Genomic DNA, 57,671 nt, shown 5'->3' on the forward strand with positions numbered 1-57,671 from the left:
GGGCATGCCGAGCCTGGGCGAGGCACCGAGTGGTGGGGCAAAGACCTTTTGGTTACTTTTGGGGCGTTTGCCAAAAGTGACCCGCTGTAAGAGCGGAACCATAAGTGGCCGTTACCGCAGCAATGGATATGTACACAAACCCCACTCCTCACCCAGCCGCCAAAGAAGGCTCCAACTGCCGCTGAGCCAACCAAATCTCCTCCTGCAACCACTGCGCAAACACCTGCAACTGCGGCGTATCCGTCTGCTCCGGCCGGGTCACCAGCCAATACGACTGATGCCCCTCCACATGCACATTCAGCACCTGCGTCAACTGCCCACTGGCCAACTCCGAAGCGACCATATGCCAATCCGCAATGGTAATCCCCAACCCATCGATCGCTGCCCGGATCGCCAAATCCAGCAGGTCAAACTCATACCCCCCCTCGATATCAACCCCACTGATCCGCGCCGCATCCAGCCAATGCTTCCACGTCAGATACCGCTGATCCTCCCGCGCCAGCACATGCAGCAACGTCATGCGATTCAGATCAATCCCGTCACTCCACTCCCGGGCATACAACGACGGCGCACACACCGCGATATGCCGCTCCTGAATCAACAACGAGCTGTCCAACCCATCCCATTCCCCATCGCCAAACCGAATCGCACAATCCAGCGTACTGGTCTCCGCCAGGCTGTCCTGCAACCGGGTGGTAATGCTCAGCTCCAACTCCGGATGCTGCTCGCGCAAGCGCCCCAACCGCGGCATCAACCAACGATTGGTAAACGTCGGCGGCGCATTGATGTGCAGCCGATTGGCATGGGACTTCTGCTGGATACTGCGCACCGTCAACTCGATCTTGTCGAACGACTGGTGCAACGCCCGCAGCAACACCCGCCCGGCACTGGTCAATTCCAGGTGATGGTGACGACGCTCCAGCAGGGCCTCGCCCAACTGTTCTTCAAGCTGGCGCACCTGGCGGCTGACCGCACTCTGCGTCACGTTCAACAGCTCGGCGGCCCGGGTAAAACTGCCGGTACTGCCGGCGACTTCGAAAGCTTTGAGGGCGTTGAGACCGGGCATTTTGCGTTTCATGGACGACACTCGGGAGCACATGGGAAATAACCTGCACAACATACCTTTTTGTATTGGGTCAGCGGTAGCACCCCAGCCTGACAAACAATTAATCGTCGCAAACGCTGAAAGTGTCGTTTATCGCTACAGACCGTCGCTCACGAATAAATAGCCTGCGTATAACGCATGCACACTAAGACAATTAAGCATTGGTCGTTGCCAGGCTATAAACGCTAGTCTGCCGATGTACTTCCTGTAACTTCGCCCCTCTCTTTCGCGATTAACTTATCGAGTCATCGCCATGTCCAACGCACCCGTTTCATCCCGGCGAAGTATTGGCTTGCTGGCACTGGTGTTTACCGCCTGCAACGCCACCACCCACGGTTTCAGTGTGTTCCTGTATTCGGCGCTGTTGCCGCAGATCCGCCTGGCCTTTGAGCTCAGTTACAGCCAGGCCGCATTGATCGCCGCGCTGTTGCAGCTGTTCTACATGGGCGCCTCGATTGCCAGCGGCCTGGCGGCGGCGTGGATCAGCCCGCGCAATATGGTGCGCCTGACCATCGTCCTCAGCCCCGCCCTGCTGGCCCTGGCCGTCGCCACGCCGTGGGTGCTGCCGTTTGCCCTGTGCCTGGCACTGGTGTCGGCGTGCGCGGTGTCGAACTGGAACGCGATTTCGGCCCTCGCTCAAGAGGTGATCCCGACTACACATCGCAGCCGGGTGCTCGGGCTGGCGTCCTCGGGCTCAGCCTTTGCGCTGTGCTTGAACGGGCTGTTGATCGCGCTGTTGCAGGGGTTGTCGTTGCGCCAGTTCTGGCTGATCTGCGCCGGGTTGACGCTGGTTGTCACGCTGTTGACCCTGTGGGCACTGGCCCCGATCAAGCAACCGGCACCACGCGAGACCATGGCGCCGGCGCTGAAACAAGTGCTGCGCCAATGGCTGAAGTTGTGCGTGGCACAACCGGTGGCAATGCAGATCGTCTTGCTCAGCGCGTTTATCGGCGCCATCAGCGGGCCGTTTCTGAATTTCCTGTCGGCGTTCGTCAGCGAGCAGCTACAGGCCAGCGCCTCCGTCACCGGCTCGATGTGGACGCTGATCGGGATCGGCGGTGTGATCGGCGGCTTGCTGCTGGGCACGCTGGCAGATCGTTGGGGGGCGTTGCGGGTGATGGCCCTGAGTATCGGCGCGTTTGGTCTGAGCATGCTCGGCTTGCTCGGGCACCCGAGCCTGGTACTGAGCTGGCTGGCGGCAGGGCTGTTCGCGCTGTTCTATTTCCCGTGTTGGGGCTTGATGGCCGCCTACGTCGGTGCCCGGCTCAGCCCGGTGCACAGCCTGCAAGTGGTGAGCCTGAGCATGGTCAGCTACGGCCTGGCGAGTGCCACCGGCAATGCCTTGTGCGGCTGGCTGCTGCAAGTCACTGGCGAATTTGCGGTGGTGCACGGCTGGATCGCGGCCTGGGTGTTGGCCAGCCTGTTATTGCTCAAGCGCATGGCCCAGCGACACACCCGCGAAGCGCTGGCCGCCCAGATGCCCTGAGTGGCCCAGTTGCCGGCGCAGAATCTCCACCAGGGCATCCACTTCCGGCACCTGGCAACCGGCTGAACGCCAGAACATCAGGCGCGCCGGGGCAATCGGCGGGAAGCCCTGGCGCTCGTCCAGAATCTGCCAGTCGGGTGGTACCAGGCGGCGCGCCATCACGCCCACCGACAAGCCCTGCTCGATCGCAATCGCAATGCCGCGCGGGCTTTGGCTGGTGTAAACCACCTGCCACGAGCGCCCGGACTGGGCCAGCGCCTGCACGGCGTTCGCACGGAACGCGCAGCCTTCGGCGTACACCGCCAACGGCACCGACTGACGCCCCACGCAACTCCAGCTGGGCGCCGCGACCCACACCAACGGCTCGTCGCACAGGTATTCCCCGCTGTGCAAACCTGCGTGTTCCACCCCCAGCACCAAGTCCAGCTCGCCCCGTTGCAGGCGCCCCACCAGGGCTGTCGACATCTCGCAGCACACATCGGGCCGTACCTGGGAGAACTGCGCCTGGAAGTCCTTGAGCATCCCGCCCAGGCAATACTCGGCGTAGTCCTCGGGCATGCCGAGGTGGATACACACCTGTTGATTGGGCAATTGCGCGGCGCTGACGGCCTCGCTGTGCAGCTTGAGGATCTGCCGGGCGTAGATCAAAAAGGTTTCGCCACCGGGGGTCAGGCCCACCGAGCGGCTGGTACGGCGGATCAGTGGCGTGCCGACGATGTCTTCCAGGCGTTGCAGGCTCTGGCTGACGGTGGATTGGGTCTTGTGCAGGCGCTCGGCGGCCGCCGAAAACCCCTGGCACTCGATAATTGCCACAAACACTTTAAGCAGGGTGCCATCCAGTTCGCCCGACATAACTATCGCCCTCGCCGATGGATTCGATCACAACTTGTAATTTCCACTTTGCACCTCGTTCAGCAACTATCGGGTCAGCCAAAAAACACCAACTGATAGTTCCGGGAGTCTTGCATGAGCCTTCAACTTGCTGACGCTGAAGTGGGCGATATCAGCGACATTATTAATACCGAGCTGTATCCCATACATGATTCGGGCCATGTTCAATTACAGGCCCTGATCGAACACGCCCGGGCCGAACTGGCCGAAGACGGTTGCTGCCTGCTGAAGAACTTCCTGCGCCCCGCGGCGCTTGAGCAGGCGCGCCTGGAAGGTTTGGCGCTGTCGGGCAAGACGTTTTATTCGGTGCGCAAGGTCAACGCCTACTTCACCGAGGACGACACCTCCCTGCCCCACGATGACCCGCGCCGCACGTTCATGGAGCGCACCAGCGGCTTTGTGACCCGCGACATGATCGCCCCGGACGCGATCATCCACCGGCTGTACGTGTCGCCGATGATGAAACGCTTTATCGGTGCCTGCCTGAATGAGCCGGAAATCTTCGAGTACGCCGACCCGTTCGCCGGGCTGGTGATCAACGTGATGCCGGACGGCACCGAGCAGCCCTGGCACTTCGATACCAACGAATTCATCGTCAGCATGATGACCCAGAAGCCCGAGGCCGGCGGCCTGTTCGAGTACGCGCCGATGATTCGCTCGCGCACCCAGGAGAACCTCGGCGCCGTCGGCAAGGTGGTGCGTGGCGAGGACCGTTCGCGGGTGCAGGAACTGGAGCTGAATCCCGGCGACTTGCAGATATTCAAAGGGCGTTTTTCGGTGCACCGGGTGACCCGCGTGGAAGGCGCCACCGAGCGCAACACGGCGATCTTCGCCTACTCCGAAAAGCCCGGAATCATTGGCCGTGCCCAGCGCACCAAGCAGCTTTACGGACGCCTGTCCGAAGCCCATCTGCAAGCCGAACGCAACCTGGTCCGCAGCGACCAGTTGCTCGACTGATTCATACCTAAAAAACCTTGAAACCGTATTTGCCCTGCGAGGAACACCCCATGAGTCTGTCCGGCCCCAACCGCAACCCCGCTGACTGCGAACCTACCCATGACGAGATCCAGCAGATCCAGTTGGACCGTCTGCAACGGGTACGCAACGAGCTGAAAAAACGCGACTACGCCGCCTGCGTACTGTTCGACCCTACCCACATGCGCTACGCCACCGGCTCACGCAACATGCAGGTGTACTCGGCGCGCAACCCGGCCCGCTATGCGTTTATCCCGGCAGAAGGCCCGGTGGTGGTGTTCGAGTTCGGCGGCTGCCTGCACCTGGCCGAAACCCTCAACACCGTCGACGAAGTGCGCCCGGCCAAAGCCATCTCCTATTACTTCTGCGAAAGTTTCCTGGGCAATGTCACCGCCGACTGGGCCGCGGAAATCGATGAGCTGGTGCGCAAATGCGGCGGCGGCAAACGCATCGCCATTGAAAGCGCCACCTCCGCTGCGGCCTTCGAACTGCAAAAGCTCGGCTATCAGATATTTGATGCCCAGGAACCGCTGGAACGTGCGCGCTGCATCAAGGTGCCGAACGAACTCAAGATGATCCGCGCCAGCCTGCGTGCCACTGAAGCCGGGGTGCGCCTGATGGAAAGCAAACTCACCCCCGGCATCAGCGAGAACGAGCTGTGGTCGCACCTGCACCAGCACGTGATCGCCACCGACGGTGATTACGTCGAGACCCGCCTGCTGTCCTCCGGCCCACGCACCAACCCGTGGTTCCAGGAGTGCAGCACCCGGCCCATCGAAGCCGGCGACCTGGTAGCGCTGGACACTGACGTGGTCGGGCGTTTCGGCTACTACGCCGACTTCTCGCGGACCTTCCTGTGCGGTGAACAAGCCGCCACCGCCAAGCAGCAGGAGCTGTACAAACTGGCCTACGAGCAAGTGCAGACCAACATGGAAATGCTCAAGGCCGGGCGCAGTTTCAAGGAGTACGCGGAACTGGCCTGGAAGATTCCCGAGCATTACAAAAACAACCGTTACTTCGCCCTGGTGCACGGGGTTGGCATGACCGGTGAATACCCCTACGTGGTGCATCGCGAAGACATTGATGCCCTGGGCTACGACGGTGTGTTCGAAGCCGGCATGACCATCTGCGTGGAAAGCTACATCGGCCACGACGACGGCGGCGAAGGGGTCAAGCTCGAAGAGCAGATCTACATCCACGAACACGGCATCGAGTTGCTCTCCGACTACCCGTTCGACCCGCGCTTGTTGAGGTACTGATCGTTCCCACGCTCTGCGTGGGAATGCATCCCGTGACGCTCTGCGTCACCGTTTCGCAGAGGGGACGCGGAACGTCCGGGGCGGCATTCCCACGCAGAGCGTGGGAACGATCGGTCGGTGGGGAGCGACATGTAACATGCGTTTATAGAACGTTCCAACGCAAAATTTGTCGTTTGTCGATCTTTGCGCAAATGACAAAACTGCGGGCATCTCTAATAAAAACAACATGAGAGCTGCCCTATGTCCTGTCCCATTGCCACCCTCCCGACTTCGTTGCGCCTTGTTCTTCTGCCGGCTTCACAGCGGTCACGGTCACGCCTTCGCGGCGCTTGCCATTGACCCTTGCGGTTCAACAAAAAAACGCATATTCGCAAGTACCGGAGAGGCTTATGAAAGAGTTGACTACCCTGGACGGCGCCACGCCGCATCCAGCCGTAAATGATCTGTGTGCCCAAGTGCAAAGCGGCGAAATCAACCGTCGCCAATTCCTGCGCACGGCCGCGCTGCTGGGCATCACCGTCGCCAGTGCCAGCACCTTTCTCGGTTCCGCACTGCTGGGCAATGACGCCCAGGCCGCCGAGCCACGCCAGGGCGGCAGCCTGCGGTTTGCCTGCGCGATCCAGGAAATCCAGGACCCGATGCTGATCACCTGGATCGAAGCCTCGAACCTGCTGCGCAACTCGGTGGAATACCTGACCTGGGTCGACGCCGACAACATCACCCACCCTTACCTCGCCGAGAGCTGGAGCCCGTCGGAAGACCTCGCTACCTGGACCTTCAACCTGCGCCAGAACGTGAAGTGGAGCAACGGCGACACCTTCAACGTCGACGACGTGCAGCACAATATCGAACGCTGGATCGCCGCCGATTCCAAGTCGGTGAACCGCACCGCGTTCCAGGACATCAAGGCCTTCGAAAAAGTCAGCGAGTTCCAGTTCCGCCTGGTGCTCAAGCGGCCGATCCTGGCGATCCCGGAGATGCTCAACGCCTTCACCTGCGCCATCGTTCACCGCAGCTTCAAGGCCGGTGACGACTGGGCGAAAAACCCGCTGGGCACCGGGCCGTTCAAGCTGGTTTCATTCGCCGTGAACAAGCAGGCGACCTTCGCCAAGCGCGCCGATTACTGGGGCAAACCGGCCAACCTCGACGAGTTGCGCTACGTCGACATGGGCACCGACGTGTCCACCCACCTCGCCGCCCTGCAAGCCGGGCAAGTCGACGTGCTGTACCGCGTGACGGTGGCTGAACTGGACCTGGCCAAGCGCTTGCCCGGGGCCCAGTTGCTGACCTGCAAGTCGGCGCAAACCGTGGTGATGCGCATGGCCTGCGACCAGAAGCCGTTCACCGACCTGCGCATCCGCAAGGCGGTGGTGCTGTGCGCCGATAACGCGCAGATGCTGAAGATCGCCTATCGCGGCATGGGCACCCTCGGCGAAGACCATCATGTGGCGCCTTCCCACCCCGAATATTTCCCGCTGCCCAAGCGCAACCGCGACGTGGCGGCGGCCAAGAAGCTGCTGGCCGAAGCCGGCTTCCCCAACGGCATCGACATTGACCTGATCGTCGGCAACACCCAGGGCCGCTATGAACAGGACTGCGCGCAGATCCTGCAACAGAACTGCCTGGAAGCCGGGATCCGCATCAACCTCAAAGTGATCCCTGCTGCACAGTACTGGCCGATCTGGGACAAGGCCGCCTTCAGCCTGACCTACTGGGCCCATCGCCCGCTCGGTGTGATGTCCCTGGAGCTGGCCTACCGCGGCGGTGGCGCCTGGAACGAAAGCCATTACAGCGACCCGGCGTTCGATGCCGCGCTGGACAAGGCCATGGGCATCATCGACCCGAAACAGCGCGCCGTGGCGATGGAAAATGTCGAACGCATCCTGCAGGACGCCTGCGTGATCGTGCAGCCGTTCTGGGGCGACAAGTTCACCGCCGTGAGCAAAAAGGTCCAGGGCTTCCAGGTGCACCCTTCCGACTTCTACCCGATGGACAGTGTGTGGATGAGCGCTTGATTTAGCGCACGCCCTCCTCCCTGCCCGCACACGGGCAGGCATCCCTTGAACAGTCGGAGCATGCACCCATGGCTCATTTTCTGATGCGCAAGTTATTGGCGCTGGTGGCGACCCTGCTGTCGGTGTCATTGATCGTGTTCCTGGCCCTGGAACTGAATATCGAAGACGTGGCGATCAACGTCCTCGGCCCCTACTCCGCCGCCGACCAGCGCGCCGCGTGGCTGGTGGAACATGGCTATAACCAACCCTTTGTGTGGCGCTACCTGGTGTGGCTCAAGGACTTTGTCAGCGGCGACTGGGGCACCTCGGTGTACTTTCGCGAATCAGTGATCAAGCTGCTGCTGCCGAACCTTGCGCAAACCCTGACCCTGGCCGGCCTGGCCTTGCTGGTGATGGTGCCGGTGGCGTTGACCCTCGGCGTTCTGGCCGGGATTCGCCAGGGCTCGGCGCTGGACCGCCTGGTGTCGTTCCTGTCGATCGTCACCACCTCGATTCCCGACTTCGCCAGCGCGGTTTTCGTCTCCGCGATCTTTGTGTTCTGGCTTAACTGGCTGCCCGGTGTGAGCAGCATGAGCGAAGGCTTCAGCGTCGTGCAATTGGTGCTGCCACTGATGGTGCTGTGCCTGTTCGGCATCGGTTACCTAGCGCGCATCACCCGGGCCTCGATGGTGGAAGTGATGCAGGCGCCGTACATCCGCACGGCGCGACTCAAGGGCGCATCGACCTCACGCATTGTGCTGCGGCATGCCCTGCGCAATGTGCTGATCGCGCCGGTCACGGTGATCATGCTGTACATCCCGTGGCTGCTGTCGAACGTGATCGTGGTAGAGGTGTTCTTCGCCTACAAGGGCTTCGGCTCGCTGCTGTACACCGCCTCGCTGAACCATGACGTGTACCTGATCGAAGCCTGCGCGATGGTCAGTGCCGTGGTGGTGGGCATCACCAAGATTTTCTCGGACCTGGCCTACACCTGGCTCAACCCGCGCATCACCCTGCGCAGCCTCGGCGGAGGTGCCCAATGAACCTGCTGCACTCGTTCAAACATCCCTTGGCATTGCTCGGCCTGCTGCTGGTGGGCGGCTGGGTGCTGATCGCGCTGTTGGCACCGTGGATCGCGCCCCATGATCCGCTGGAAAGCTTCACGCCCTTGCTCACGCCAATGACCGTCGGCGACAACGGCCAGAGCTTCCTGCTGGGCACCGATATGATTGGCCGCGACATTCTCTCGCGGCTGATCTGGGGCACCCGTACCGTGCTGTTCTGGTCGATCCTCGCCACGCTCACCGCGTTTGCCGTGGGCATCGCCATGGGCCTGTGCGCCGGCTACTTCAACGGCTGGGTCGACAGCGTGCTGTCGTATGTGGCCGACACGGTGCTGTCGTTCCCGGTGCTGGTGTTGTACATCGTGATCATCATCGCCCTCGGTGCTTCGGCGCTGAATATCCTGATTGCGGTGACCTTCACCAGCGCACCGGCGATCTTCCGGATCATGCGCGCCCTGACCATCGATATTCGCTCGCGAGACTACGTGCTCAGCGCCATCACCCAGGGCGAGGGCTCGCTGCGGATCATGCTGGTGGAAATCCTGCCCAACTGCGGCGGGCCGCTGATTGTCGATTTCTGCCTGCGCATCGGCTACACCGCGATCATGATCGGCGCCCTCGGCTTCCTGGGCCTCGGGCTGCCGCCGCCCACACCGGACTGGGGCGGCATGATCAATGACGGCCGCGCCATGGCCATCGCCTTCCCGCACCTGGTGATCTTCCCGTGCATCGCCATCTCCACCCTGATGCTGGGCCTGAGCCTGTTGGCGGACGGCCTGGATGAACACGCCCAGAAAGGCGCAAGGAGTTGAGCATGAACCACACGCAAGTACTGCGGGTGCAGAACCTGTCCATCGAATTGCCCGCCGGCGCCGACCGCAGCCACGCGGTGCAAGGCATCAGCCTGGAGGTGCGCAAGGGCGAAATCCTCTGCGTGATCGGCGAGTCCGGCTCCGGCAAGTCCGTGCTGTCGGCGGCGATCATGGGCGACTACGCCAAGGGTTTGCGGCATACCGAAGGCGTGATCGACTTCCTCGGCGATGACATTTGCACCCTCGACGAGGAGCGTTTGCGCCAGCTGCGGGGCAACCGTATCGCGATGATTTTCCAGGAGCCCATGGCGGCGCTGAACCCGGCGATTCGCATTGGCAAGCAAGTGGAAGAGATCTTCGATATTCACGCACCGCAGATGCCGGCGGCGGAGCGTCGCGAGCGCATGTTGGCGCTGCTGGAGTCCACCCAACTACCGGACCCGCCACGCATCGCCAACAGCTTTCCCCACCAGTTGTCCGGTGGCCAATGCCAGCGAGTGGTGATTGCCATGGCGCTGGCGATGAACCCGGACCTGCTGATCGCCGACGAGCCCACCACGGCGCTGGACGTGACCACCCAGGCGCAAGTGCTGAAGCTGGTGCGCGAGCTGCGCGGCCGCGGGCAACACGGCATTCTGTTTATCACCCATGACTTCGGCGTGGTGGCGCAGATTGCCGACCGTATCGCGGTGATGAAAGGCGGCCGGCTGGTGGAAATCGGCGAGCGCGACCAGGTGCTGAATGCCCCGGCCCACGCCTACACCCGCAAGCTGATTGCGGCCGTGCCGGCGCTGCACCCGGAGCTGCACAAGCCGAGTGCCGACGGCGAGCTGGCATTGCGCATCGAGCACCTGACCAAGACCTACACCGTCGGCGGCAGCTCGGTGGCGGCCTTGCGCAATGTCTCGCTGCAACTGCCACGGGGCAAGACGCTGGCGATTGTCGGCGAGTCCGGTTCGGGCAAAAGCACGTTGGTGAAAGCCGCGATCCGCCTGGTGGACAGCGACAGCGGCCACGTATGGGTCGGTGACACCGACTTCCTGGCCCTGCGCGGCTCGGCGCTGGCGGCGAATCGTCGGCGCATCCAGATGATTTTCCAGGACCCGTATGGCTCGCTCAATCCTCGGCACCGGGTGGGCGACATCATCGCCCGCGCTGCGCAATTGCGCGGGTTGTCGGCCAAGGATGCGTGGGCTGAAGCCGGTGATTTGCTGGAACAGGTGGGCCTCAAGCGCGACGCCCTCAAGCGCAAGCCCCGGCAGTTCTCCGGCGGCCAGCGCCAGCGCATCGGCATCGCCCGCGCCCTGGCGATGCGCCCGGAAGTGTTGATCGCCGATGAGAGCGTGTCGGCCCTGGATGTCTCGGTGCAGAAACAGGTGCTGGAACTGCTGTCCGAACTGCAGCAGCGCCTGAACCTGAGCATCCTGTTCATCACCCACGACCTGCGGGTGGCGGCGCAGATCAGCGACTACATCGCGGTGATGCGCCAGGGCGAAGTCGTGGAATACGGCACTGCCGAGCAAGTGTTGCTGCACCCCCGGAGCACCTACACCCAGACATTGCTGGCCGCCGCCCCCGGCGCCTCGGAGCTACCCGCGGCAGGCCCGCCGCTGCGGCTGATTCGCCCGCAAGCGCACTGAGTCAACCCTTTACCCCGCGTCGCAGCGTTCGTTGCGGCAAGGGGCTGCTGTTGCCAAAAAATAACTAATAACGAGAGTAAAACCATGCGACCAACCTTCCGTTACATCGCTCTGGTCCCTGTGCTTGGCGCCCTTGCGGCACCGGCCATGGCCATTCAAGTCACCGACAACCTCGACCTCGGCGGCGCCGTGCGCGCCCGTTGGGACTACGACCCGGATCGCGACATCCAGAAGTTCGGCCTCGACACCGCGTACCTCAGCGCCAAGTACAACTCCGACACCTGGATCGGCGAGGCGCAGTACCGTTTCTACGGGCGCTCCTACCCGTACCAGTACACCAAGAACTACGGCGATATCCAGTTCGCCAAGTTCGCCTGGGTGGGCTACAAGTTCAACCCCGACCAACAGGTGCAAGTGGGTTTGAACACCGTGCCGTTTGGCTTGCAGCCGTACTTCGGCAGCACCTTCTACGAAACCCTGGGCAACGTGATCGGCCTGGAAGATGTGCAGCAGGTGGGCGCCAAGTACATCCAGCAAAGCGGCGACTGGAACATCCAGGCCGGTTACTACCTGCGCCCGGCGTGGCAAGGCAAAGGCACGAGCAAGGGCGTGACCTACTCCAGCGTGATCTCCGAGGCCGACAGCTACGTGGGCGACGGCAGCAACAACCAGGAACGCAACACCGTGGTGGTGCGGGTAGCCAAGGCCATGGACCTGGGCGGGTGGAAATCGGAAGTCGGGCTGTCCGGCCTGAACTCCACCCTGGAGAACAAGGACACCAACGACGATGGCCGGCGCAACGCGGTGGCGATCCACTACCTGGGCAAGAACGGCCCGTGGGGCGTGCAATTGCAGGCGGCACGCCAGCAGATGTCGCCGCGCAACCCGGGCACCGACAGCGTGGTGACCCTGGGCGGGTATGACGGCACGTTCAACGTGGCCAGCCGCGGCAATCTGTATGTGGCGGACTTGAGCTACGACGTGGGTGGCAAATACCTGTTTGACCAGGTCAGCGGCGTCAAGCTGTATGCCAACTACAGTGCGTTTGACAAGTCCGAGGATCAGTTCAAGACCTCGCAGCGGGTGATCCTGGGCACGTCGTTTTCGGTGAGTAAACTGTGGGTGGCCACGGAGTGGTTGATCGGCAAGAACGATCCGTATATTGGTGGGAGCAGCTATACCGAGAGCTTGGGAGCTGGGGGGAGTAACCAGTGGGAGAATCAGTTGTATATGAACATTGGGTACTACTTCTAAAATAGGCGGCGTCTTCACTGACGCCTTCGCGAGCAAGCCCGCTCCCACATTTTGACCGCGGCGCCGATCAAATGTGGGAGCGGGCTTGCTCGCGAAGAGGCCGCCAAAAACACCATAAAAACAACAGGTGTGGAATCCATTTCATGCGCCAACTGCCCTCCCTCAACATGCTCCGTGTCTTCGAAGAAGTCGCCCGCCACCGCAGCTTCAGCCAGGCCGCCGTGGGCCTCAACGTCACCCAGGGCGCCGTCAGCCGCCAGATCAAACAACTGGAAGACTACCTCGGCGTTGCCCTCTTCATCCGCACGCCCCAGGGCCTGTCCCTGACCGAAGCCGGCTTCGCCCTCTCCCCGCACCTGAGCGACGCCTTCGACCATATCGAGCGCGCCCTGCACGCCGTGCGCGTGCCCAACCTGCGCCAGCGCCTGCGCCTCGTCGCCCCGCCCACCTGGGCCACCCGCTGGCTGTCCGCCCACCTGCGCCGGTTTTGCGAGCGTTACCCGGACATCAACCTCAGCGTCACCCACCAGAACACCCATGCGAGCCTGGCGGAAATCGACTGCCAAGTCCGCTTCGGCCTGGAAGCGGCCACGCAGTGCAACAGTGAACTGCTGGTGATGGAACGCCACATCGCCGTCGCCAGCCCGGAACTGTTCAGCGACGGTCAGCCACCCGACCTGCGGCGCTTTCCGCTGCTGCACATCCTGCACGACGGCAAGCGCTTGCAGGTCTGGGAGAACTGGCTGGCGGCCATGGGCCGGGAAGATATCGATGCAGGCCAGGGCCTGGAATTCAGCACCCTGGACCAGGTGATCCACACCGCCCTGGCCGGCGGTGGGCTGGCGGTGATCGACCGGCAGATGATCGAGCGTGAACTGGCGAATGGCAGCCTGCTGCCGATCACCCCGGTGGAGGTGATCGGCCCGTATGGCTATTGGCTGGATGTGGCAAGTGACAAGCAGGGTTTATCCAAGGTTCGGTTGTTTACGCAGTGGTTGAACCGGGTGAGCAATCCCTGACACCGCAGGCTCGGCCTTGCACGCCTGGCTCAAGGTCAACGCCTTGGTTTCCGGCGCCCAGGCCCAGGAGATGATCGCGCCCAGCACCAGGATCGCGGCGAGGATGCCCATGGTCGGGCTCAGGCCGATCCCCGCTACGCTCACCGGCAACAGGAAGGTACTCACCGCCGAACCCAGGCGGCTGACGGCTGTGGCAAGGCCGATGCCGCTGGCCCGCACTTCGGTGGGGAAGCTCTCCGCCGGGAATACGCCCACCAGGTTGCTCACCGCCGACAGCACCAGGGTGAAGACGCCGAACGACAGCACCATCAACCACGCCATGCTGCCCGGCAATACCGCCAGCAGGAACAGCGCCGCCGCCAGGATGATGAACGAGTTGATCAGGAAGCCGCGCCGGGAGAATTTCACGGTGCACCAGATGCCGATCAAGGCGCCGATGATCAGCAGCAGGTTGAGCATCAGCTCGGTGCCAAAACCTTCGGCCAGGCCCATCTTCTGCAGGATCGACGGCAGGAAGGTGTAGATGGCGAAGTACGGCATCACGATGCACACGAAGAACAGGCAGTTGAACGCGGTGCGCTTGCGGTATTCACGGCTGAACAGCACGCCGTAGCCGGAACGGGTTTGCGTCGACGGTTCTTCATCGAGGACCACGTGTTCGCCGAGGTGTTTCTTGACGATGGCTCGGGCCTCGGCAATCCGGCCCTGGTTGATCAGCCAGCGCGGCGATTCGGGGGTGCCGATGCGCGCGATCAGGATCAGCCCGGCAGGGATCGCCGACGATGCGAGCATCCAGCGCCAGGCATCATCGCCGAGGCTGAGCATGGCGGTGCCGACGAAAGTCGCGGCCACGTAACCAACCGTCCACACCACGCTGAAGGAGCCCAGCAGTACCCCGCGATGTTTCCTGGGCGAGAACTCGGCGAGCATCGCGTGGCCGACGCTGAAGTCGCCCCCCAGGCCGATACCGATCAACACCCGGCAGAGGAACAGGCCCATGGCGGTTTCGGCATAGAACTGCATCACCGAGGCAACGGTGATCAGGACGAAGCTGACCAGGAAGATTTTCTGCCGGCCGAGGGTGTCGGAGATCCAGCCAAAGAACAGGCTGCCCATAAACAGGCCGATCAGGGCCGAGGCGCCGATCAGGCCTTGCCAGAAGGCGTCCAGTTGCATCTGTGGGCTGAGCAAGGTGAAGGCGATGCCGATCAGGCCGAGGATATAGCCGTCGGTGAAGTGCGCACCGAAGGTCAGGCCGGCGATTTTAAGGTGGAAGCGACCGATGGGCAGGTCGTCGATTTTGATGGGTTGGGTGGACATGGTGTTCTCCATATTTTTGTTCTTGACGGAGTAACAGCGGGCAAGCCCATTTCCCGTGGGAGCGGGCTTGCTCGCGAAGGCGGTGTGTCAGTCAATGCATGTGGTGGCAGGCCCACCGCTTTCGCGAGCAAGNNTTGTTTGGGTAAATGGGGTCAGAGACCGCCCATCAACAGGTATTTGATCTCCAGGTAATCCTCCAGGCCGTACCTGGAACCTTCACGGCCCAGGCCCGACTCCTTGATCCCGCCAAACGGTGCGACTTCGGTGGAGATGATCCCTTCGTTGATCCCGACCATGCCCGCTTCCAGGCCTTCGGCCATGCGCCATACGCGGCCGATGTCGCGGCTGTAGAAGTAGGCCGACAAGCCAAACGGCGTGTCATTCGCCCGTTGCAGCACTTCGGCTTCGTCCTTGAAGCGGAAGCAGGCCGCCACCGGGCCGAAGGTTTCTTCCTGGGCAATCAGCATCTCGCCGTGGGCTTCGGTGAGGATGGTCGGTTCGAAGAACGTCCCGCCCAAGGCATGGCGACGGCCGCCGCACAGCAGCTTGGCGCCTTTCTCCAGGGCGTCGCCGACGTGGGCTTCAACCTTGGCCAACGCGGCCGCATTGATCAGCGGGCCTTGTTCGGTTTCGCCCTCGAGGGCGCTGCCGACGCGCATCGCAGAGACCGCTTCGGCCAGCTTGCGGGTGAACGCATCGTACACACCGTCCTGGATAAAGAAGCGGTTGACGCAGACGCAGGTCTGCCCGGTATTGCGAAACTTGGAAGCCATGGCGCCTTTGACGGCAGCGTCCAGGTCGGCATCGTCAAACACGATAAAGGGCGCGTTGCCGCCCAGTTCCAGGGAGACCTTTTTCAGGGTGTCGGCGGCCTGGCGCATCAGCAGCTTGCCGGTGCGGGTGGAGCCGGTGAAGGACAGCTTGCGCACAATGCTGGAGGCTTGCAGTGCGCCACCGATGGCCACGGCATCGCCGGACACGATGTTGAACACGCCCGCCGGAATCCCGGCCTGTTCTGCCAACACCGCCAGGGCGAAAGCCGACAGCGGGGTTTCTTCCGACGGTTTGAGAATCATCGTGCAACCCGCCGCCAGCGCCGGGCCAACCTTGCGGGTGACCATGGCCAGGGGAAAGTTCCACGGGGTGATCGCCGCGACCACGCCAATGGCTTCCTTGGTCACGATGATGCGGGCGTCGGCCTTGTGGCTCGGGATCACGTCGCCATAGGCACGCTTGGCTTCTTCGGCAAACCATTCGAGGAAGCTCGCCGCGTAGACCACTTCGCCCATGGCTTCGGCCAGCGGCTTGCCCTGTTCCAGGCTGAGCAGGTGGGCCAGGTCCTTCTGGTTGCTCAGCATCAACTCGCTCCAGCGCTTGAGGCGCTGGCTGCGTTCCTTGGCGGTGAGCTTGCGCCAGGCCGGCAACGCGCGGTTGGCGGCGGCAATGGCCAGGTTGGTTTCTTCAGCACCGGCGCGTTGGACTTCGGCGATCTGCGCACCATTGGCCGGGTTGCGCACCGGGTAGACCGGCCCACCGCTGGACCATTGGCCATCAATGAAATTGCCTGTGCGAATCAGCGGGTTCATGCCACGGCCTCTATCAGGTTAAAACGGTCCAGGCCCGGACGGGCGCTGCGCAGGATGCGTTTGCCGGCGGTGTAGTCGTTGATCACATCGCACGGCGTGTAGTTGCGTTCCAGCTCGTGCAGTTCTTCGGCATCCAGTTGGGTGTCCAAAGCGGCGAGCGCGCTATCAAATTGTGCGGTGGTGTCGGCGCCCACCAGCATCACGTCCACACCCGGATGATTGGCGACCCAGGCCTGGGCAATCTGCGCGTTGGACACGCCACGGGCACGGGCCACACGTTGCACCGAGTGGGCGATGTCGAACGACGCCTGGTCGCTGTACATCTGCTGGGTGAAGAAGTCGGTCTGGTTGCGGGTCGACTGCACTTCGCCGGTGAGCAAGCCACGGGCCAGCGGGCTGAACACCGACACGCCCAGGCCCTGGTCGCGGCAGAACGGGATCATCTCGCGCTCTTCCTCGCGGTAGGCGCAGTTCAGTTGCAGCTGCATGTTGATCGGCTTGACCCAGCCATTGCGCTCGCAGGCCATGAGGATTTTTGCCAGTTGCCCGGTGAGCATGGTCGACACGCCGATGTAGCGCGCCTTGCCGGAACGCACGATGTCGTTGAGGGCGCCCATGGTTTCTTCCACCGGGGTGTTCACGTCGAAGTAATGCAGCATGAACACATCGACGTAATCCATGCCAAGGCGGCTCAGGGAGGCGTCGATGCTGTCCATGATGTGCTTGCGCGAATGGCCGCTGGCATTGATGCCGCTGCGGGTGCCGTAGCCGACCTTGGTGGTGACCACGATGTCTTCACGGCGCGCAACGCGCTTGAGGATGCGCCCGACCACTTCCTCGCCGACGCCTGCGGAATAGAAGTCCGCCAGGTCGATGAAGTTGACGCCGTTGGCCAGGGCATGGGCAACGATGGGTTCGCTTTGTTTCTCGTCGAAGATCCACGGTTTCCAGTCCGGGGTGCCCATGTTCATGGTGCCCAGGCACAGGCGCGAGACTTGCAGGCCGGAGTTGCCCAAACGGATGTATTGCATGGGAATGTCCTCAGGCTTTTGGCGTGTAGAAAGGGTTGCTGATGTGGTTGACCACATCCGCCAGTTGCGCGGTGTGCGGCAAGCCTGTGAGGGCGGCGCGGATCGCGGTGCGGCAGGCGTTGTAGTTGTTCAGGTAGACCGCATCCAGGTCATCGCAGGCCGGGTTGACCCAGTTGGCGGTGACAATCGCCCACTCGTCCTCGGCTTCCGGCGGCAGGGTGCCGTCGAGCAGGGCTTCGAGCACCGCCTTGGCGATCCCGGCCTGGGACGCGCCCCAGGTGGCATTGCCGTGCAGGTCGCTGCCGATGGCGGCCTTGTTGACGTAGAGGGTCATGGGTTTGACCGGGATGTTCGGCTGGGCAATCACCATGAACGGGCAATGGCCCTGGCTTGGCGACGCCAAACTGTTGGCAAACGCCTGGCCGGCCGGACCGTTGCGCGGGCCGATGAGGATGTTGATGTGGGCAGCATTGACGCCTGGGCCTTCGAAGCCTTCGCCGATGTACAGATCAAGTGCTTTCATTTCGCAAACGCTCTTTTTTGTTATGGGGAGCTGGTTGGCGAATTTTTAGCACTGGCCCGGGTAGCGGCCGTAACCATTAAAAGTCATGGGGCTGTGAGTTTTAGTCATGGCCCTGCGACCATCGGCCTGGTCTTGTGCGTTGACCATCGTTGTTACACCCCATATAGTGTGCCCACAAACACAGACAACCACTACATAGTGTGCAAGAACGCTGAACACCGACCACACTATGCGCAGTATTTCAATGCCTTGAAGCCTGCAAAACGCACATTTTTGAACACGCTGGGTGAATCGAAGCCCACGCCGTCAGACGGACCACGAAGGAGCAATTCAATGCTGAGTTGGGATGAAGCAGATCAACCAGACACCGGTGACGTAGTCATCCGGGGCGCCAACGCCGGCCACGCCACCGAAGCCAACATGGACCGCCTCGACGGCGCCGGCGCTGCTGCCGCCCTTGAAGCCCGCAACGTGACCGCCAGCGACTCCGCCGCGATCATCCGGGCCAAGGCCGCCCTCGACAAACTCGACGTCGCCGAAGGCCTCGCCGAGCTGGAAGGCTCCGCCGCCCGCGTCGCCGTTGACGAAAAGCGCATGATCAACTGCCGCGCCGACCTCAACCAACTCGTACCTTTCAAGTACGACTGGGCCTGGCAGAAGTACCTCGACGGCTGCGCCAACCACTGGATGCCGCAAGAGGTCAACATGACCGCCGACATCGCCCTGTGGAAAAACCCCGAAGGCCTGACCGACGACGAGCGTCGCATCGTGATGCGCAACCTCGGCTTCTTCTCCACTGCGGATTCGTTGGTCGCGAACAACCTGGTACTGGCCGTGTACCGCCTGATCACCAACCCGGAGTGCCGCCAGTACATCCTGCGCCAGGCCTTCGAAGAAGCGATCCACACCCACGCCTACCAGTACTGCATCGAATCGCTGGCCATGGATGAAGGCGAGATCTTCAACATGTACCACGAGATTCCATCGGTCGCCAAAAAGGCTGCCTGGGGCTTGAAGTACACCCGTTCGATCTCCGATCCGAAGTTCGAAACCGGCACCGTTGAGACTGATAAAGAGCTGCTGCGCAACCTGGTGGCGTACTACTGCGTACTGGAAGGTATCTTCTTCTACTGCGGCTTCACCCAGATCCTGTCCATGGGCCGTCGCAACAAAATGACCGGCGTGGCGGAACAGTTCCAGTACATCCTGCGGGATGAGTCGATGCACCTGAACTTCGGCATCGATGTGATCAACCAGATCAAAATCGAAAACCCGCACTTGTGGGATGCCGAGATGAAGGAAGAAGCGACCCAGATGATCCTGCAAGGGACTCAGCTGGAGATTGAATACGCGCGTGACACCATGCCACGCGGCGTACTCGGCATGAACGCCGCGATGATGGAGGACTACCTCAAGTTCATCGCGAATCGTCGTCTGTCGCAGATTGGTCTGAAGGAAGAGTATCCAGGGACGACTAACCCGTTCCCGTGGATGAGCGAGATCATGGACTTGAAGAAAGAGAAGAACTTCTTCGAGACCCGTGTGATCGAGTACCAGACTGGCGGCGCGCTGAGCTGGGATTGATTTAAAGCGGCCCCTTCGGGGGCCGTGTTGTTTCACCTGTCGATGTTTTTTTATGCCCAATCAAACCATCAAGACACCCTGCGTCGGCCTGTGCTCCACCGTCTACGGAGACCTGGTGTGCCGGGGTTGCAAGCGTTATCACCATGAAGTGATTCAGTGGAACGGCTACAACGCCGAGGAGAAACAGGCGGTGTGGCTGCGCCTGGAACAACTGCTGGTGCAGGTGATGACCAGCAAGCTGCAGGTGCTGGACCCGCAGCGCCTGCGCCAGCAACTGGAAGACCGCAAGATTCGCTTTGTGCCCCACCAGTCGCCGTATTGCTGGGCGTACCAGTTGATTGCCCGGGGCGCGCGGGTGATTTCGAAGCTGGATGCGTATGGGTTGGCGCTGTTGCCGGAGTTTCGCGAGCGCAATCTGGCAGATTTGCGGGATGCGATTGACCGGGAGTTTTTCCTGTTGTCCGAGGCGCATTACGAGCGGTATATCGCGCCGGGGTTTCTGCGGGAATCGTTTGGGGCGCCGTTGATAGCCAGTATTTAGACAACCACACAGAACCAGTGTGGGAGCGGGCTTGCTCGCGAAAGCGGTGTATCAGTTGCCGGATATATTGACTGACACACCGCATTCGCGAGCAAGCCCGCTCCCACATTTAGATCTTTGTCGCTCAGGAGGTCCAGGACGGCTCGCGATCGGTCTGCACCCCATAACGCTCTATCGCCTGCTGGCAAACCTGCCTGTCCAGACTCCCCTGCTCCACCAACGCCGTCAGCGCCGCCAGCACGATGTGATGGCGGTCCACCTCGAAGAAATCCCGCAACGCCGCCCGGGTATCGCTGCGACCAAAGCCATCCGTCCCCAGCACGGTGTAAGCCGAATCCACGTACGACCCAAGCATCTGCGGCACCGCCCTTACATAGTCAGATACCGCCACCACCGGCGCGCCCTTGGGCAAACACTCCGCCAGGTGGCTGCGCCGCGCCGGCTGTTGCGGATGCAGGCGGTTCCAGCGTTCCACGTCACGGGCGTCCCGGGCCAGTTCGCTGAAGCTGGTGACACTGAACACTTCAGCGTCAACCTGCCAATCCTCCGCCAACAATCGCGCCGCTGCCTGGGCTTCGCGCACCAGCGTGCCGGAGCCGAGCAACCGGACCATGCCGCCAGGCTGCCCGCTCAGACGGTACATGCCTTTGATGATCGCCGCTTCGACGCCTTCCGGCAGGCTCGGCTGCGGGTAGTTTTCGTTCATCAGGGTCACGTAGTAGAACTCGTCCACATCGTGCTCCAGCATCTGGCGCATGCCATGGTCGAGGATCACCGCAAACTCGCCGGCAAACGCCGGGTCGTAGGCACGGCAATTGGGCACGGTGGCGGCCATCAGGTGGCTGCTGCCGTCCTGGTGCTGCAAGCCTTCGCCACCCAGGGTGGTGCGCCCGGCAGTGGCGCCCAGCAGAAAACCTCGGGCACGCTGGTCGGCGGCGGCCCAGATGAGGTCCCCCACGCGCTGGAAACCGAACATCGAGTAGTAGATGTAAAACGGCAGCATCCGCAGGCCATGCACCGAATAACTGGTGGCCGCCGCGACCCAGGAACTGATGGCGCTGGCTTCGCTGATGCCTTCTTCAAGGATCTGCCCGTCGGTGGCTTCGCGGTAGCTGAGGATCGAGCCGATGTCTTCGGGCTCGTAGCGCTGGCCGACGCTGGAATAGATGCCGATCTGCTTGAACAGGTTGGCCATGCCGAAGGTGCGCGCCTCATCGGCGACGATGGGCACGATGCGCGGGCCGAGGGCCTTGTCCTTGAGCAGATTGGTCAGCATGCGCACAAAGGCCATGGTGGTGGACATTTCCTTGCCCTCCGCCTGGGTGGCAAACGCGCCGTAGCCCGACACCGGCGGGACACTCACGGTGGGCGCCTGCTGGCCACGGCTCGGCACATACCCGCCGAGGGTGGCGCGGCGCTGGTGCAGGTAACGCATTTCGAGGCTGTCTTCAGCCGGTTTGTAGAAGCTCAGGGATTCGGCCTGTTCATCCGACAGCGGCAACTGGAAGCGATTGCGGAAGGCGATCAAGGCCTCGCGGTCGAGCTTCTTCTGCTGGTGGGTGGTCATCTTGCCCTGCCCGGCCTCGCCCATGCCAAAGCCCTTTTTGGTCTGGGCCAGGATCACCGTGGGTTTGCCGGCGACCCGGCGCGCCGCGTGATAGGCCGCGTGGATCTTGACCATGTCATGGCCGCCACGCTTGAGCCGGTCGATCTGCTCGTCGCTCAGGCCCTCGACCAGTTTGGACAGCGCCTCGCTCTGGCCGAAGAAATGTTCGCGGTTGTAGGCGCCGTCCTTGGCGGCGAAGGTCTGGAATTGTCCATCCACCGTCTGCGACAGGGTGCGCGCCAGCTCGCCGTCGGTGTCCTTGGCCAGCAAGGCGTCCCAGTCCGAGCCCCAGACCAGCTTGATCACGTTCCAGCCGGCACCGGCGAACAACGCCTCCAGCTCGTCGATAATTCGCCCGTTGCCACGCACCGGGCCGTCGAGCCGTTGCAGGTTGCAGTTGACCACCCAGGTCAGGTTGTCCAGGCCTTCACGGGCGGCCAGGGTCAGGGCCGACATGCTTTCCGGTTCGTCCATCTCGCCGTCGCCGAATACGCCCCATACGTGGCGGTCGGTGGTGTCCTGCAAGCCGCGGTGTTGCAGGTAGCGCATGAACCGCGCCTGGAAAATCGAGCTGATGGGGCCAATGCCCATGGACCCGGTGGGAAATTGCCAGAAGTCCGGCATCAACCACGGATGGGGATAGCTGGACAAACCTCGGGCGCCCGCCTTGCCGGCACCGATTTCCTGGCGATAGTGGGCCAGGTCGGCCTCGCTCAGGCGCCCTTCAAGGAAGGCGCGAGCATAGATGCCGGGGGCGGAATGCGGCTGGTAGAACACCAGGTCGCCGCCAAAACTGTCGTTGCGGGCACGGAAAAAGTGGTTGAAGCCCACCTCGAACAAATCCGCCGCGCTGGCGTAGCTGGCGATATGCCCGCCCAGTTCGCCATAGGCCTGGTTGGCGCGCACTACCATGGCCAGGGCGTTCCAGCGCACCACTGAGGCCAAGCGTTCTTCGGTGGCCAGGTCGCCGGGAAACGGCGGTTGCTGCTCCACGGCGATGCTATTGATGTAGGGCGTGCCATGCCGGGGTTTCCAGGCGATGTGCGGCGCGCCGCCGGCATCCGCCAGCATGTCGAGGATCTCCCGTGCGCGCGCCGCGCCGGCGTTGGCCACCAGGGAGGCCAGGGCATCGCGCCATTCGGCCAGTTCTTCCTGGTCCATCGCTGTCTGACTCACTGCACTCGCGAAACCGTTCATGGGCACCTCCGGGCTTTTTTTCCAGTTTATGTCGGCGCCAAGGGATTTTTTGACTGTTGTGCGCCGCCTCTCGGGGCCTTTTGAGCATAAATCACTGCCAATCAGCAAATTCAAAGCACGTTGTGCTTCAACTCCCGAACACCCCGCAATTGTGTTTAAAATGCCGCCCGCTCAATGACCGACGTTGCCCGATGAACCCAGACGCACTCGCCACCCTGCACACCCATTTGCTGAACGCCCTGCAAACCGTCCCCGCCGAGACCCGGCGCCTGTTTCACGGGCGTGGCCGCTGCTGGCCGGGCCTGGAGCAACTGACGGTGGACTGGCTGCAAGGCGTGGTGCTGGTCTCGCTGTTCAAGGAGCCAGAAGCCACGGAGCTTGAGGCCTTGAAGCAGGTGCTGATGCAGATCGACTGGCGGTCATTCGGCGCCCATACCGTGGCGCTGCAACACCGCTACCTGCCGCAAAGCACCACCGAATGGCTGCTGGGCGAGGTGGTCGACGAACTGACCATCACCGAAGGCGGCCTGCGCTACCTGATCGACCTGGGCAAAAAGCAGAACAGTGGGCTGTTCCTCGACATGCGTTACGGCCGCAACTGGGTACGCGAACAGGCTCATGGCCTGCGGGTGCTGAACCTGTTCGCCTACACCTGTGGTTTCTCCGTGGCGGCCATCGAAGGCGGCGCCGAGCATGTGGTGAACCTGGACATGGCCCGTGGCGCCCTGAGCCGGGGTCGCGACAATCACCGCCTGAACGGCCACGACCTGAGCAAGGTGACGTTCCTCGGCCACGACCTGTTCAAGTCCTGGGCCAAGGTCACCAACAGCGGCCCGTACGACCTGGTGATCATCGACCCGCCCTCGTTCCAGAAAGGCAGTTTCCTTTTGACCAAGGACTACCAGCGGGTGCTGCGTCGCCTGCCGGATTTGCTCACGGCCCAGGGTACGGTGCTGGCGTGCATGAACGACCCGGCGTTCGGCGAAGACTTCCTGATCGACGGCGTAACCCGCGAAGCGCCTGGCCTGCGCTTTGACCAGCGGCTGGAAAACCCGCCGGAATTCCCCGATATCGACCCGCAAAGCGGATTAAAGGCACTGGTGTTTCGCCAAGGCTGATGCCGAAACGTCCTGCGCTTGCTACGCTTAACCTACGCCGGGTGGTGAACCTTATCCCCCCCTTCCCGGTCGATACCTGCACACTCTGGCCAGATTCGACGGTGCTACCCCGTCGGCTGCCCTGTTTCACCTTTTGGAGAACGCCCCTGTGATATCGACCCTGCATGTAGCCCGTCTCAAGGCCTGGGGCGCCCATGGTTTTACCGCCACCGGCGTGGTGCTGGCCTTCCTGGCCACCCTGGCACTGCTCGACAACCAGCCCAAGGCTTGCCTGCTGTGGCTGGGCCTGGCCTTGATCGTCGATGGGGTCGACGGCTCTCTCGCGCGACGGGTGAATGTGCAAACAGTGCTGCCAAGCTTCGATGGCTCGGTATTGGACCTGGTGATTGATTACCTGACGTACGTGTTTATTCCGGCGCTGTTTATCTATCGCTATATCGCCCTGCCGGACTTCACCCCGTTGTTTACGGTGTCGGTGATTCTGGTGTCGTCGCTGTTCTGCTTCTGCAACGTCAACATGAAGAGCAAGGACAACTACTTCGTCGGCTTCCCCGCCGCATGGAACGTGGTGGCGCTGTGCGTCTATATCATCCAGCCGGAAGCCTGGGTCACCTTGCTCACCGTGATCGGCCTGGCGTTGCTGACCGTGACGCCGATGAAGTTCCTGCACCCGTTCCGGGTCAAGCGCTTCATGCCGATCAATATTGCCGTGACCACCATCTGGTTGCTGTGCAGCCTGCTGCTGGTGATCGACTTCCCGTACACCAATCGCCTGACCCTGGGCCTGTGGTTGCTGATGTCGGCGTACTTCCTGGGGATCTGCATCTGGCGGACCGCACTGGAGTGGGTCGAAACACATAAATAGCCAAGCAGGCACGGTTGAAATGTGGGAGCGGGCTTGCTCGCGAAGGCGGTGGATCAGCCACTCTATCCAGTGACTGACACTGCGCATTCGCGAGCAAGCCCGCTCCCACATTTGGATCGCCTCGACCCAGGGTTATGGGTAAGATACCGGCCTTTCGCGCAGCCCTTGCTGCGCCCTGCCGACTAAGTCTTGCCCATGCCTTTCGAACTCAGCGTTGACCTCACCACCCTGGCGATCCTCGCCGTGGTTGCCTTTATCGCCGGTTTCATCGACGCCATCGCCGGCGGTGGCGGCCTGCTCACCACGCCCGCCCTGCTGACCGCCGGCATGCCGCCCCACCTGGTGCTGGGCACCAACAAGCTCAGTTCCACCTTCGGCTCGGCCACTGCCAGCTTTACCTTCTACCGGCGCAAGCTGTTTCATCCGCGCCAGTGGGTGCACGCCATCGTCGGCACCCTGGTCGGTGCACTCACCGGCGCGGTCGTGGCCCATTACCTGCCGGCAGAAACCCTGAACAAGATGCTCCCGGTGATTGTGTTCGGCTGCGGTTTGTATTTGCTGTTCGGCGGCACGCCCAAGGCGGCGCTGGACAACGACGCACCGATCAAGAAGAAATGGCAGTCCACCCAGGGCTTTGGCCTGGGTTTCTACGACGGCGTCGCCGGCCCGGGCACCGGGGCGTTCTGGACCGTGAGTACCATGCTGTTGCACCCCATCGACCTGGTAAAGGCCAGCGGCGTGGCGCGCAGCATGAACTTCGTCAGCAACGCGGCGGCGCTGACGGTGTTCATTTTCAATGGCTCGGTAGACTGGATTGTCGGCCTGTGCATGGGCGTGTCGGTGATGTGCGGCGCGTTTTTTGGCGCACGCAGCGCCATCAGCGGCGGCGCCAAGTTCATTCGCCCGGTGTTCATCACCGTGGTGCTCGGCCTGACGGTGCGCCTAGCCTGGCAGCACTGGTTCAGCGTGACCTAGGCGACGGGCCAGGTAGAGGTCGATCAGGTAGCGCGCAATCGAGCGCGACGCCGGCAACGGCGGCAGTTCATGGATGTTGAACCACTGCGCGTCTTCGATCTCGTCAGCCTGGGGCACGATGTCGCCACCGGCGTACTCGGCGTGAAAGCCCAGCATCATCGAGTGCGGGAACGGCCAGCACTGGCTGCCCATGTACTGGATGTTCTTGACCTCCACCTGCACTTCTTCACGCACCTCGCGAATCAGGCAGTCCTCGGCCGACTCACCCGGCTCGGCAAACCCCGCCAGGGTACTGTAGACCCCCGTGACAAAGCGCGGCGAGCGGGCCAGCAGGATCTCGTCGCCACGGGTCACCAGCACGATCATGCTCGGCGAGATACGCGGGTAGCTGCGCAGGTCACAGGCCTGGCAGAACATCGCCCGCTCCCGCGGCACCTGCACCATCGCCTGGCCGCAACTGCCGCAAAAACGATGCTCCCGGGCCCAGGTGCCGATTTGCGCGGCGTAGCCCAGGACTTTGTACAGCGTGTGATCGCCCTGCAGCATGAATGCCCGCAGGCCCTGCCAGCCGCAGCCCGGCACGTCGGCGGGGCTGTTGAGTTCCAGCAGGTACACCGGCTCGCCGTCCAGGTGACCGATGCCATGCTCGGCGAACACCGAGAGGTCCTGGCGCTTGAGCCACTCCCGGGGAAACAGCGGGCCGTTCTGGTCGTGTAAAAAGCCTTCACGGCTGCGGGCCACGGCCCAGCCGCCCGGGGCGTCGTTGTCCAGCAGCGTTGTGGTAATCCAGCCTGGGGTCATGTTCAGTCAATCCACGAAGTCGGGTTTCTGCTTGCTCATATGGGCCGCGATGGCCACGCGCAGGTCGTTGGATTGCAACATAGCTGAGTTCCAGGTGGCAACGTATTCCAAACCGTCATTGATCGTGTGGTCACGCATGTAGCTGATCATCGCCTTGGTGCCGGTGACCGCGATCGGCGATTTGGCGGCGATTTCCCGGGCGATTTCCAGCACGCCGGCCAGCAGGCTCTGGTGATCGCTGTACACCCGATTTACCAGGCCGATGCTGCGCGCCTCTTCGGCGCCGAACTGGCGGCCGGTGTAGGCCAGCTCGCGCAGCATGCCATCGCCGACGATGCGCGGCAGGCGTTGCAGGGTGCCGACGTCGGCGGCCATGCCGATGTCGATTTCCTTGATGGAGAATTGCGCATCTTCGGCGGCGTAACGCATGTCACAGGCGCTGATCAGGTCGATGGCGCCGCCGATGCAATAGCCATGGATCGCCGCGAGTACCGGCTTGCGGCAGTTGTCGACGGCGTTGAAGGAGGCTTGCAGTTCGAGGATCTTGCGCCGCAGCAGGCGCGCGTTGCGGCCCACGTCCTTGCCGAACTCGTTGGCGACCGAGGCCAGCAGCATCAGGTCGATGCCGGAGGAGAAATGCTTGCCGGCGCCGCTGATGACCACGGCTCGCACCGCGTCGGTGTCTTCGACCCATTGGAAGATGTCGATGATCTCGGTCCAGAACGCCGCGTTCATCGCGTTGATCTTTTCCGGGCGATTGAGCTGCACATGGGCGACGTTGCCGCTGAGTTCGACGACAAAGGCTTGGTATTCGGACATGGCAGTGATCCTTGACTGGCGGCTGGAATAGGGGCCGAACTATAACAAGGCACCGCGTGAGGTGGTAAGGCTGTGCAAACGCCAAATTCGGGACTGAAGAACGATGAAGATCAAATGTGGGAGCTGGCTTGCCTGCGATGGCGGTGTATCAGTTAGCAAAGATGCAAGCTGACCCACCGCTATCGCAGGCAAGCCAGCTCCCACAATGGTTTTGTGGTGTTCTTTAACTCGGCAGCCAGAGCCGGAAGCGTGCACCACCCAATGGCGAAGCCTGGGCCGTCAATGTTCCGCCCTGAGCCTCCAGCGCCCGCCGGCTGATGGCCAATCCCAGGCCAAAACCGCCAGTGGCGCGGTCACGGCTGCGATCCAGCCGGTAGAACGGCTCGAAAATCCGCTCCCGCTGGTCAACCGGAATGCCAATACCGTCATCATCCACGCAAATCTCGCACCCCCTGGGACACACCTTCACCCCCACCTGAATTCGCCGCTCGCAATACCGCATGGCGTTGCGCAGCAGGTTTTGCAGGGCCCGGGCGGTCAGGCGCGGGTCCAGGGTGAAGCGTTCCACGGCGCAGTCCAGCACCACGTCCATCACGATATCGGGGTTTTCCAGTTCGTCGTCGACGCTGCCCAGGATGCTGTCGATGAACTCATCCAGCACCACTTCCACCCGCTCGGGTGTTTGCGCCGGGTTTTGCAAACGGCTGTAGGAGAGCAGCTCCAGCACCAGCTCATCCAGCTCGCGAATGTGCGCCACCAACCCTTGCAGCCGCTCACGGCTGGCCGCCGGGAGGTCGTCGGACAGCGCCAGGGCCAGGCCGAAGTCCAGGCGCGTCAGCGGCGTACGCAGTTCATGGGAGACGGCATTGAGCAAGTCGCGTTGCTGGTTGAGCAGCTGTTCGATGTCGTTGGCCATGGTGTCGAACACCGCCGCCAGGCTGCCGATGTTGGAGCTGGGCGGGATTTTTGTGCGGGCCGCAAGGTCGCCCTGGCCGAGTTGCGCGGCGGTGCTTTTCAGGCGTTCCAGGTCACGCCAGTGGGGCCGCAGCCAGAACAGCAGGCACGCCAGCAGCGCCGCGCCGATCAGCACGTTCATGCTCCAGTACAGCAGGTTCATGTCCAGCGGGTCCGGCGGTACCGAGACCTTGACCACCAACTGGTCGTCCAGGGCCGAGCTGACGTCGTCCGCCCAGCCCCACTCGCCCAGGCGAATCACCATCTGGTCCTTTTCCAGCAGGCGCTGTTCTTCAGGGGTGTAGCTGGCGTCCTGGATACGCAGCAGTTGCACCTTCAGCGGCGCGAAATCCGCCGACAGTCGCACGGTGACATTGGCCCACTGCTCCATCGGCACCCGTCGATACTCCTTGACGATCAGGCTCTGCATGCCTCGGGACTGCTCGATGTTGTAGTTCATGTAACGGTGTTCAAACAGCTGGATCACCGCCCGGGGCACCAGGTAGATCGCGGCGGCGAAGGTGACGATGGTGATCAGGTACAGCCGAATCAGGACGCGAAACATGGCTCAGCATTCCCACTCGGAACGGCTGAACAGGTAGCCCTTGCCCCACACCGTCTTGATCTTGCGCGCCTCGCCCGCGTGGTCGTCGAACTTGCGCCGCAGCTTGGAAATCGCCACGTCCACCGAACGGTCGGTGCCGTTGAACTCGATGCCGCGCAGGCGTTGCAGGATCTGGTCGCGGCTGAGCACTTCGCCGGCGTGCCGGGCCAGCACCACCAGCAGGTTGTATTCACCGCTGGACAGCTCAACCGGCTGGTCGCGCCAGGTCACGGTGCGTTCCGACAGGTCGATGCACAGGTTGCCCATCAGGATCTGGTCGTTGGCCACCTGGGGTTCGGTGAGGCTGCTGCGGCGCAGCAAGGTTCGCACCCGCGCCAGCAATACCCGCGGCTCGCAGGGTTTGGTGACGTAGTCGTCGGCGCCCATTTCCAGGCCCAACACCTGGTCGTGGCTGTCGTCGCGGGCGGTGAGCATCAGGATCGGCAGCGTGGCCGAGTCGGCCCGCAGCAACCGGCAGACCTGCAAGCCGTCGAGGCCCGGCAGCATCAGGTCGAGGATCACCAGGTCCGGCGGGTTGAGCCGCGCACGCTCACGCACGTGGTCACCCCGGCTGAGCACGCTGACGTGATAGCCGTTGCGTTCCAGGTAACTGGCGATCAATTCGGAGAGCGCGGCGTCGTCTTCCACCAGAAGAATGTTGGGCATGGTATTTCCAAATAATACAATTTCTGAGTAGTACGCAAATCCAATGTGGGAGCGGGCTTGCTCGCGAAGGCGGTGTTTCAGTTAACGCACACGGCGACTGACACACCGCCTTCGCGAGCAAGCCCGCTCCCACATTTGATCTTCGGTGTCAGGAAGATCGTGTAAGGTTCGGCGGTTATGAAGGATATACGCCCGCGTGCATCTGTGGGTCGCACCTTACATTTCTTCACACACCACCTACAGAGCTTCACAGCACTGTGGCGGGGGCGCCCGTAGGATGCGCCAGTCAATATTGGGATATGAGCATGTCGAAGAATCTGTTTGCGCCGTTTTGCCTGTTGGCCCTGACACTGGCGTTGAGCGCGTGTGGCAAGTCGGCGGACGACGCCGCCGAGGCGCCGCTGGCCAAGGTGCGGATCGAAACCCTGGAAGCCAAGCCCCTGTCCATCACCAGCGAGTTGAGCGGACGGATTGCCGCGCCACGCATCGCCGAAGTGCGCGCCCGGGTGGCCGGCGTGGTGTTGCAACGGGTGTTCAAGGAAGGCCATGACGTCAAACAGGGCGATGTGCTGTTCCGGATTGACCCGGCGCCGTTCAAGGCCGACCTCGACAGCGCCCAGGCCAGCCTGCGCAAGGCCGAGGCCAATGCATTCCAGGCGCGCCTGCAAGAGCAGCGCTACAGCCAACTGGTGGAAGGCAACGCCATCAGCGGCCAGGAATACGACAACGCCCGCGCCGCCGCCCGGCAAACCGCCGCCGATGTGGCCGCCAACCAGGCCGCCGTGCAGCGCGCCAAATTGAACCTGGGTTATGCCACCGTGACTGCGCCGATTTCCGGTCGGATTGGCCGTGCGCTGGTGACCGAAGGTGCGCTGGTGGGCCAGAACGAAGCCACACCGATGGCGCTGATCCAGCAACTGGACCCGATCCACGCCGACCTGACCCAATCCACCCGCGAGCTGAACGACCTGCGCAGGGCCTTTCGCGCCGGGCACTTGAAGCAAGTCGGCCAGGACCAGGCCAAGGCCACGCTGATCCAGGATGACGGCAGCCTGTATCCGCTGCCGGGCAAGTTGCTGTTCGCCGAGATCAGCGTCGACCCGGGCACCGGGCAGATCATCTTGCGCAGCGAGTTCCCCAACCCGGACCTCGACCTGCTGCCCGGCAGCTTTATCCGCGTGCGCCTGGAGCAAGCCGTCGACCAGCAAGGGATCAGCGTGCCGCAGCGGGCGATCACCCGCGACAGCGCCGGGATCCCGATGGTGTTGCTGCTGGACGCCGAGCAAACCGTGAGCCAGCAGCCGGTAGAACTGGGTTCGGTGGTCAATGACCGCTGGGTGGTGACCCGCGGCCTGAAGGCCGGTGACCGTATCGTCGTCGAAGGCCTGCAACACGCCCGCCCTGGCGAGAAAGTCCAGGTCGACGACAGCCCCGCGCCCATCGCCCAGGCATCCGGCCAATAAGGATCGTTAAACATGCCGCAGTTCTTTATTGACCGCCCGATCTTCGCCTGGGTGGTCGCCCTGTTTATCCTGCTGGCCGGCGCCCTCGCCATCCCGCAGTTGCCAGTCGCGCAGTACCCCAACGTCGCGCCGCCAAAAGTCGAGATCTATGCGGTGTACCCGGGTGCCTCCGCGCAAACCCTGGACGAAAGCGTGGTCAGCCTGATCGAGCAGGAGCTTAACGGCGCCGATCACCTGCTGTATTTCGAATCCCAGAGCAGCCTCGGTTCGGCCACCATCACCGCCACCTTTCAGCCGGGCACCGACCCGGAGATGGCCCAGGTCGATGTGCAAAACCGTCTCAAGGCCGTGGAGCCGCGCCTGCCCCAAGCCGTGACGCAGCAAGGCTTGCAGGTGGAGAAAGTCTCCGCCGGCTTCCTGCTGCTGGTGACCCTGACCTCCAGTGACGGCAAGCTCGATGACGTGGCGCTCAGCGATTACCTGGCGCGCAACGTGATGAACGAACTCAAGCGCCTCGACGGTGTGGGCAAGGCCCAGCTGTACGGCGCCGAACGCGCAATGCGCATCTGGATCGACCCGCAGAAGCTGATCGGCTTCAACCTGACCCCGGCCGACGTCAACGCGGCGATTGCGGCGCAGAACGCCCAAGTGTCGGCCGGCAGCATCGGCGATTTGCCAGGCACCAAGACCCAGGAGATCACCGCGTCGATCCTGGTGAAAGGCCAACTGTCGACCCCGGCCGAATTTGCCGACATCGTGCTCAAGGCCAACCCGGACGGTTCCACCGTGCGCGTCGGTGACGTGGCGCGAGTGGAAATCGGCAGCCAGGAATACCAGTTCTCCACCCGCCTGAACGGCAAGCCGTCCACCGCCGTCAGCGTGCAGCTGTCACCGGGCGCCAACGCCTTGAGCACCGCAACCCTGGTGCGGGCGAAGATGGACGAACTGGCGCGCTACTTCCCGGCCAACGTCGAATACAAAATTCCGTACGACACCTCGCCGTTCGTGAAGGTCTCGATCACCAAGGTGGTGTACACCCTGGGCGAAGCGATGTTGCTGGTGTTTGCGGTGATGTTCCTGTTCCTGCAAAACATTCGCTACACATTGATCCCGACGCTGGTAGTGCCCATCGCGCTGATGGGCACCTTTGCGACGATGCTGTTGCTGGGTTTCTCGATCAACGTGCTGACCATGTTCGGCATGGTGCTGGCCATCGGCATTTTGGTGGACGATGCGATTGTGGTGGTGGAGAACGTCGAGCGGATCATGGTTACCGAGGGCCTGTCGCCCAAGGAGGCCACGCGCAAGGCCATGGGCCAGATTACCGGGGCGATTGTCGGTATCACCCTGGTGCTGGTGGCGGTGTTCCTGCCGATGGCGTTCATGCCGGGTTCGGTAGGCGTGATCTATCAGCAGTTCTCGTTGTCGATGGCCACCTCGATCCTGTTTTCGGCATTCCTCGCCCTGACCTTGACCCCGGCCCTGTGCGCCACCTTGCTCAAGCCGATTGCCAAGGGCGAGCACCATGAGAAAGGCGGGTTCTTCGGCTGGTTCAACCGGCGCTTCGAGCAGTTCACCGACCGCTATGAAGGCTGGGTGGCCTACGCCCTCAAGCGCAGCGGGCGTTACCTGTTGATCTATCTGGTGCTGGTGGTGGGGCTTGGGGTGTTGTTCGCCCGCCTGCCCTCGTCCTTCCTGCCGGTGGAAGACCAGGGCTACACCATCACCGATATCCAGCTGCCGCCGGGTGCCAGCAAAAACCGCACGGTGCAGGTGGCCGAGCAGATCGAGGCACACAACGCCGGCGAGCCGGGCGTGGGCGATACCACGATGATCATGGGTTTCAGCTTCTCCGGTTCGGGGCAGAACGCCGCGCTGGCGTTTACCACGCTCAAGGACTGGTCGGAACGCAGCAGCAAGGATTCCGCCTCGGCCATTGCGGACCGTGCCAACGCGGCCTTTACCGAGCTGAAGGACGCGATTGCCTATGCAATCCTGCCGCCGCCGGTGGATGGCCTGGGCACCTCCAGTGGTTTCGAGTTCCGCCTGCAGGACCGTGGCGGCGTCGGCCATGCCGCGTTGATGGAGGCCCGTACCGAACTGCTGGCCGCCGCCGAGAAAAGCCCGATCCTGACCAACGTGCGTGAAAGCGCCCTGGCCGAGGCACCTCAGGTACAGCTGGAAGTTGACCGCAAGCAAGCCAATGCCCTGGGCATTTCCTTTGCCGATATCGGCAATGTGCTGTCCTCGGCCATCGGTTCGGCCTATATCAACGACTTCCCCAACCAGGGCCGCATGCAGCGGGTGGTGGTGCAGGCCGAAGGTGATCAGCGCAGCCAGGTGGCCGACCTGATGAAGATCCATGTGCGCAACAATGCCGGGAAGATGGTGCCGCTGTCGGCCTTCGTCGAGGCGCGCTGGATTCAGGGCCCCGCCCAGTTGACCCGCTACAACGGCTACCCGGCCATCGCGATTTCCGGTGAATCGGCACCGGGCCACAGTACCGGCGAGGCGATGGAGGAAATCCAGCGCCTGGTCAGCCAACTGCCCGCCGGCCTGGGCCAGGAATGGACTGGCCTGTCGTTGCAGGAACGCTTGTCCGGCTCCCAGGCCCCGCTGCTGCTCGGTTTGTCGCTGCTGATCGTGTTCCTGTGCCTGGCGGCGCTGTATGAGAGCTGGTCGATTCCGACCTCGGTGCTGCTGGTGGTGCCCCTCGGCGTGCTCGGCGCGGTATTGGCCGTAAGCTTGCGCGGGATGCCCAACGATGTGTTCTTCAAGGTCGGCCTGATTACCATCATTGGGCTGTCGGCGAAGAACGCGATCCTGATCATCGAGTTTGCCAAGGACCTGTATGACCAGGGTGAAGACCTGATCGACGCCACGCTGAAAGCCGCACGCCTGCGCCTGCGGCCGATCATCATGACGTCCCTGGCGTTCATCCTCGGCGTGGTGCCGTTGGCGATTGCCACGGGCGCCAGCTCGGCCAGCCAGCAGGCCATCGGTACCGGGGTGATCGGCGGCATGATTACCGCGACGCTGGCGGTGGTGTTTGTGCCGGTGTTCTTCGTCGTGGTCATGAAGCTGGTGCGCAAGCGCCACACGTAATAAATGCGCTATGGTGCTTACACATCCCTGATTTGTGAGCGCCATGCCCTTCCTCGCACGCACCCACCCTCGCCTGTCCTCCGCCGCCGTCCTGGGCCTGGCGGTGGGGCTCCTGGCTCCCGCCGACACGATCATCAGCAAAATCCTCATCGGCTGGAACGCCGGGGTCTGGACCTACCTGGTGCTGATGCTGTGGCTCACCAGCCATTCCCGGGCCGACGACGTGAAACGCATCGCCGAGATCGAGGACGAGAACGCCGGCCTGGTGTTGTTCATGGTGTGCATCGCGGCGATTGCCAGCCTGGCGACCATCACCCTGAACCTGGTGGGCACCAAGGACCTGAGCGATAGCCAGCGCCTGTTGCATTACGGCTTCACCGGCCTGACGGTGGTTGGCTCATGGCTGCTGATCGGGGTGATTTTCAGCGTGCACTATGCGCGCCTGTATTACACCTGGGACGGCCCCGAGCCGGCACTGCGCTTTGCCGAGGATTTACGCACGCCCAATTACTGGGACTTCCTGTACTTCTCGTTCACCATCGGCGTGGCGGTGCAAACGGCGGATGTCGGGGTTGCCACGCGTACCATGCGCAAGGTGGTGCTGGGGCAATCGTTGATCGGGTTTCTGTTCAACACGGCGATCCTGGGGTTCTCGATCAACATCGCCGCCGGATTGTTTGGATGAAGCTGCACAAACCTTCTAGACGCTAAGCCCCTGCAGGAGCGAGCTTGTTCGCTCTTGCAGTGTTCCACCCCATAGGTATTTTATGGCCGCCCACAACTGGATCGACCTGGCTCAGGACGCCGACACCGGCATCGAGACCCTGCGCGCGCATTTCGAGGGCCACGCCTACGACCCGCACTGGCACGACAGCTACCTGGTGGGCGTCACGGAACAAGGTGTGCAGCAGTTCAACTGCCGGCGCACCCGCCATAACAGCGTGCCCGGCCAGGTGTTCCTGGTGGAGCCCGGCGAGCTGCACGACGGCGACGCGCCCACGGCGGACGGTTTTACCTACCACATGCTTTACCTCGACCCGCAGTGGTTGGCGCGGGAAGTCAGCGCAGTGTTCGAAGAAGCGCCGCTCGACAGCCAGCTGGGGTTTGCCAGCACCCTGGCCAGCGACCCGCGCCTGGCCCTGGCCACCAGCCGGGCCTTCCAGACCTTGCACGGAGGTGAGCTGCGCATCGTGCGGCAACAGGCAATGGACCAACTGCTCGAACGCCTCACTGCGCAACTGCACTGGCGCACCCGCTACCATGAAGACCCTCGCCTGCCACGGGTGGCGCACAAGGCCCGGGAATACCTGCATGCGCACCTGCAGCAAGACGTGGGCATGGATGAACTGGCGCTGGCCTGCGGCGTCGATCGCTTTCGCCTTACCCGCGCCTTCAAGAGCGCCTTCGGCCTGCCACCCCATGCCTACCTGGTGCAACTGCGCCTGGCCCGCGCCCGGCATTGGCTGGCCAACGGCAAGCAACCCGCCGACGTGGCGGTTGCCCTGGGCTTTGCCGACCAGAGTCACCTGGGGCGCTGGTTCGTGAGGGCGTATGGCCTGACGCCGGCGGCGTATCGCAAGCGGTGTTCAAGCGTTTTGCAGCGCTAGCTGCGCCACCACCACTCGTCGGCACTGTCAATTCTCACAGGTTCGCCACGCCCCCCGATAGGTGTTTGATCTTCTTGTCAGCAGTCGGCCACTCAGGGCCGCGCCTCATTCAAGGAAGCCTGTCCATGCCCAATTTTCCCATAGCCCCGGATAATGCGCCGCTGGGCGACAACAACCCGCCCGGCAACGCCCTCGTGCTGCATAACCCATCGTCAGGCCTGGCGTCGCGCCGCGTCGAAGACCTCGACCCACCCAAGTCAGCCTATCCGTCGGTCCCGCTGGATGCCACGCTGTATCCTGAAAGAGGGGTCTACGGCCTGGGCATCCGCCACGTGCGCCCCTTTGCCCAGTGGACCTTCGAACGCTGGTTCAACTTCAATTACGACTTCTACGCCCTCTACCTCAACGACCTGGTCAATGCAGTCGCCGCCGATATTGCGCTTGAAGACCGGGACCGTTACGACTTGTTCGTCCCCGAAGAATTCATCCCCGAAGGCGACGTCCAGATATACGGCCGCGTAGTGCGGGCCGGCAGCGGCCAGGAGAGTACGTCGCCGCTGCAAACCATCCTGATCAAGACCACCCGCCCCGGTGGCCGCGATAACGACCCCGGCAGCAAATGGCACCCGGGCCTGGTGATGACGGTGGAAGGCCTGCCTGAGGGCTCCACCGTTAATATAGATAATGCCAACAGCGGGGTCTGGTGCCTGATCCAGCGCTATGAAAACCTGCGCCAGAATGACCAGATCGAGCTGTCGTGGGATGGGGTTTTAGTCACGCATATCGTCAGCCCGGCCGAAGTCGCGGGTTCAGGGCCGATTCGCGTCTTTGTCTCCAGGGACATCATTTTGCAGGGGGGGCATTTCGGCAAGCTGACCCTGCGGTTCCGGGTCTCGGACGTGGTGCAAAACTTCTCCGGGGATAAATACCAGTATTCCAAACCCTACTTCCTGGACAGCGAGCTGGATCCAAACCTGCTTTCTGCACCGATCTTCCTGGTGGATGGCGAAGAGGCGACCCAGATCGACTTCGATACCCAGAGCGAGGCAACCTTCGAAGTGCTGGTGACGGTGCCTCGGCAAACCCCGGCGCCCCTGCCGCGGCACCAATTGGCGGTGACCTTGTTCGGTACCCTGGGCGACGGTTCGACCCAGGTGTTCCCCTTGGCCCCGGTGGTGGACAGAAACCTCAGCGTTGAATTTGTCACCGTCGACCGGGAGATTATCGAACAACTGGTGGGCGGGTCCTTCCGGGTCTCGTTCCAGTGGCTGAAAAACGACGGCCGCGTGGAGCAATCCGGCAGTACCTCCGTCAGCGTGGTGGGCACGCCGGTGGCGATGCCGGCAGTGACGGTCGCACCGATCGAGGTGGGGCTGATCGAGCCCGATCAGGACATCACCGTGCAGATCCCCTTCTACGAACCCCACAACCCGGACTGGCTGGAAACCCTGGTGATCGAACATATCCGTCCTGGCGGCGGCGGCGAAGACTACGTGGAAGAACAACTGGCGGGCGCCCAGGGCGGCACGCGCTACGTCAGCAAAGAGCACCTGAAACAGTTTGAAGGCGTGGGCGACATCGCATTTTATTACCTGGTCAACGATGGCGCCGGCCACGTCCTGGACGGCAACGCATTGACCACTCGCAAGTCCCGCGAGCTGTTCGCCCACGTGGGTGAACGCATCGGCAACATGCCGACTGCACACCTGGAAGGCGCCCTGGGCAACAACATCGACCCCAGCCATGTGACCACGCCCACCTTGCTGCTGACCCTGCCCCTGACCTTGCCCGCCCCGCACGGGCAGACCGAAGAAGGTGACCTGATCCACTGGAACGCCATCGGCTCCGGCCTTGACGGCTCGGCCAGTGGCGTTGTGCGCATCAACGGCGGCACGGCAGGCAAGCCCCTGGTTTTCCCGGTGAGCCGGGCGATCCTCGACAACAACAATAATGGCAGCCTGCGCATTACCTATAGCCTCGAACGCAGCGGCCCGCCGCGCCTGGTATTGCGCTCCGAGGTGCTCAACCTGACCGTGGGCCGCGGCGTGCAACTGGACCGTCCGGTTATCGACGGCGCCACCCTGTTCCCCGACGCACTCAACCCCCTGGCCGCATTGAGCGGCGCCAAGGTCATCGTGAGATACCGGCCGATGCAGGCCACCGACCAGATCAAGGTCGACTGGTTGAGCCGCGACGGGCTGGGCAGTGCCACCGAGTACACCCTGGGCAACCCGTCCACCAACGAAGTATTCGTGACCATCCCGGCCCGCACCATCGCCAGGGGTATTCGCCCCGGTGGCAACCAGATCAGCGTGCAATACCACTTCAACCGTGGCGCCTTTCCGTACCCTTCGGACACTGTCGACCTGCACCTGCTTCCCCTCACCGGGCTGCCCACACCGACGATCGACGGCATTGGCGACAGCACCCTGCTCGACCTGTCGAAACTCAATGACCAGGCCCGCGCCCGTGTATCCGTCTGGCCGTTTATCGATGCCGGGCAGTTTATGTGGATGAGTTGGGAGGGCACGTTTGCCGACGGCAGCCCGTACCGCGAGGACACTTACACCGCCAACCTGGTCACCGAAAACGGTGCCGCCAACGGTATCTCGCCACCCGCGCCAGTGGACAAACTGCAGCGATTGATGGATGGCTCGCACCTGACCATCCGCTTCTGGGTCAGCCTGGCAGAAAGCCCCGACAAGAACACCGCCGTGCTGTTTGGCGTGCGTGAACACCGTGTGCAAACCCTGCCCGCCGTGCTGCCGCACCCACGGTTCAACGACCAGCCCGGGGCAACGATGACCATTCAGCCGCTGGACCACGTAGACAACGCCAGTGTCACGGTGGCGTATGGCGGCATGAATCCAAGCCATTCCATCCAGTTGCAATGGATTTTCCCGGATGGCGGTGTTGCGGATATTGACGCCAAGAACGGCCTGGACGGCGGTCGTGTGGATTTCGTCATTACCAATGAAGTGCTGGCAGACAGCGTCGGCAAAACCATTGAGTTGCGCTATGTCGCCACCATCAATGGCAGCCCGGTGCCTTCAGAAACGCAGGTATTGACAGTGGCCAGGATCCCGGCGGGAAGACCGCCACAACCGCGAATCAATAACATGAACAGCGGCACAACCCTGGACCTCCAGGCGTTCACCGGGGATGCACACGTCTCAGTAGCCAAATGGGAATTGAGCAAGCAAGGTCAACGTGTATGGATCACGCTGGAGGCGGCAGGTGTAGAACCTTTGTCGGTGCTGAGGGCACACGCCATTACTGCTGCTCAAGCGGCCAACGGCATCACCAACCAAGCTGTCTCCCGCAGCTGGCTGGCAAGCCTGGGGAAAAACACTACGTTCACGGTGACCTGCAAAGTGACGTATGACGGCAGTGACGATGAGTCAAAAGCCATCCCGCTCCTGCAAAGTACCTATACCGTGACATGGCTAGCGGAGGTCAAATTTATTCCTACCCTCCTCGACTCATCAAACGGGGTCGTCGTCAGCCCTGACGGGCGCCGCGTTTATGTCGCTGTTGGCGCGGGTGGTAGAACTGCGATTTACGTAATCGACACAGCAACGGACGCCATTATTCACTCGGCTTCGTATGACATTCAGTCCAGTGGGCACCTTGCAATTCACCCGGACGGATCAAGACTCTACCTGGACCTGGTCCGCACCAGCATAGCGGTAATCAGTACAACCTCCTTCGCCAGAGTTGCGACCTATGCCACCGTAAATGAAATTATAGTGGACTTGGCGATCAATACTGCAGGCACTCGGCTATATGTTACTGCGAGGAGCGGTGCTTATACTTACGACGCCGCCACCGGCAATCGGATAGCTCAAATAGCGGGTCAGTCTCGCTTCATCGCCCGCTCACCTAATAATACGCGTGCCTATCTTACGACCTATGGCGGCGGTTTCAACGCGGTTGATACGACTGTTATCAATACTGCAAACAATAGTGTTGTAACTGTCATTCAGGGAGTGATTGGGCCCATGGCTTTAAGTACCAACACCCCTCGCCTCTATTTGGCGAGAGCTGATGGCTTGGCGATAATAAACACCAACACCAACAGTTTGGTGACCGTGATTGGGGTGGGATGGGGAAGGTCGGTTGCAGTCAACCCGGTACTTCCTCATGTCTATACGGCAGGGTACAGGGTCTTCAACATATTTGACACAAATACGGACAGGCTTATAGCGACTGTACCCGTGGACATTGGGTTTGGATCTGGCAATATTGCAGTACTACCGAACGGTTCAAAAGCTTATTTCACCGACAGTGACTCGCAAGGACTCTACGTCATGCGTTATTGATTAACTAACCGAGGTATAACCGGGACAGGTCCATCTAAACCATGGACTTGTCCCTTTTTTTGTCCCCTATAGCTCTCCCGCCACTATCCCCTGCCCGTGTCCGCACGCCCCTGCTCAAACCTTCCAGACACGCCACCACGCCCCTGCAACCATCGACTCCATCGCCCCACTTACGGACTCGCCCCACCATGTTCCCTACCCTGTTGCCCTTCCTGTTATTCGCTTTTGTAGCCTCCATCACCCCTGGCCCCACCAATATCCTGGTGCTGAGTAACAGCGCACGGTATGGCTTCAAAGCCGCGCTGCCTATCGTGCTGGGCGCATGCGCGGGGGCGGCGGGGATTGTGCTGCTGGTAGGCTGCGGCGTTGGCCAGTCGCTGGCGCACTGGCCCCGGGTGCAGGCAGCGATGCAATGGCTGGGGGTCGCCTGGCTCAGCTACCTTTCCTGGCAGATCTTCAGCGCCCCCGCCGAGTCAATCGACCCGGCTGCCGTGCAAAAACCCTTGGGCCTGGCCGGCGCCGCCAGCCTGCAACTGGTCAACCCCAAGACCTGGATGATGGCCCTGGCGGTGGTGAGCGTGTTTGCCGGCAATGGCGATGAACGCCAGAGCCATGTGCTGTACCTGTCGCTGGCGTTCTTTGTGATCGCCTTGCCGTGCCTCGGCGCATGGGCATTGCTGGGGGTCGGAAGCAGCCGGGTGTTTCGCTCGCCCAAGGCCATGCAACGGTTCAACCGCTGCATGGCGGTGTTGTTGCTGGTCTCAAGCTGGCTGAGCGTCTGGGTGTAGACACAACCATTCGTCGGCACTGTCAGTTTTCACAGCTATCCGCTATCGGGGCTGCGGGTGTTTGATTTCCCTTGCCTATATGCACAGCCAGCGCTGTGCGTGACTTCCAGCAAGGAGTGGTCAGCATGCCCAACCAACCGATCGACCCCGATGACAATGCCTCGGTCATTGAAGACCCAAGTGTACCTGTTTCCGACAGCCCCCTGACCCTCCTTGAGCCCGCGCCCCTGCCGGTGATCACGGCTGAAGACCTGGCCCCGCCCTATTCGGCGTTCCCGCCGGTCTCGCTTGACCAGTATCCCGATGAACCTTACGCCTATGGCCTGGGCATTCGGCATGTTCAGCCCTATGCGTATTTCGTCCTGGAAAAATGGCACACCTGGGCCATCTTCGACGCCTTTGAGTTGTACCTCAATAACGATCTTCAGGCGTCTGGTGTCGTCGAGATGGACCAGGATCGTTATGGCATGTACGTCATCGCCGAACGCATGCCTGAAGGTGAAGTTCAAGTGCGCGCGCGGGTAGTGCGCGCAGGCAGCGGCCAGGAAAGCACCTCGCCGCCGCAAAGCATATTGATCAAGACCACCCGTCCCGGCGGGATTGAGAACAATGGTGACGACAAATGGCACAGTAAACTGAGCCTGAGTGTCGACGGCTTGCCCGAAAGCAGCACGATCAACATGGACACGATCAGTCGCGGGTTATACGCCGTGATTGCGCCCTATCCGAACGTGCGCAAGAACGACACCATTGAGTTCTATTGGGACGGAGTTGAGATCAGGCACCTGGTCACGGCCGCCGAGGCCGCCGGTATCCAGCCGATCAGGGTATTTATCAGCAAGGAAAATATTCTCAAGGGCGGCCTCAACGGCGCACTCACCCTGCGCTTCAGGGTGTTCGATGTGGTTCAGAATTACTCAGGGGAAAAATACCAGTACTCCAAGCCGTATGGACTGGTCGCCGAACTGGACCCCAGCTTGATGAGCGCGCCGTTTTTCCTGGTGGATGACGCGGAAAGCCGGCAAATCGATTACGACACGCAAAGTAATTCACTGTTCGAAATCCTGTTGCAGACCCCACGGGTGACACCGGCCCCGCTGCCCCCAAACCAGGTCACGATTACCCTGACGGCCACACTGGCGGACGGCACGATCGAAGAACTGGTGCTTGATCCTGTCGAAGTCAGGAACGGTCGGGAAGAGATCTTCCCGGTAGACCGCGATTTGATCGAGCGCGTCATCGGCGGCTCGTTCAGGGCTTCATTCGTCTGGCACACCGCCACCGGTGGCCACCTCGGGCAGTCTGGCAGTGTCACCGTGACGGTGGTGGGTACACCGACCTCGATGCCGGCAGTGACCGTGACCCCGAGCGAGTTGGGCCTGATCAACCCGGACGATGATGCGTTTATCAGCATCCCGTCCTACCAGCCACACGCCTACGATTCGATGGAAACCCTGGTCATCGAGCAGATCGTTCCAGGGGGCGGTGGAATGCGCTATTCCGACCCGCAACTGGCCGGGGACCAGGGTGGCACGCGCCGGGTTCCAAGCGAAATACTGCAACAGTTCAAGGGGCTCGGTGATGTCGCGGTGTATTACCTGGTCGATGACGGCGCAGACAGCCAGTTGCATGCCTACGGTGCGCTGATTGAACGCAAATCACGGGTGCTGACAGTACGCATCGACGAACGCCTCGAAACCATGCCTGCCCCCACCCTGCAGGGCGCGATTGACGACAACGTTGACCCGGTTGACGTAGTGGGCGACAGCGTGCTGCTGACGCTACCCTATACGGCAACCAGGAGCCGCGACCATATCCAATGGAACATTGTGGGCACGGGCACAGGCGGTTCCGCCAGCGGTTCGGTGACGATCAACGGTGCGACACAGGGCCAGCCACTGGTACTGCAGGTCAGCCGTGCAGTGCTGGATAACAACTTCGATGGCCAACTGCGCATCACCTACAGCTTGGAACGCGAAACCCCGCTGCCGAAACTCACCTTGCGCTCGTTTACAACCCTCCTGACCGTGGGCCGTGGCGTGGAACTGGATGCGCCTGAAGTCGTGGAAGCCGAGCAGTACCCTGACCGGCTTGACCCGCTGGTGGCTCAATCGGGTGCAACGGTGCTGGTGAAATACCGGCGCATGCGCGAGAGCGAATCGTTTTCAGTGAAATGGGTGACGGCCGATCTGCTGGGCAGCACCGTCGAAACGGGTTGGGGCAACCCCGACACCAATGAAGTGGGTGTGCCGATAGAGGCCCGTACCATTGCCAAGGGCATTCGCAACGAGCGTAACCGCATCAGTGTGCAATACAGTTTTACCCGCAGCGGGTTTCTCCATGAGTCGGATACTCTGAACCTGGACCTGCTGCCGTTGAGTGGCTTACCCACACCAACCATCGACGGGGTCGGCAACAGCGTGATCCTGCCGACGAACGAGCTCGTCGCTCAAGCCCGCACCCGTGTGGCGGCCTGGCCTTTGGCCTTTGAAGAGCAGTTCATGTGGCTGCAATACACGGGTACCAACACCGACGGCAGTGCGTTCAACCTGGACACTTTTATCGCCGCCCCCGTTGGAGAAAGCGCCACCCTGGGTGTCTCGCAACCCATACCGTTGGCGGAGCTGCAAGGCCTCAGGAACGAGTCGCACCTGACCATTCGCTTCTGGGTCAGCCTGGCCGAAAGCACTGATAAAAACACCGCAGTATTGTTTGGTGTACGCGAGCATATTATCCAGTCGATCCCCGCCACATTGCCGCGCCCGGCCTTTGCCAACCTGCAAGGCGCCACCTTGACCATCGACCCACAGGACTGGCAGAACAACGCCTATGTGGCGGTGGCCTATAACGAAATGACCGCGGCCCACCGCATCGCCCTCGAGTGGATTTACCCGAACGGCACCATGGCGACCATCCCGGCGCAGAACGGTAACACCAATAAGCGCGTCGACTTTCAGATCAGCCGGGACATCCTCGCCAATAGCGCGGGCAAATTGATCGAGCTCCGTTATATGGCGACGATAGGGACGAATATTGTCCCGTCAGAGCCCCAGAAGCTGAGCGTTAACCGCGTTCCGTCGTCGGCCCTGCCTCGGCCGTCTATTAATGGGATTGCCAATGGCGGCGTTCTGAACCTGAACAATTTCAGCGGTAATGCCACGCTCAGCGTTGCACCATGGCCGTTGGCTGTTGCAGGGCAGAAGGTTTGGGTACAACTCTCCAGGTCCGGTAGCGCGCCTTTGAACGTGCTGACAAACTACAGCCTGCAGGCGGGAGAAGTATCTACCGGCTTGGTGAATAAGCCTGTGCTGCGCTCATGGCTGGATGGGCTACCCAACAACAGCACCATTACCGTAACCTGCAAAGTGGCTTTTGATGGCAGTAGTGTTGAGTCAGCCGCCATTACCTTCCCCATTGCAAGTTACAGCATTATCTCTTCACTGAGGATCGATCAAAGCCAGCTTAATTTGAATGGTATTAAGGTGATCACTAACTGGCCAGCAACCGGGCTGGACTGGCCAGGCAATACAGCAACCCGCACAGCAAGCGGCGGCGTGAGTAACTATAGCTACGCTTCCAGCAACCCTAATGTTGCTTTTGTGGACGCCAACACAGGCAAAGTAACCGGCCTCCGTAACGGTCAAGCGACTATTACTGTGAGAGACAGGAACAACGTCTCGCGAGCGTACGCAGTGGTTGTTTCCAATATTTTTCAACTACGCATTAACGAAACACAGCAATCTCCACAAGCTCAAATAAATTGGATGAGATCAATTGGAGGCAGCATAGTTTCCAGTTGGACGCTACTGCAAACACGCTACACCCCTCCGGCTCGCTCAATTCCGTACGGATTGTGTTATTTCGATGCTAGCGGCAGGTGGTATTACTTTGTTCAGGCGTCAAACAGCGGAACACCAATTTACTCCATTAACGGACTGCCGAATTGGCCGGCATGGTGCATCACTCCGTTTTAGCAAATAACCGGGACAGATTTATTCAACTCCCAAAAACCCACCCACAAAAAAAGGAAGCCTCGGCTTCCTTTTTCTTACCCCTGTTTCCTAGAAATCGTAACGCACTCCCACATTAACCCCCCACGGCTGATCCACCTTCTTGCCTTGGGCATGTTCAATATCAGCGTGCAGCTTGACGTTCTTCGACACCGACATCGCCACGCCCGCTGCCACTTCAATACGCGAACCGAACACATCGTTGTTGAAGCGCTGGTCGTTCACCTTGACCTTGTTGCTGTGGTTGAACTCATGGGCCAACGCTGTACGCAGGTAGGGCTGCAGCACCCCGCCGCTCTCCAGCTGGATATTCTTGCCACCTGTCACGCCGAGCTTGCCCACCACGGAGGCGGTGCGATCACCCTTGGCCTGCAGGCCATTGTCCAGCTCGTAACTTTGCGCCTGGATAATCGCTGTGCTCAGTTGCGAGTACGGTTCTACAAAGTAACCATCGTCGAGCTTGATATGCCGGCCGACTTCCGCCGATGCGCTCACGGCATTCTGCGTGTAGTTGCCCTTGGCACGCTTGCCGTCGCTCATGGTCACGTTGACCTCGTTGTGCAAGCGGTTGAGCTTGACCACGCCGTCGAAGTACAGCCCGCTCTCGTCGTCGATCCAGGTGGCATACCCCCCCAGGTAGTAGCTGTTGACCTTGCCGCTGCCGGAAGTGTTGGCGCTGATGTCGGACGTGCTGTGACCCGCCATGACACCGGCCATCCACTGGCCATCTCCGCCCGACAATGGCGCATCGGCACCCAGGCTCAGGCCACGCTGGTTTTGCGTGTAGCCACCACCGTCCTTGTTCCCGGCTACCTCGTATTTGTTGCCGTAGCCACGCATCCAGAACCCGTTGCTCTGGCCGTCGCTGAAACGCAGTTCACCCATGCGGGTACGCAGCAGGGACATCTCGCCGTACAGCACGGTGGGGGCCGTGTTGAACAACGCCATTACGGTTTTGGTGCTGTTGCTGGTGCCACGACGGTTAGGATCGAGGTACCAGTCGGTGTCTTCCTTCTTCAGCCCGTAGGAATAGGCGCCCACATCCACGGTGTCGCCGTCCAGCGAGAAGTGCGCATCGCCACCTTCGGTGTGCACCACACGAATCGGCAAGGCACTCGCCAACTCGGAGCCGGTCGCCGCCAACAGCAGGCTGTGGTTGCCCGTGGCAACCCCGTTGACGTTGAGCAAGTCGGTCTGGCCGGTGCTGAAGTCGGTGTGCATCACATAGCTGCCGTCACCCGACAGGCTGTTGACGTCCAACTGGAAGAACTCATCGGCGCCGCCAAAGTGCACGGTGCCGCCGCCCATGATCAAGTCGCCGACTGAACTGTCATCCACCAGCATCCAGTGGGACGCTGAATTGACGCTCAACTCGGCGACGTTCTGCAGTTTGCCGGTGAGCCAGGAGCCATTGTTGAGCTGCAACCTGGCGGTGCTGCCGTCTTCGGCCACGACATCGCCGACCAGGAAGCTGCGGTCGACGTTCATGTTGGCGGTGGCGCCGTTCATGACTTCCAGCAGCACACCGTTTGCGCCGGTCAGCGTGGAGCCATTGAGTACATGAATATCAGCAAGGGTGGATTCCCCGGGCCGGAACGAGCCGACCTGAATCGCCGAACAGGTCTTGCCCTCGACGCTCGAGCGGTCGAGGATCAGGCTGCTGGCCAAAGTCGGGTCGTTATCCACGCCCATCTTCACGCCAATGTCTCCACCAACGATGCTGGTATTGAACGCACGGGCCTGGCCATTGAACAGTTCGATACCCACGCCATCATCTGCGGTCGCCTCGACACGCGAATCGGTCAGGTCCAGCACACTGTGGGCACTGGCCGAGGCACCGCGGGTGCTGCCGGTGATGTGACTGTTGACGACCGTGACGCTGGAACCATTGGTGGCGCCCAGGGAACGGGCCGCTGCCAGCCCGGTTCCGTTGTTGTGGGTAATGTTGCTGTTGGTGATCAGCACGTTGCTGCCCGTGACATGAACCCCGGCCCTTGCCGAATCCCGCGCAACGACGTCCGAACCATCGATGCGGATGTCGGAGTTGATTGCGGCAATGTCCCGGGTGCTGCTGCCGGCATTGACAATCAGGGTTGCGGAATTGGCAGTGATTTGCAGGGTGGGCACTCCCAGAACCGTCAGGCGGGAACCTGCACGCAATTCAAAAGTGTCAGGGCGCGGGCCAGGCCCCGCCATTTCATCCGGGCCGGTCACGACACGCGCTTCGGACAACTGCGCCATGAGCATCAGCAGTGTGACGGCCTTGGCCTTGAAGGCAAGGCTTAAGGGAGTTGGTTTGAAATTGAATGGAGCTGACATCTTTACGGACCTCTGGGTTGGCGTTCCTTTACGGAAAAAAACTGGCCGGTTCCGAAAAGCGTGTGGACCCTGCCAATCAAGCGGCGCCCAAGGTACCCAGAGCTGTTCCCAACATCTGTAGGACTAATCCCAAGGTGCTGTGCTGAAAGTGAATGCAGTTTGTAGTCGACCCAACGGCAAAAATGCCAAAGAGGAGCAAGGCTCCTCTTTGGCATTAGGGCTCAAACAAGTATCAAGGAAGCGGGACGGCAGTACCGTCGCAGAAAAAGCCATTCGTTCCACCTATCCGAACCCCGCGAACAAGAGGATGCGCTTCATCGGAAGGTAATGGTCCTTCGGGCAGGTTGATGGTGTACCAGATCCGCGCGGAGCCGGCCAGCCTTGCACCCGAGTGGGGCTGGATGGGTTTGTAGATGGTCTCATAGGGCCCCAGGAGCAACTCGAACCCAGAATTGATCATGGCTTGCGTGAGCGGTATGGAGTCCACACGACCCACTGCTGCCGGGACCGCTACCATTCCTGCATTGTCGCTGTAGCCCTGCCAGTGCAGCGTAACCACCATCCTCAGTTCAAAGTGCTCCGAAGACGGGATAAACACCACAACGTTTCCGGGAGGATTTTCAGGCCTGAACGTAGTGCAGTTGATCGCCCCTGCGTCCGACAGATGTCGTACCACCGGCGGGGCAAGCTCTTTAAAGTTGGCATTCACCGTCACCGTGGTGTCAGGGGAAAACTGGCGGTTGGTGCTGGCCCCTTGGGCAATGGTGTAGAACACCGTCTTGCGGCCATTGCCATGACGCTCAATGAAGCTCCACGGGATTGAGAGCGGAATCACCTGGCCAGCCGAGGCACCAGTCACCGGTTGGGTAGCAACGAGTTCGCCCGAATAGTAAAGGCGGATCGTAAAGTCGCTGGCATCCGGTGTGGGTGCCGTACTCCATAACGTTACCCGAGCAATTGCAGGCCGGTTGGCGTGGTCGCGCTCCAGTTCGTCGTCGGGGCCCTCGGTACCGGTTGCGTCCACCCCGTTCACGACTACGGGCAGCAGGTCATCGTTGATCGGGTCCGGGCCAATGGGAGTGGGGCCGACAACAAACAGGTCCAGGTTGACGGTGGTGGTCGGTGTCGCCGGGTTGTTGACAGACCGCCGCCGCACCACATAGGAAACGGTCAACGGCAATAGCCCTCGAGTGGCGCCATACAGGATTTCCAGCACCCTGTACGGAACGTAAACCTCCGCCGGGAAACGGCTGTTGCCCAGTGGCTGGGCCTCCAAGTTAACGGTGGTGATGCTTGTCCTCAATGTGACGAGGAATTCATCTCCATCGACGCCGCGCAGAAAGTTCGTATATTCAGGAATACGCACGATCATGCCGCCGTCCAGCGCAACGTCCGCCCGATCAATCAATACATCGCCGGGGGGTGAGGTTCGGCCAACCAGGGGGGCCAGCAGGTTCTCGGGCGCAGGAAACAGGCCCACGTCCATCTCGTAGGCAGTCGAAAGCCGCGCCCAATTCCCTGCCGCGTCGAACAACTCATACCGCAAATTGCGCAGGCCATCCGGATTGGCGTCAACCACGGATAATGGCAATGGAAAGCTCAGGTCCGCAGGCAGATTCCAGCGTGGCGAAGGATCGGGCGGGTTGGGTGCATAGGGCGTATCGGAGCCATTATAGTAAAGATACGCCCAATCGCCGTCTGCCCGACCATGCGCCACATAATCCGGGATCGTAAACACTGCAGACTCATTGGGCTTGCTTTCAAAGTAGTCGCGGTCGGCAGGTGTTGGCAGGTCGGCAGGCGGAATCGGCGCCGGCGGTGCATCGGGGGAAATGGCATACGGTGGTGTCAGGTCAACGACAACGGTCTGCGGATCTGATTCGGAATAGTTGTCAACGCCACGTACGTTAATTCCGTACTTGATTTGGTACCGCCCCGCGGGCCGCCGACCTTGAGCAATGTTCACCGGTGTCTCAGGCCCTGGGGCAACAACGGTGAAATTATAAATGGGCGTGCCCCACTCGGTGTCATCGAAATTTTTCCACCAAACAGTGACAATATCGTCAAGCGTCGGATGAGTATCGGCGTCAGGCCATAGTGGAATAGAGAAATTCAAATTCTCACGCAGGTTGTACTCCCGTGAAAGCAATCCAGGGTACCCAGGCACCTCACCTTCAAGACGACCATCAGGCAAGTAGTCAGCCGTATTGGCACTTCGATTCTTTGCATAGTTACGGATAAAGTCGAGCGTGTCCTTTTTCATTACGTGTCTCCAGATATTAAGACGAATTACATCTCACCCACACTTCCCTACCATTGACGTAGCCGTTCGCGTCGCGAGACAAAGCGCTTGCACGCCTATCACACGCCGACTATTCCCTGCACAACAACAAATACACCCAGTCCTTTAATCTTTGAGCAACGTTGCCTTTCCATCACTAGTGCAACTAATGACATCCCCGGGTTTACAAAACCCACCCGTTGGAAAGGTCAGGTCGACACGGATATGTCCGCTCCCCTTGACGTCTGGCCGGGAGTCACCCACCTTGCCCAGGTTGCGCCACACTTCGAAACTGGCGACAGCTGAACCGTATTCGCGCATAGGCTCCAGGGTCCGGTCGAACGGTTCCACCACAACTTTAATACCGTTATCAATATGGGATTGCAGCACCTGGATGGTTTCTTCGTATTCAGTGCCAGCAATAGGATCAACCCAGTTATTACGCGCATAGCCTTGCCAGTGAAAACGCACCTCGTCGTTAAGTTGCAGGCCGATATTGCCCGGAATCAACCAATGCACGCCATATAAAGGCGAAGGCGAAGAACAACAGGTCACATACTCGCTAGTCAGGGTGTGCTGAACTTGCGGAGGAGTAAAATCAATCAGCGCCGTCACATCGACATTCACAAAAGTTGGCGGCGACTGTTGTTCGTTGACCCCATTACTGGTGAGGTAATGGACCGGCAGACGTGGATTGACCGTCCCCTCGATCAGATTCCAGGGAATATCGGTAAACCACACCAACTGCCCTCCTACCTCCCCCAACTGCACGGGATGGCTGGCCACCGGGCCAACACCGTTCCAGAACAGACTGAGCAATTGACCCGCAACCGGATCTGCAAACAAAGGAACATATGCCTGGGCAGCCAGCCCACGATCCAGATGATTGAGCTGATTGGGAGTCTTGGAGCCGCGCCCTATCACCGTGACGCTGGCCAGGGTCGGGTTAAGCAATGCGGGCGCATTGGGATGGTCCTGGCCGGCAATCGTCAGGTCGACATTGAACCGTTCCGATAAGGAACGAAATGGAGGCAGGGCTCCGCGAATGATTTCGTAGCGCACCACCGCCGCTTCGGGAACCGGTACAGGCGCAGGCCCCCTGAGGGTCAGCCATGGAATTTCCACATCACAAGGGAAGCCCAGTACCGGCTGCGGGACTGTCGGACGGGCATTCCAATAGGCGATTACCTGGTCCCCCGGCGCCCAATCGTCGTAGGCGGGGTCAATGCGCATGAACACGCCACGACGTGCATCATCGCGCTTGATCAGGCCGTCGTCGTATGCCGGTGGCCGAATTTGCGGACGCGGCAAGTTGCTCGGCAACGGCGTCAGTGCCAGCTGAAACAGCAGTCCGGCACTCTGGCTGCTGAAATTGCCTGCCTCGTCAAAAATGCGGTAGAAAATATAGGCGTCACCGTTGTTCAACCTGCGAAAAATATCGGGGTCCACGTAAGCAACCAGCGGGTCTGAGGCTAACGCGATCACGTACTCGGCGTCCGCCGCGCTTAGCGGCGGGTTATCCCGGTTGGACAGGTAGAATTCAATCCGGTCCCTGTCCGAGCGCACGGTGTAGAACGGAATATTGAACGCCATCGGCACGTTATCGAGCAGGTATTGCTCATCGACGTTCGGGGTCGGGGCAACTACAAAATCCACAGTATCCAGAGGGTTCAGTAACTCAGGCGAATCCAGATCGATGGTGAGTGTTCTCCTGGGATTCAGCACACTGACGCCGCCAAAGGAGTCCTGAACCGTGTAGTAGAGTTGCGCGGTGCCGGAGCCCTCGTCAGTCAATCGTGACAGGGGCACCTCCAGTGAGATCACCGCTGGCAAAGGGGGTGGCGGGCCAAACACCTGCCGCGAATCAACCACCTCATCGACACCCGCCCACACCCAGCGGAGGCGCACGATGTGCGGCTCATCCAGCAGCGGCTCGGGTCGCGGGTTCCACATCGGAATGTTGACCTGCAGCGGGCCCTGCAGGCGCGAGCGCGGGATCACGCCCCGGGGGTCACCACTGTCGACGCCGGGTATGTCCATCGGGTCCAGCAACACAGTGCCCCCGTCGTCCGCGCCCAAGGGTTTGATCAGGTAAGTGGATTCAGAGACGTCAGACATGGGTTTAATCCTCAACACGGTGGACAGTGGCCTGCCGGCAGGCGGCGTGTGTATACCAAGTGGCGTTGAGAGAATTAAGCGCCCGATTCCTTCGTCCGGATACTGTCAGAATTAACAGGTAGACCCCTCCATTCGTCGCTTTTGCTCGGCCTTGCTGCCAGGGCGGTTACTGAGCAGCGCTTGACGAAATTTCCTACTTGGTGTTTCCTGAAACCGGTTTCAGCAATTGGTTTCGCCTTGGAACCCAGATAAATCCAATAAGAAAGGCCCGCCGCCGTGACTACTTTTTCCGCCGCCCAACGCAGCCGCGTGACCATGCTGGACGTCGCCGAGCGCGCCGGTGTGTCCAAGGCCAGCGTGTCGCGCTTTATCGGCGACGACCGTGCCCTGCTCTCCGATGCCATCGCCCTGCGCATCGAGCAGGCCATCGATGAGCTGGGCTATCGCCCCAACCAGATGGCCCGCGGCCTGAAACGCGGGCGCACCCGCCTGATCGGCATGCTGGTAGCCGATATCCGCAACCCCTATTCGATTGCCGTGATGCATGGCGTGGAAACCGCCTGCCGCCAGCACGGCTACAGCCTGGTGGTGTGCAACACCGACCGCGATGACGAGCAGGAGCGCCAGCACCTGGCGGCCCTGCGTGCCTACAATATCGAAGGGCTGATCGTGAATACCCTCGGCCATCACCTGGACCAATTGCTGGAACTGCAACGGGAAATGCCCCTGGTGCTGGTGGACCGCAAGGTCGAACCGCTGCACAGCGACCTGGTAGGGCTGGACAACCCGGTGGCGGTGCGCATGGCCGTGGAGCATCTGGAACAGCAAGGCTATCGCGACCTGCTGTTGGTGACTGAAGCCACCGACGGCACCAGCTCGCGGCTTGAGCGCCTGGACAGTTTCAAGGCGGAGATGACCAACCGTCCGACGTTGACCGGCGCCGTACTGGAGTTGGATGGCGAACTGGAACAGCGTCTGCAAAAGTTTCTAGGCAAATCCGGCCCCAAGGCGTTGTTCTGCGCCAACGGAATCGCGGCACTGGCCTGTACCCGTGCATTGAAAAATCTAGGCTGCGACCTGTTTGATGACGTAGGCCTGATCGCCCTGGATGACCTCGACTGGTACCCGCTGGTGGGCAACGGCATCACCGCCCTCGCCCAGCCCACCGAGGCCATTGGCGCCAGTGCGTTTGACTGTTTACTCAAGCGTTTGCGCGGCGATAGCCAGCCCCCACGCACCCTGGATTTCTTGCCACAACTGATTATCCGGGGCTCGACCCAATCCCTTGTGGGAGCTGGCTTGCCTGCGATAACGGTTTCTCCGGCGAAGCAGTAGGCGGCTGACCGCCGCCATCGCAGGCAAGCCAGCTCCCACACGTTTATGTTGCGAATAAAAATGAAACCGGTTTCAGAGGTCCATAACAATGCATAAATACCCCGTCTCCATCAGCCTTTCCAGTTACGGCGCCGACCTGGTCCGCCAGCAAGGCCAGTTGAGTTTCGTCGAGGTGCTGGCTGCCGCCGGCGCGCAACGCATCGAATGGCGCGAAGAGCTGCTGACCACCGAACAACCCCATGAGCTGGCGCAAGCTGCAGCCGATCAAGGCCTGGAGTGCGTGTTCTCATCGCCCCTGGAACTCTGGGTGGCCGGTCGCTCACAGCCCAATGCCGAACTGGCCGTCACCCTCGACCGCGCCCAGGCATTCGGCGCCCGCTGGCTGAAAGTCTCCCTGGGCTATTTCACCGACACCAACGACCTCGACAGCTTGAGCGCCCTGCTCAACCGGCATCCGGTCAAGCTGCTGGTGGAAAACGACCAGACCCTGCACGGCGGGCGCATCGAGCCGATGCAGCGCTTTTTCAACGAAATCGAGCGGTTGGCGGTGCCGGTGAAAATGACCTTCGATATCGGTAACTGGCAATGGCAGGACCAGTCGGCGACCACCGCTGCACGCCTGCTGGGCCGCCACGTGGATTACCTGCACTGCAAGGCCGTGGCCCGCCGCGCCGACGGCAAGCTGGTGGCTTTGCCGCCGGGCGCCGCCGACCTGCATCTGTGGGAACAACTGCTCAAGCACATGACTCAAGGTATTACCCGGGCCGTGGAATTTCCGCTGCAAGGCAATGACCTGGTGCCGGTCACCGCCCAGCAGGTCGCCACCCTCGCCGTCCTCGGCCAGCCCCGCGTGGAGAACGCACATGTCTGAGATCGATATCCTGTCGTTTGGTGAAACCATGGCGATGTTTGTCGCCGAACAGACCGGCGACCTGGCCCAGGTTGCCCAGTTTCACAAGCGTATTGCCGGCGCCGACAGCAACGTCGCCATCGGCCTGTCACGCCTGGGCTTCAACGTCGCATGGCTGAGCCGCGTGGGTGCCGATTCCCTCGGGCGCTTCGTGGTGGACACCTTGCAGAACGAAGGCCTGGACTGCACCCATGTGGCGGTGGACCCGCTGCACCCCACGGGTTTTCAACTCAAGTCCCGCGAGGAAGCCGGCGATGATCCGCAGGTGGAGTACTTCCGCCGTGGCTCGGCCGCCAGCCATCTGTCGGTCGAGGCGATCAAGCCTGAGCTGTTGCAAGCCCGGCACCTGCACGCCACCGGCATTCCGCCGGCGCTGTCGGACGCCACCCGCGACCTGTCGCGCCAGTTGATGACACAAATGCGCGAGGCCGGGCGCAGCGTGTCCTTCGACCCGAACCTGCGCCCGTCCCTGTGGGCGAACGAGCAACGCATGATCAGCGAAATCAACGCCCTCGCCTGCCTGGCGGACTGGGTGTTGCCGGGCTTGAGCGAAGGCCGCTTGCTCACCGGTTTTGAAGACCCGGCCGACATCGCCGCGTTTTACCTGGACCAGGGCGTGGAAGCCGTGGCCATCAAGCTCGGGCCCCACGGCGCGTATTACCGCACCCAGCTGGACCAGGGGTTTGTCGCCGCCGTGCCAGTGGCCAAGGTGGTCGACACGGTCGGCGCCGGCGATGGATTTGCCGTGGGCATGATCAGCGCGCTCCTGGAAAACCTGAGCTTCAGCGAAGCCGTGCAGCGCGGCAACTGGATCGGCAGCCGCGCGGTGCAGAGCCGTGGCGACATGGAAGGCTTGCCGTTCAGGACCGATCTGCCCCACACCCAGAAAGCCGGTTAATCAGCATCACCGAGTTACCTGTTGCCACAACTACAACAAGCTCAGGAGCAACCTTATGGAACCGTTGAAACTCGCCACCCGCCGTTGGTGGTACATCATGCCCATCGTGTTTATCACCTACAGCCTGGCGTACCTGGACCGCGCCAACTACGGCTTTGCCGCCGCCTCCGGGATGGCCGAAGACCTGATGATCACCCCGGGCATGTCGTCATTGCTCGGCGCGCTGTTCTTCCTTGGCTACTTTTTCTTCCAGGTGCCCGGTGCGATCTACGCGCAGAAACGCAGCGTGAAGAAGCTGATTTTCGTCAGCCTGATCCTGTGGGGCGGCCTGGCCACCCTGACCGGCATGGTGTCCAACGCCTACATGCTGATCGTGATCCGCTTCATGCTCGGGGTGGTCGAAGCCGCCGTGATGCCGGCGATGCTGGTGTACCTGTGTCACTGGTTCACCCGCGCGGAACGCTCGCGAGCCAACACCTTCCTGATCCTCGGCAACCCGGTGACCATGATGTGGATGTCGGTGGTCTCGGGCTACCTGGTACAGCATTTCAGCTGGCGCTGGATGTTTATCATCGAAGGTTTGCCGGCGGTGCTGTGGGCGTTTATCTGGTGGAAGCTGGCGGATGAAAAACCCGCCGACGCCAAATGGCTGAGCGCCCAGCATAAAAAAGACCTGGAAACCGCCCTCGCCGAAGAACAAGTGGGCATCAAGGCGGTAAAGAACTACGCCGAGGCCTTTCGCTCACCCAAGGTGATCATCCTGGCGCTGCAGTTTTTCTGCTGGAGCATTGGCGTGTATGGCTTCGTGCTGTGGCTGCCGTCGATCCTCAAGGCCGGCCTGAAAATGGACATGGTCGAGGCTGGCTGGCTGTCGGCGCTGCCGTACCTGGCGGCGGTGATCGGCATGCTGGCGGTGTCCTGGGGCTCGGACAAACTGCAAAAACGTAAACGTTTTGTGTGGCCACCGTTGCTGATCGCCTCCATCGCGTTTTATGCGTCCTACGTGCTCGGCGCCGAACACTTCTGGTGGTCGTACACCCTGCTGGTGATCGCCGGGGCCTGTATGTATGCGCCTTACGGGCCGTTTTTTGCGATCGTCCCGGAAATCCTCCCGGCCAACGTCGCCGGCGGTGCCATGGCGCTGATCAACAGCATGGGCGCCCTCGGTTCGTTCGGCGGTTCGTATCTGGTGGGCTACCTCAACAGCAGCACCGGATCGCCCGGCGCCTCGTACTTGCTGATGAGCGGTGCGCTGCTGGTGTCGGTGGTGTTGACGATCTTTCTCAAGCCCGGCGCCAGCGACCGCGAACGCGCCCCGCTGCAATCCCTTGAATTGAAGGTAAAGACCTGATGAAAAAGTCTGTCGTGCTCTACAAGAAACTCTCTGCACCGCTGATGGCCCGCCTGCATGAACAGGCCGAGGTCACGCTTATTGAATCGCTGGATGAAAGCGGCCTGGCCAAACTGCGTGAAGCCTTGCCGACCGCTCAGGGCTTGCTCGGTGCCAGCTTGCGCCTGGATGCCAAACTGCTGGATCTGGCGCCAAACCTTGAGGCCGTAGCCAGCGTGTCGGTCGGTGTCGACAACTACGACATCGACTACCTGACCGGGCGCGGCATCCTGCTCAGCAATACCCCCGACGTGCTGACCGAAACCACCGCCGATACCGGCTTCGCCCTGATCCTGGCGACCGCCCGGCGAGTGGTGGAGCTGTCCAATATGGTGCGCGCCGGCAACTGGAACCAGAACATCGGCCCGCTGCATTTCGGCAGCGACGTGCATGGCAAGACCCTGGGCATTATCGGCATGGGCCGGATAGGTGAAGCATTGGCCCAGCGTGGGCACTTCGGGTTCGGCATGCCGGTGATCTACCACAGCCACTCGCCAAAACCTGCAGTGGAGGCGCGGTTTGACGCGCAATACCGCAGCCTGCCGGACCTGCTCCAGGAAGCCGATTTTGTGTGCCTGACCTTGCCGCTGACGGCTGAAACCGAAGGTTTGATCGGTGCTGAAGAGTTCGCGTTGATGGGCCCGGAGACGATCTTTATCAACATCTCCCGAGGCAAGGTGGTGGACGAGGCGGCGCTGATCGAGGCGTTGCAACAGCGCACGATTCGTGCGGCGGGACTGGATGTGTTTGTGCGCGAGCCACTGCAGCATGACTCGCCGTTGTTGCGCTTGAGCAATGTGGTGGCGACGCCGCATATCGGTTCAGCGACTCATGAGACGCGGGAGGCGATGGCCAAGTGCGCGGTGGACAATCTGCTGGCGGCGCTGGCGGGTGAGAAGCCGAAGAACCTGGTGAACCCAGCCGCCTGGAAACACTGATTCCTGAAGCACCACAGAAGCCAATGTGGGAGCGGCGGTGCGACGATTCGACTTGCTCGCGAAGGCGGTGTGTCAGCCACCGAATGCATCAACTGACACACCGCTTTCGCGAGCAAGCCCGCTCCCACATTTTTGATCGTATTTCAGGTCAGATGACGAAGCGCGCCACCATCCCGTTCAAATCCACTGCCAGGCGCGACAGTTCGTGACTGGCGGCTGAGGTCTGGTTGGCACCCGCCGCCGACTGCGTCGCCAGGTCGCGGATGTTCACCAGGTTGCGATCCACTTCGCGGGATACCTGAGCCTGTTCTTCCGAGGCACTGGCGATCACCAGGTTGCGCTCGTTGATCAGGCTGATGGACTGGGTGATCTGCTCCAGGGCCACACCGGCAGCCCGCGCCATTTCCAGGGTGCTTTGGGTGCGCTGGTTGCTCTGCTGCATGGACTGCACCGCTTCACCCGTACCGCTCTGGATGCCGGCGACCATTTTCTCGATTT

The 57,671-nt window shown here is 61.5% G+C and carries 41 protein-coding genes (1 of these 41 running past the window's edge); 26 read left to right on the plus strand and 15 right to left on the minus strand.

Annotation, left to right across the window (positions count from 1 at the left end):
* Positions 1–148: 148 nt before the first annotated feature.
* Positions 149–1,078, minus strand: a complete 930-nt coding sequence (locus HX814_RS22845; RefSeq protein ID WP_003218560.1) for a LysR substrate-binding domain-containing protein — start codon at positions 1,076–1,078, stop codon at positions 149–151.
* Between the two features lie 280 nt (positions 1,079–1,358).
* Here HX814_RS22845 and HX814_RS22850 point away from each other — a divergent pair, with 280 nt between their 5' ends.
* Positions 1,359–2,591, plus strand: coding sequence for an MFS transporter (locus HX814_RS22850; RefSeq protein ID WP_177009617.1), 1,233 nt, complete (start codon positions 1,359–1,361; stop codon positions 2,589–2,591).
* Here HX814_RS22850 and HX814_RS22855 read toward each other — a convergent pair.
* Positions 2,529–3,443 (minus strand): LysR family transcriptional regulator, encoded by a 915-nt coding sequence (locus HX814_RS22855; protein WP_134326764.1) that lies wholly within the window; start codon positions 3,441–3,443, stop codon positions 2,529–2,531. The genes HX814_RS22850 and HX814_RS22855 overlap by 63 nt on opposite strands.
* Positions 3,444–3,557: 114 nt before the next feature.
* Between HX814_RS22855 and HX814_RS22860 the strand changes: the two genes are divergently transcribed.
* The 8 genes from HX814_RS22860 (at position 3,558) to HX814_RS22895 (ending at position 13,499) form a co-directional block, all read left to right on the plus strand.
* Positions 3,558–4,439 (plus strand): hypothetical protein, encoded by an 882-nt coding sequence (locus HX814_RS22860; RefSeq protein WP_008432881.1) that lies wholly within the window; start codon positions 3,558–3,560, stop codon positions 4,437–4,439.
* A 50-nt stretch (positions 4,440–4,489) separates the two neighbouring features.
* Entirely contained in the window at positions 4,490–5,716 is a 1,227-nt protein-coding gene (locus HX814_RS22865) for a Xaa-Pro peptidase family protein (protein ID WP_003218567.1), read from the plus strand.
* Between the two features lie 389 nt (positions 5,717–6,105).
* On the plus strand, positions 6,106–7,731 hold the full coding sequence (locus HX814_RS22870; RefSeq protein WP_177009618.1) for an ABC transporter substrate-binding protein: 1,626 nt from the start codon (positions 6,106–6,108) through the stop codon (positions 7,729–7,731).
* A 68-nt stretch (positions 7,732–7,799) separates the two neighbouring features.
* Positions 7,800–8,753 (plus strand): ABC transporter permease, encoded by a 954-nt coding sequence (locus HX814_RS22875; RefSeq protein WP_102369228.1) that lies wholly within the window; start codon positions 7,800–7,802, stop codon positions 8,751–8,753.
* Positions 8,750–9,586 (plus strand): ABC transporter permease, encoded by an 837-nt coding sequence (locus tag HX814_RS22880; protein ID WP_177009619.1) that lies wholly within the window; start codon positions 8,750–8,752, stop codon positions 9,584–9,586. The genes HX814_RS22875 and HX814_RS22880 overlap by 4 nt, the downstream gene beginning before the upstream one ends.
* Positions 9,587–9,588: 2 nt before the next feature.
* Positions 9,589–11,226: an ABC transporter ATP-binding protein gene (locus HX814_RS22885; RefSeq protein ID WP_177009620.1), complete on the plus strand. Its 1,638-nt coding sequence runs from the start codon at positions 9,589–9,591 to the stop codon at positions 11,224–11,226.
* 84 nt (positions 11,227–11,310) lie between these two features.
* On the plus strand, positions 11,311–12,480 hold the full coding sequence (locus tag HX814_RS22890) for a hypothetical protein (protein WP_177009621.1): 1,170 nt from the start codon (positions 11,311–11,313) through the stop codon (positions 12,478–12,480).
* A 143-nt stretch (positions 12,481–12,623) separates the two neighbouring features.
* Positions 12,624–13,499, plus strand: coding sequence for a LysR substrate-binding domain-containing protein (locus HX814_RS22895; protein ID WP_177009622.1), 876 nt, complete (start codon positions 12,624–12,626; stop codon positions 13,497–13,499).
* Here the strand turns inward: HX814_RS22895 and HX814_RS22900 are convergent.
* The 4 genes from HX814_RS22900 to fae all read right to left on the minus strand — a co-directional run bounded on the left by HX814_RS22900 (position 13,446) and on the right by fae (position 17,959).
* Positions 13,446–14,819 (minus strand): MFS transporter, encoded by a 1,374-nt coding sequence (locus HX814_RS22900; protein WP_177009623.1) that lies wholly within the window; start codon positions 14,817–14,819, stop codon positions 13,446–13,448. The two genes, HX814_RS22895 and HX814_RS22900, sit on opposite strands and share 54 nt — an antisense overlap.
* Positions 14,820–14,971: 152 nt before the next feature.
* A complete protein-coding gene (locus HX814_RS22905) occupies positions 14,972–16,405 on the minus strand; it encodes an NAD-dependent succinate-semialdehyde dehydrogenase (protein ID WP_008432891.1) in 1,434 nt (477 codons plus the stop codon).
* Positions 16,402–17,436, minus strand: a complete 1,035-nt coding sequence (locus HX814_RS22910) for an aldo/keto reductase (RefSeq protein WP_102606526.1) — start codon at positions 17,434–17,436, stop codon at positions 16,402–16,404. The genes HX814_RS22905 and HX814_RS22910 overlap by 4 nt, the downstream gene beginning before the upstream one ends.
* A 10-nt stretch (positions 17,437–17,446) precedes the next feature.
* On the minus strand, positions 17,447–17,959 hold the full coding sequence (gene fae / locus HX814_RS22915) for a formaldehyde-activating enzyme (protein WP_003212394.1): 513 nt from the start codon (positions 17,957–17,959) through the stop codon (positions 17,447–17,449).
* Positions 17,960–18,292: 333 nt separating this feature from the next.
* Here fae and HX814_RS22920 point away from each other — a divergent pair, with 333 nt between their 5' ends.
* Positions 18,293–19,543: a ribonucleotide-diphosphate reductase subunit beta gene (locus HX814_RS22920; protein WP_008432895.1), complete on the plus strand. Its 1,251-nt coding sequence runs from the start codon at positions 18,293–18,295 to the stop codon at positions 19,541–19,543.
* A 52-nt stretch (positions 19,544–19,595) separates the two neighbouring features.
* Complete coding sequence (locus HX814_RS22925) at positions 19,596–20,084, plus strand: DUF1289 domain-containing protein (protein WP_003208512.1); 489 nt, start codon at positions 19,596–19,598, stop codon at positions 20,082–20,084.
* Positions 20,085–20,208: 124 nt separating this feature from the next.
* Here the strand turns inward: HX814_RS22925 and mdeB are convergent, their stop codons facing one another.
* Positions 20,209–22,887, minus strand: a complete 2,679-nt coding sequence (gene mdeB / locus HX814_RS22930) for an alpha-ketoglutarate dehydrogenase (protein ID WP_177009624.1) — start codon at positions 22,885–22,887, stop codon at positions 20,209–20,211.
* Between the two features lie 191 nt (positions 22,888–23,078).
* Between mdeB and HX814_RS22935 the strand changes: the two genes are divergently transcribed.
* From HX814_RS22935 to HX814_RS22945, 3 genes are all read left to right on the plus strand, one after another.
* Positions 23,079–24,005, plus strand: a complete 927-nt coding sequence (locus tag HX814_RS22935) for a class I SAM-dependent methyltransferase (RefSeq protein WP_134326771.1) — start codon at positions 23,079–23,081, stop codon at positions 24,003–24,005.
* A 148-nt stretch (positions 24,006–24,153) separates the two neighbouring features.
* Positions 24,154–24,870, plus strand: a complete 717-nt coding sequence (gene pcsA, locus HX814_RS22940) for a phosphatidylcholine synthase (protein ID WP_003208507.1) — start codon at positions 24,154–24,156, stop codon at positions 24,868–24,870.
* A gap of 195 nt (positions 24,871–25,065) precedes the next feature.
* On the plus strand, positions 25,066–25,845 hold the full coding sequence (locus HX814_RS22945; protein WP_003208505.1) for a TSUP family transporter: 780 nt from the start codon (positions 25,066–25,068) through the stop codon (positions 25,843–25,845).
* On the opposite strand, the gene nudC is transcribed toward HX814_RS22945, so the two are convergent.
* The 4 genes from nudC to HX814_RS22965 form a co-directional block, all read right to left on the minus strand.
* Positions 25,813–26,646, minus strand: coding sequence for an NAD(+) diphosphatase (gene nudC, locus HX814_RS22950; protein ID WP_008430294.1), 834 nt, complete (start codon positions 26,644–26,646; stop codon positions 25,813–25,815). The two genes, HX814_RS22945 and nudC, sit on opposite strands and share 33 nt — an antisense overlap.
* Before the next feature lie 6 nt (positions 26,647–26,652).
* Positions 26,653–27,465 carry a crotonase/enoyl-CoA hydratase family protein gene (locus tag HX814_RS22955; RefSeq protein WP_102369234.1) on the minus strand — a complete coding sequence of 271 codons (813 nt, stop codon included), beginning with the start codon at positions 27,463–27,465 and terminating at the stop codon, positions 26,653–26,655.
* A gap of 223 nt (positions 27,466–27,688) precedes the next feature.
* The gene (locus tag HX814_RS22960; RefSeq protein ID WP_177009625.1) at positions 27,689–28,984 is read right to left on the minus strand and encodes an ATP-binding protein; all 1,296 of its coding nucleotides are present in this window, start codon (positions 28,982–28,984) and stop codon (positions 27,689–27,691) included.
* Positions 28,985–28,987: 3 nt separating this feature from the next.
* On the minus strand, positions 28,988–29,689 hold the full coding sequence (locus HX814_RS22965) for a response regulator transcription factor (protein ID WP_003214048.1): 702 nt from the start codon (positions 29,687–29,689) through the stop codon (positions 28,988–28,990).
* A gap of 305 nt (positions 29,690–29,994) precedes the next feature.
* On the opposite strand from HX814_RS22965, the gene HX814_RS22970 reads away from it, so the two are divergent.
* From HX814_RS22970 to HX814_RS23000, 7 genes are all read left to right on the plus strand, one after another.
* Positions 29,995–31,152, plus strand: a complete 1,158-nt coding sequence (locus HX814_RS22970) for an efflux RND transporter periplasmic adaptor subunit (RefSeq protein WP_023658897.1) — start codon at positions 29,995–29,997, stop codon at positions 31,150–31,152.
* Between the two features lie 12 nt (positions 31,153–31,164).
* Positions 31,165–34,257, plus strand: coding sequence for an efflux RND transporter permease subunit (locus tag HX814_RS22975; RefSeq protein WP_177009626.1), 3,093 nt, complete (start codon positions 31,165–31,167; stop codon positions 34,255–34,257).
* A 43-nt stretch (positions 34,258–34,300) separates the two neighbouring features.
* Positions 34,301–34,942, plus strand: coding sequence for a DUF1345 domain-containing protein (locus HX814_RS22980; protein WP_003214055.1), 642 nt, complete (start codon positions 34,301–34,303; stop codon positions 34,940–34,942).
* Between the two features lie 82 nt (positions 34,943–35,024).
* Positions 35,025–35,864 (plus strand): AraC family transcriptional regulator, encoded by an 840-nt coding sequence (locus HX814_RS22985; protein WP_177009627.1) that lies wholly within the window; start codon positions 35,025–35,027, stop codon positions 35,862–35,864.
* 125 nt (positions 35,865–35,989) lie between these two features.
* Positions 35,990–40,186: a YncE family protein gene (locus tag HX814_RS22990; protein ID WP_177009628.1), complete on the plus strand. Its 4,197-nt coding sequence runs from the start codon at positions 35,990–35,992 to the stop codon at positions 40,184–40,186.
* 188 nt (positions 40,187–40,374) lie between these two features.
* Positions 40,375–40,974, plus strand: a complete 600-nt coding sequence (locus tag HX814_RS22995) for a LysE family translocator (RefSeq protein ID WP_008431228.1) — start codon at positions 40,375–40,377, stop codon at positions 40,972–40,974.
* A gap of 125 nt (positions 40,975–41,099) precedes the next feature.
* On the plus strand, positions 41,100–44,948 hold the full coding sequence (locus tag HX814_RS23000) for an Ig-like domain-containing protein (RefSeq protein WP_177009629.1): 3,849 nt from the start codon (positions 41,100–41,102) through the stop codon (positions 44,946–44,948).
* 87 nt (positions 44,949–45,035) lie between these two features.
* Here HX814_RS23000 and HX814_RS23005 read toward each other — a convergent pair whose 3' ends face one another.
* The 3 genes from HX814_RS23005 to HX814_RS23015 form a co-directional block, all read right to left on the minus strand.
* The gene (locus HX814_RS23005) at positions 45,036–47,303 is read right to left on the minus strand and encodes an autotransporter outer membrane beta-barrel domain-containing protein (RefSeq protein WP_177009630.1); all 2,268 of its coding nucleotides are present in this window, start codon (positions 47,301–47,303) and stop codon (positions 45,036–45,038) included.
* Between the two features lie 232 nt (positions 47,304–47,535).
* Positions 47,536–49,566, minus strand: a complete 2,031-nt coding sequence (locus tag HX814_RS23010) for a hypothetical protein (protein WP_177009631.1) — start codon at positions 49,564–49,566, stop codon at positions 47,536–47,538.
* Positions 49,567–49,710: 144 nt separating this feature from the next.
* A complete protein-coding gene (locus HX814_RS23015; protein WP_177009632.1) occupies positions 49,711–51,702 on the minus strand; it encodes a hypothetical protein in 1,992 nt (663 codons plus the stop codon).
* A gap of 276 nt (positions 51,703–51,978) precedes the next feature.
* Here HX814_RS23015 and HX814_RS23020 point away from each other — a divergent pair, with 276 nt between their 5' ends.
* From HX814_RS23020 to HX814_RS23040, 5 genes are all read left to right on the plus strand, one after another.
* Positions 51,979–53,037, plus strand: a complete 1,059-nt coding sequence (locus HX814_RS23020) for a LacI family DNA-binding transcriptional regulator (protein ID WP_003214073.1) — start codon at positions 51,979–51,981, stop codon at positions 53,035–53,037.
* Positions 53,038–53,125: 88 nt separating this feature from the next.
* Positions 53,126–53,908 (plus strand): sugar phosphate isomerase/epimerase, encoded by a 783-nt coding sequence (locus HX814_RS23025; RefSeq protein WP_177009633.1) that lies wholly within the window; start codon positions 53,126–53,128, stop codon positions 53,906–53,908.
* On the plus strand, positions 53,901–54,845 hold the full coding sequence (locus HX814_RS23030) for a sugar kinase (RefSeq protein WP_087694383.1): 945 nt from the start codon (positions 53,901–53,903) through the stop codon (positions 54,843–54,845). The genes HX814_RS23025 and HX814_RS23030 overlap by 8 nt, the downstream gene beginning before the upstream one ends.
* Before the next feature lie 55 nt (positions 54,846–54,900).
* Entirely contained in the window at positions 54,901–56,196 is a 1,296-nt protein-coding gene (locus HX814_RS23035) for an MFS transporter (RefSeq protein ID WP_003214078.1), read from the plus strand.
* Positions 56,196–57,173 carry a D-glycerate dehydrogenase gene (locus tag HX814_RS23040; protein ID WP_177009634.1) on the plus strand — a complete coding sequence of 326 codons (978 nt, stop codon included), beginning with the start codon at positions 56,196–56,198 and terminating at the stop codon, positions 57,171–57,173. The genes HX814_RS23035 and HX814_RS23040 overlap by 1 nt, the downstream gene beginning before the upstream one ends.
* Before the next feature lie 148 nt (positions 57,174–57,321).
* Here HX814_RS23040 and HX814_RS23045 read toward each other — a convergent pair whose 3' ends face one another.
* Positions 57,322–57,671, minus strand: the 3' end of a protein-coding gene (locus HX814_RS23045) for a methyl-accepting chemotaxis protein (RefSeq protein WP_177009635.1). It continues 1,276 nt past the right edge of the window; the window shows 350 of its 1,626 coding nt (coding positions 1,277–1,626); its start codon lies off the right edge, out of view; it ends in the stop codon at positions 57,322–57,324.

Source organism: Pseudomonas sp. C8002, assembly GCF_013385765.1.
In the GTDB taxonomy this organism is placed as follows: domain Bacteria; phylum Pseudomonadota; class Gammaproteobacteria; order Pseudomonadales; family Pseudomonadaceae; genus Aquipseudomonas.

Coding starts and splice junctions, on each gene's coding strand:
- HX814_RS22960 (WP_177009625.1), bottom strand. CDS start 28,984: ATGTTTCGCGTCCTGATTCGGCTGTACCTGATCACCATCGTCACCTTC.
- HX814_RS22910 (WP_102606526.1), bottom strand. CDS start 17,436: ATGCAATACATCCGTTTGGGCAACTCCGGCCTGCAAGTCTCGCGCCTG.
- HX814_RS23015 (WP_177009632.1), bottom strand. CDS start 51,702: ATGTCTGACGTCTCTGAATCCACTTACCTGATCAAACCCTTGGGCGCG.
- HX814_RS22925 (WP_003208512.1), top strand. CDS start 19,596: ATGCCCAATCAAACCATCAAGACACCCTGCGTCGGCCTGTGCTCCACC.
- HX814_RS23025 (WP_177009633.1), top strand. CDS start 53,126: ATGCATAAATACCCCGTCTCCATCAGCCTTTCCAGTTACGGCGCCGAC.
- HX814_RS22985 (WP_177009627.1), top strand. CDS start 35,025: ATGGCCGCCCACAACTGGATCGACCTGGCTCAGGACGCCGACACCGGC.
- HX814_RS22990 (WP_177009628.1), top strand. CDS start 35,990: ATGCCCAATTTTCCCATAGCCCCGGATAATGCGCCGCTGGGCGACAAC.
- HX814_RS22875 (WP_102369228.1), top strand. CDS start 7,800: ATGGCTCATTTTCTGATGCGCAAGTTATTGGCGCTGGTGGCGACCCTG.
- HX814_RS22860 (WP_008432881.1), top strand. CDS start 3,558: ATGAGCCTTCAACTTGCTGACGCTGAAGTGGGCGATATCAGCGACATT.
- HX814_RS22895 (WP_177009622.1), top strand. CDS start 12,624: ATGCGCCAACTGCCCTCCCTCAACATGCTCCGTGTCTTCGAAGAAGTC.
- HX814_RS22980 (WP_003214055.1), top strand. CDS start 34,301: ATGCCCTTCCTCGCACGCACCCACCCTCGCCTGTCCTCCGCCGCCGTC.
- HX814_RS22995 (WP_008431228.1), top strand. CDS start 40,375: ATGTTCCCTACCCTGTTGCCCTTCCTGTTATTCGCTTTTGTAGCCTCC.
- HX814_RS22845 (WP_003218560.1), bottom strand. CDS start 1,078: ATGAAACGCAAAATGCCCGGTCTCAACGCCCTCAAAGCTTTCGAAGTC.
- HX814_RS22970 (WP_023658897.1), top strand. CDS start 29,995: ATGTCGAAGAATCTGTTTGCGCCGTTTTGCCTGTTGGCCCTGACACTG.
- HX814_RS22935 (WP_134326771.1), top strand. CDS start 23,079: ATGAACCCAGACGCACTCGCCACCCTGCACACCCATTTGCTGAACGCC.
- HX814_RS22890 (WP_177009621.1), top strand. CDS start 11,311: ATGCGACCAACCTTCCGTTACATCGCTCTGGTCCCTGTGCTTGGCGCC.
- HX814_RS22965 (WP_003214048.1), bottom strand. CDS start 29,689: ATGCCCAACATTCTTCTGGTGGAAGACGACGCCGCGCTCTCCGAATTG.
- HX814_RS22880 (WP_177009619.1), top strand. CDS start 8,750: ATGAACCTGCTGCACTCGTTCAAACATCCCTTGGCATTGCTCGGCCTG.
- HX814_RS22850 (WP_177009617.1), top strand. CDS start 1,359: ATGTCCAACGCACCCGTTTCATCCCGGCGAAGTATTGGCTTGCTGGCA.
- HX814_RS22955 (WP_102369234.1), bottom strand. CDS start 27,465: ATGTCCGAATACCAAGCCTTTGTCGTCGAACTCAGCGGCAACGTCGCC.
- fae (WP_003212394.1), bottom strand. CDS start 17,959: ATGAAAGCACTTGATCTGTACATCGGCGAAGGCTTCGAAGGCCCAGGC.
- HX814_RS23000 (WP_177009629.1), top strand. CDS start 41,100: ATGCCCAACCAACCGATCGACCCCGATGACAATGCCTCGGTCATTGAA.
- HX814_RS23040 (WP_177009634.1), top strand. CDS start 56,196: ATGAAAAAGTCTGTCGTGCTCTACAAGAAACTCTCTGCACCGCTGATG.
- nudC (WP_008430294.1), bottom strand. CDS start 26,646: ATGACCCCAGGCTGGATTACCACAACGCTGCTGGACAACGACGCCCCG.
- HX814_RS23035 (WP_003214078.1), top strand. CDS start 54,901: ATGGAACCGTTGAAACTCGCCACCCGCCGTTGGTGGTACATCATGCCC.
- HX814_RS22945 (WP_003208505.1), top strand. CDS start 25,066: ATGCCTTTCGAACTCAGCGTTGACCTCACCACCCTGGCGATCCTCGCC.
- HX814_RS22855 (WP_134326764.1), bottom strand. CDS start 3,443: ATGTCGGGCGAACTGGATGGCACCCTGCTTAAAGTGTTTGTGGCAATT.
- mdeB (WP_177009624.1), bottom strand. CDS start 22,887: ATGAACGGTTTCGCGAGTGCAGTGAGTCAGACAGCGATGGACCAGGAA.
- HX814_RS22885 (WP_177009620.1), top strand. CDS start 9,589: ATGAACCACACGCAAGTACTGCGGGTGCAGAACCTGTCCATCGAATTG.
- HX814_RS22920 (WP_008432895.1), top strand. CDS start 18,293: ATGCTGAGTTGGGATGAAGCAGATCAACCAGACACCGGTGACGTAGTC.
- HX814_RS23005 (WP_177009630.1), bottom strand. CDS start 47,303: ATGTCAGCTCCATTCAATTTCAAACCAACTCCCTTAAGCCTTGCCTTC.
- HX814_RS22900 (WP_177009623.1), bottom strand. CDS start 14,819: ATGTCCACCCAACCCATCAAAATCGACGACCTGCCCATCGGTCGCTTC.
- HX814_RS22905 (WP_008432891.1), bottom strand. CDS start 16,405: ATGAACCCGCTGATTCGCACAGGCAATTTCATTGATGGCCAATGGTCC.
- HX814_RS22865 (WP_003218567.1), top strand. CDS start 4,490: ATGAGTCTGTCCGGCCCCAACCGCAACCCCGCTGACTGCGAACCTACC.
- HX814_RS22870 (WP_177009618.1), top strand. CDS start 6,106: ATGAAAGAGTTGACTACCCTGGACGGCGCCACGCCGCATCCAGCCGTA.
- HX814_RS22975 (WP_177009626.1), top strand. CDS start 31,165: ATGCCGCAGTTCTTTATTGACCGCCCGATCTTCGCCTGGGTGGTCGCC.
- HX814_RS23010 (WP_177009631.1), bottom strand. CDS start 49,566: ATGAAAAAGGACACGCTCGACTTTATCCGTAACTATGCAAAGAATCGA.
- HX814_RS23030 (WP_087694383.1), top strand. CDS start 53,901: ATGTCTGAGATCGATATCCTGTCGTTTGGTGAAACCATGGCGATGTTT.